The 56461-nt window shown below is 64.3% G+C and carries 51 protein-coding genes and 3 pseudogenes (2 of these 54 running past the window's edge); 30 read left to right on the top strand and 24 right to left on the bottom strand.

What is annotated here, in order from left to right; all coding sequences use genetic code 11:
* Both Ga0609869_RS10195 and Ga0609869_RS10190 read right to left on the bottom strand, forming a co-directional pair.
* Positions 1–777: the 5' portion of an SDR family oxidoreductase gene (locus Ga0609869_RS10195; protein ID WP_125406785.1), read on the bottom strand. The gene continues 21 nt to the left of window position 1, outside the view; the window shows 777 of its 798 coding nt (coding positions 1–777); it begins with the start codon at positions 775–777; the stop codon falls past the left edge of the window.
* A gap of 81 nt (positions 778–858) precedes the next feature.
* The gene (locus tag Ga0609869_RS10190; protein ID WP_125406782.1) at positions 859–1809 is read right to left on the bottom strand and encodes a sugar ABC transporter substrate-binding protein; all 951 of its coding nucleotides are present in this window, start codon (positions 1807–1809) and stop codon (positions 859–861) included.
* Positions 1810–2126: 317 nt separating this feature from the next.
* Between Ga0609869_RS10190 and Ga0609869_RS10185 the strand changes: the two genes are divergently transcribed.
* The 7 genes and pseudogenes from Ga0609869_RS10185 to Ga0609869_RS10155 all read left to right on the top strand — a co-directional run.
* Complete coding sequence (locus Ga0609869_RS10185) at positions 2127–3875, top strand: ABC transporter substrate-binding protein (RefSeq protein WP_125406779.1); 1749 nt, start codon at positions 2127–2129, stop codon at positions 3873–3875.
* A 17-nt stretch (positions 3876–3892) separates the two neighbouring features.
* Entirely contained in the window at positions 3893–4702 is an 810-nt protein-coding gene (locus Ga0609869_RS10180; RefSeq protein WP_125406776.1) for an SDR family NAD(P)-dependent oxidoreductase, read from the top strand.
* Positions 4703–4766: 64 nt separating this feature from the next.
* Positions 4767–6065 carry a M24 family metallopeptidase gene (locus Ga0609869_RS10175; RefSeq protein WP_125406773.1) on the top strand — a complete coding sequence of 433 codons (1299 nt, stop codon included), beginning with the start codon at positions 4767–4769 and terminating at the stop codon, positions 6063–6065.
* Positions 6066–6067: 2 nt separating this feature from the next.
* Entirely contained in the window at positions 6068–6832 is a 765-nt protein-coding gene (locus tag Ga0609869_RS10170; protein ID WP_125406770.1) for an SDR family oxidoreductase, read from the top strand.
* Positions 6833–6842: 10 nt separating this feature from the next.
* The gene (locus Ga0609869_RS10165; RefSeq protein ID WP_125407341.1) at positions 6843–7586 is read left to right on the top strand and encodes an SDR family oxidoreductase; all 744 of its coding nucleotides are present in this window, start codon (positions 6843–6845) and stop codon (positions 7584–7586) included.
* Complete coding sequence (locus Ga0609869_RS10160) at positions 7574–8734, top strand: alpha-hydroxy acid oxidase (protein ID WP_125406767.1); 1161 nt, start codon at positions 7574–7576, stop codon at positions 8732–8734. The genes Ga0609869_RS10165 and Ga0609869_RS10160 overlap by 13 nt, the downstream gene beginning before the upstream one ends.
* Before the next feature lie 251 nt (positions 8735–8985).
* A pseudogene (locus Ga0609869_RS10155) lies at positions 8986–9087 on the top strand (transporter associated domain-containing protein); the annotation flags it as partial.
* Positions 9088–9147: 60 nt separating this feature from the next.
* On the opposite strand, the gene Ga0609869_RS10150 reads toward Ga0609869_RS10155, so the two are convergent.
* Positions 9148–10011, bottom strand: coding sequence for a universal stress protein (locus Ga0609869_RS10150; RefSeq protein ID WP_125406762.1), 864 nt, complete (start codon positions 10009–10011; stop codon positions 9148–9150).
* Between the two features lie 138 nt (positions 10012–10149).
* On the opposite strand from Ga0609869_RS10150, the gene Ga0609869_RS10145 reads away from it, so the two are divergent.
* Genes Ga0609869_RS10145 through Ga0609869_RS10135 form a run of 3 tightly spaced genes read left to right on the top strand, consistent with a single transcriptional unit; the run spans position 10150 to position 14894 of the window.
* Positions 10150–10395 carry a helix-turn-helix domain-containing protein gene (locus Ga0609869_RS10145; RefSeq protein ID WP_125406759.1) on the top strand — a complete coding sequence of 82 codons (246 nt, stop codon included), beginning with the start codon at positions 10150–10152 and terminating at the stop codon, positions 10393–10395.
* Complete coding sequence (locus Ga0609869_RS10140; protein ID WP_125406757.1) at positions 10392–12122, top strand: cation:proton antiporter; 1731 nt, start codon at positions 10392–10394, stop codon at positions 12120–12122. Before Ga0609869_RS10145 ends, Ga0609869_RS10140 begins: the two co-directional genes overlap by 4 nt.
* Before the next feature lie 48 nt (positions 12123–12170).
* On the top strand, positions 12171–14894 hold the full coding sequence (locus Ga0609869_RS10135; RefSeq protein WP_245972326.1) for a cation-transporting P-type ATPase: 2724 nt from the start codon (positions 12171–12173) through the stop codon (positions 14892–14894).
* A gap of 372 nt (positions 14895–15266) precedes the next feature.
* Here Ga0609869_RS10135 and Ga0609869_RS10130 read toward each other — a convergent pair whose 3' ends face one another.
* Entirely contained in the window at positions 15267–15686 is a 420-nt protein-coding gene (locus tag Ga0609869_RS10130) for a c-type cytochrome (protein ID WP_438826879.1), read from the bottom strand.
* A 41-nt stretch (positions 15687–15727) separates the two neighbouring features.
* Entirely contained in the window at positions 15728–18190 is a 2463-nt protein-coding gene (locus Ga0609869_RS10125) for a heavy metal translocating P-type ATPase (RefSeq protein WP_125406754.1), read from the bottom strand.
* Positions 18191–18316: 126 nt separating this feature from the next.
* On the opposite strand from Ga0609869_RS10125, the gene Ga0609869_RS10120 reads away from it, so the two are divergent.
* The 10 genes from Ga0609869_RS10120 to Ga0609869_RS10075 all read left to right on the top strand — a co-directional run bounded on the left by Ga0609869_RS10120 (position 18317) and on the right by Ga0609869_RS10075 (position 29355).
* Entirely contained in the window at positions 18317–18661 is a 345-nt protein-coding gene (locus Ga0609869_RS10120) for an SHOCT domain-containing protein (protein ID WP_211336821.1), read from the top strand.
* Entirely contained in the window at positions 18658–19059 is a 402-nt protein-coding gene (cueR, locus tag Ga0609869_RS10115; RefSeq protein ID WP_125406752.1) for a Cu(I)-responsive transcriptional regulator, read from the top strand. Before Ga0609869_RS10120 ends, cueR begins: the two co-directional genes overlap by 4 nt.
* 47 nt (positions 19060–19106) lie before the next feature.
* Positions 19107–19469, top strand: coding sequence for a c-type cytochrome (locus tag Ga0609869_RS10110; protein WP_125407329.1), 363 nt, complete (start codon positions 19107–19109; stop codon positions 19467–19469).
* A 642-nt stretch (positions 19470–20111) separates the two neighbouring features.
* The gene (locus Ga0609869_RS10105; protein ID WP_125406749.1) at positions 20112–22544 is read left to right on the top strand and encodes an efflux RND transporter periplasmic adaptor subunit; all 2433 of its coding nucleotides are present in this window, start codon (positions 20112–20114) and stop codon (positions 22542–22544) included.
* Positions 22541–25720 carry an efflux RND transporter permease subunit gene (locus Ga0609869_RS10100; RefSeq protein WP_125406746.1) on the top strand — a complete coding sequence of 1060 codons (3180 nt, stop codon included), beginning with the start codon at positions 22541–22543 and terminating at the stop codon, positions 25718–25720. Before Ga0609869_RS10105 ends, Ga0609869_RS10100 begins: the two co-directional genes overlap by 4 nt.
* Positions 25721–25753: 33 nt before the next feature.
* On the top strand, positions 25754–26095 hold the full coding sequence (locus Ga0609869_RS10095; protein ID WP_125406743.1) for a copper-binding protein: 342 nt from the start codon (positions 25754–25756) through the stop codon (positions 26093–26095).
* A gap of 65 nt (positions 26096–26160) precedes the next feature.
* Complete coding sequence (locus Ga0609869_RS10090; RefSeq protein WP_170168839.1) at positions 26161–26517, top strand: copper resistance CopC family protein; 357 nt, start codon at positions 26161–26163, stop codon at positions 26515–26517.
* Between the two features lie 6 nt (positions 26518–26523).
* Entirely contained in the window at positions 26524–27489 is a 966-nt protein-coding gene (locus tag Ga0609869_RS10085) for a CopD family protein (RefSeq protein ID WP_125406737.1), read from the top strand.
* On the top strand, positions 27477–28865 hold the full coding sequence (locus Ga0609869_RS10080; protein ID WP_125406734.1) for a multicopper oxidase family protein: 1389 nt from the start codon (positions 27477–27479) through the stop codon (positions 28863–28865). The genes Ga0609869_RS10085 and Ga0609869_RS10080 overlap by 13 nt, the downstream gene beginning before the upstream one ends.
* A 40-nt stretch (positions 28866–28905) precedes the next feature.
* Complete coding sequence (locus tag Ga0609869_RS10075; RefSeq protein ID WP_125406731.1) at positions 28906–29355, top strand: DUF411 domain-containing protein; 450 nt, start codon at positions 28906–28908, stop codon at positions 29353–29355.
* Positions 29356–29407: 52 nt separating this feature from the next.
* On the opposite strand, the gene Ga0609869_RS10070 is transcribed toward Ga0609869_RS10075, so the two are convergent.
* Positions 29408–29656 carry a hypothetical protein gene (locus tag Ga0609869_RS10070; RefSeq protein ID WP_125406728.1) on the bottom strand — a complete coding sequence of 83 codons (249 nt, stop codon included), beginning with the start codon at positions 29654–29656 and terminating at the stop codon, positions 29408–29410.
* Between the two features lie 83 nt (positions 29657–29739).
* On the opposite strand from Ga0609869_RS10070, the gene Ga0609869_RS18365 reads away from it, so the two are divergent.
* Genes Ga0609869_RS18365 through Ga0609869_RS10040 form a run of 6 tightly spaced genes read left to right on the top strand, consistent with a single transcriptional unit; the run spans position 29740 to position 35510 of the window.
* Positions 29740–30099, top strand: coding sequence for a HupE/UreJ family protein (locus tag Ga0609869_RS18365; protein ID WP_438826875.1), 360 nt, complete (start codon positions 29740–29742; stop codon positions 30097–30099).
* Positions 30084–30935, top strand: a complete 852-nt coding sequence (locus Ga0609869_RS10060) for a CPBP family intramembrane glutamic endopeptidase (RefSeq protein ID WP_125406725.1) — start codon at positions 30084–30086, stop codon at positions 30933–30935. Before Ga0609869_RS18365 ends, Ga0609869_RS10060 begins: the two co-directional genes overlap by 16 nt.
* A gap of 4 nt (positions 30936–30939) precedes the next feature.
* Positions 30940–32094 carry a serine hydrolase domain-containing protein gene (locus tag Ga0609869_RS10055; protein WP_125406723.1) on the top strand — a complete coding sequence of 385 codons (1155 nt, stop codon included), beginning with the start codon at positions 30940–30942 and terminating at the stop codon, positions 32092–32094.
* Positions 32094–33056 carry an alpha/beta fold hydrolase gene (locus Ga0609869_RS10050; protein WP_170168838.1) on the top strand — a complete coding sequence of 321 codons (963 nt, stop codon included), beginning with the start codon at positions 32094–32096 and terminating at the stop codon, positions 33054–33056. The genes Ga0609869_RS10055 and Ga0609869_RS10050 overlap by 1 nt, the downstream gene beginning before the upstream one ends.
* Before the next feature lie 19 nt (positions 33057–33075).
* On the top strand, positions 33076–34086 hold the full coding sequence (locus Ga0609869_RS10045; RefSeq protein WP_125406718.1) for a medium chain dehydrogenase/reductase family protein: 1011 nt from the start codon (positions 33076–33078) through the stop codon (positions 34084–34086).
* Between the two features lie 5 nt (positions 34087–34091).
* Positions 34092–35510, top strand: a complete 1419-nt coding sequence (locus tag Ga0609869_RS10040) for an amidohydrolase family protein (RefSeq protein ID WP_170168837.1) — start codon at positions 34092–34094, stop codon at positions 35508–35510.
* Positions 35511–36540: 1030 nt separating this feature from the next.
* Here the strand turns inward: Ga0609869_RS10040 and Ga0609869_RS10035 are convergent.
* The 8 genes from Ga0609869_RS10035 to Ga0609869_RS10000 all read right to left on the bottom strand — a co-directional run bounded on the left by Ga0609869_RS10035 (position 36541) and on the right by Ga0609869_RS10000 (position 42954).
* Positions 36541–36759, bottom strand: coding sequence for a DUF3955 domain-containing protein (locus tag Ga0609869_RS10035; RefSeq protein WP_125406712.1), 219 nt, complete (start codon positions 36757–36759; stop codon positions 36541–36543).
* A 64-nt stretch (positions 36760–36823) separates the two neighbouring features.
* Positions 36824–37354: a hypothetical protein gene (locus tag Ga0609869_RS10030; RefSeq protein WP_211336820.1), complete on the bottom strand. Its 531-nt coding sequence runs from the start codon at positions 37352–37354 to the stop codon at positions 36824–36826.
* On the bottom strand, positions 37345–38121 hold the full coding sequence (locus Ga0609869_RS10025) for a hypothetical protein (RefSeq protein ID WP_125406709.1): 777 nt from the start codon (positions 38119–38121) through the stop codon (positions 37345–37347). The genes Ga0609869_RS10030 and Ga0609869_RS10025 overlap by 10 nt, the downstream gene beginning before the upstream one ends.
* An 89-nt stretch (positions 38122–38210) precedes the next feature.
* Positions 38211–38525 (bottom strand): hypothetical protein, encoded by a 315-nt coding sequence (locus Ga0609869_RS10020; RefSeq protein WP_125406706.1) that lies wholly within the window; start codon positions 38523–38525, stop codon positions 38211–38213.
* Positions 38526–38767: 242 nt separating this feature from the next.
* Positions 38768–39139, bottom strand: a complete 372-nt coding sequence (locus tag Ga0609869_RS10015) for a hypothetical protein (RefSeq protein ID WP_125406703.1) — start codon at positions 39137–39139, stop codon at positions 38768–38770.
* Between the two features lie 401 nt (positions 39140–39540).
* On the bottom strand, positions 39541–40335 hold the full coding sequence (locus Ga0609869_RS10010) for a helix-turn-helix transcriptional regulator (protein WP_369022855.1): 795 nt from the start codon (positions 40333–40335) through the stop codon (positions 39541–39543).
* Positions 40336–40732: 397 nt separating this feature from the next.
* Positions 40733–41203 carry an alpha/beta hydrolase gene (locus Ga0609869_RS10005; RefSeq protein ID WP_125406699.1) on the bottom strand — a complete coding sequence of 157 codons (471 nt, stop codon included), beginning with the start codon at positions 41201–41203 and terminating at the stop codon, positions 40733–40735.
* A gap of 251 nt (positions 41204–41454) precedes the next feature.
* Positions 41455–42954 (bottom strand): hypothetical protein, encoded by a 1500-nt coding sequence (locus Ga0609869_RS10000; RefSeq protein WP_211336819.1) that lies wholly within the window; start codon positions 42952–42954, stop codon positions 41455–41457.
* Between the two features lie 56 nt (positions 42955–43010).
* Here Ga0609869_RS10000 and Ga0609869_RS09995 point away from each other — a divergent pair, with 56 nt between their 5' ends.
* Positions 43011–44399, top strand: coding sequence for an EndoU domain-containing protein (locus Ga0609869_RS09995; protein ID WP_125406696.1), 1389 nt, complete (start codon positions 43011–43013; stop codon positions 44397–44399).
* 7 nt (positions 44400–44406) lie between these two features.
* Positions 44407–44634, top strand: a complete 228-nt coding sequence (locus Ga0609869_RS09990) for a hypothetical protein (protein WP_125406693.1) — start codon at positions 44407–44409, stop codon at positions 44632–44634.
* A gap of 46 nt (positions 44635–44680) precedes the next feature.
* Here the strand turns inward: Ga0609869_RS09990 and Ga0609869_RS09985 are convergent, their stop codons facing one another.
* On the bottom strand, positions 44681–45313 hold the full coding sequence (locus Ga0609869_RS09985; protein ID WP_125406690.1) for a DUF6441 family protein: 633 nt from the start codon (positions 45311–45313) through the stop codon (positions 44681–44683).
* Positions 45314–45318: 5 nt separating this feature from the next.
* Positions 45319–45477 (bottom strand): annotated as a pseudogene (locus Ga0609869_RS09980) (head-tail joining protein); the annotation flags it as partial.
* Between the two features lie 127 nt (positions 45478–45604).
* Here Ga0609869_RS09980 and Ga0609869_RS09975 point away from each other — a divergent pair.
* Together Ga0609869_RS09975 and Ga0609869_RS09970 are read left to right on the top strand one after the other, a co-directional pair.
* Positions 45605–46048: pseudogene (locus Ga0609869_RS09975) on the top strand (recombinase zinc beta ribbon domain-containing protein); the annotation flags it as partial.
* Between the two features lie 34 nt (positions 46049–46082).
* Positions 46083–47501, top strand: coding sequence for a hypothetical protein (locus tag Ga0609869_RS09970; RefSeq protein ID WP_211336818.1), 1419 nt, complete (start codon positions 46083–46085; stop codon positions 47499–47501).
* A 708-nt stretch (positions 47502–48209) separates the two neighbouring features.
* Here Ga0609869_RS09970 and Ga0609869_RS09965 read toward each other — a convergent pair.
* The 8 genes from Ga0609869_RS09965 to Ga0609869_RS09930 form a co-directional block, all read right to left on the bottom strand.
* On the bottom strand, positions 48210–48911 hold the full coding sequence (locus Ga0609869_RS09965; RefSeq protein WP_125406687.1) for a VIT1/CCC1 transporter family protein: 702 nt from the start codon (positions 48909–48911) through the stop codon (positions 48210–48212).
* Positions 48908–50815, bottom strand: coding sequence for a heavy metal translocating P-type ATPase (locus Ga0609869_RS09960; protein WP_125407323.1), 1908 nt, complete (start codon positions 50813–50815; stop codon positions 48908–48910). The genes Ga0609869_RS09965 and Ga0609869_RS09960 overlap by 4 nt, the downstream gene beginning before the upstream one ends.
* 5 nt (positions 50816–50820) lie before the next feature.
* Positions 50821–51801, bottom strand: coding sequence for an FAD:protein FMN transferase (locus Ga0609869_RS09955; protein ID WP_125406684.1), 981 nt, complete (start codon positions 51799–51801; stop codon positions 50821–50823).
* Entirely contained in the window at positions 51782–53989 is a 2208-nt protein-coding gene (locus Ga0609869_RS09950; protein ID WP_125406681.1) for a PepSY domain-containing protein, read from the bottom strand. The genes Ga0609869_RS09955 and Ga0609869_RS09950 overlap by 20 nt, the downstream gene beginning before the upstream one ends.
* A gap of 11 nt (positions 53990–54000) precedes the next feature.
* On the bottom strand, positions 54001–54471 hold the full coding sequence (locus Ga0609869_RS09945) for a DUF2271 domain-containing protein (protein WP_125406678.1): 471 nt from the start codon (positions 54469–54471) through the stop codon (positions 54001–54003).
* A gap of 38 nt (positions 54472–54509) precedes the next feature.
* Positions 54510–54890, bottom strand: coding sequence for a hypothetical protein (locus Ga0609869_RS09940; RefSeq protein ID WP_125406676.1), 381 nt, complete (start codon positions 54888–54890; stop codon positions 54510–54512).
* Positions 54891–55070: 180 nt separating this feature from the next.
* The gene (locus Ga0609869_RS09935) at positions 55071–56420 is read right to left on the bottom strand and encodes a ferredoxin reductase family protein (RefSeq protein WP_125406674.1); all 1350 of its coding nucleotides are present in this window, start codon (positions 56418–56420) and stop codon (positions 55071–55073) included.
* A protein-coding gene (locus Ga0609869_RS09930) for a PepSY domain-containing protein (protein WP_125406671.1) crosses the window boundary here: on the bottom strand, positions 56413–56461 show its final stretch. Its footprint extends 269 nt past the window's final position; 49 of the gene's 318 nt are visible here — the last part of the coding sequence; its start codon lies off the right edge, out of view; its stop codon occupies positions 56413–56415. Before Ga0609869_RS09930 ends, Ga0609869_RS09935 begins: the two co-directional genes overlap by 8 nt.

Here is a 56461-nt window from a genome sequence, read left to right as displayed (position 1 = left end):
GTCGATCATGACGATCTGACCGGTCATGTAATCGCTGTCCTTCGAAGCGAGGTAGGTCGTTGTTCCTGTGATGTCGCACGGAAGCGCAACGCGCCCCCTCAGGATCTCGGCCGAGAACTTCTCCATCGCCTGGCCAGGGCGCTCCGCGGCGCCGATCTCCATCAGGTCGCGGTCGACCTGTTCCCACATTTCGGTCGCCACCACGCCCGGCGCGAAGCCCGTCACGGTGATATCATGCTTGGCAAGATCCCGGGCGCCCGATTGCGTGAGCGAGACCACCGCCCATTTCGAAGCGCAGTACGGCGCCACGTTGTCGAAGCCCTGACGGCTGGCGATGGACGCCGTGTTGATGATCTTTCCGCCGCTGCCCTGTGCGATCATCTGGCGCGCGGCTTCCTGCATTCCGATCATGCAGCCCAAGGCGTTCACTCCCATGATGAAATTCCAGTTGTCCTCGGTCACGTCGAGGAAGTTCATCGGCTTGTTCACACCGGCATTATTGAACTTCACGTGCAGCGGCCCGAGGTTTTCCACCGTGTGTGCGATCATCGCACGAACCTGCCCGCGATCCGTGACGTCGACCTGCGCCGAGGTGACATTGGCGTCCCGGCTTGCGAGCCGCGCCCGGTTCTGCTCGGCGACCTCCGCGACCTTCGCGCCGTCGATATCCGCGAAGCACACCTTCGCACCTTCGTCCAGTAGCGCCTCTCCGATGGCCCGCCCGATTCCCTGAGCGGCACCGGTCACGATACAGACCCGTCCAGCAACACGTCCCACGACAACCTACCCGCAATGCAATTTCTCGGATTCGGTGTGCGGGGCATGAACCGGCCACACCCCGCACCAGGGAGGAAACGCTCAGAAAACGGGTTTGCTGAACTCGTCCATGTTGTCCTGCGTGATCTTCGGAGTGTCGAAGTAGTTCAGAAACGGCACCTCCTTGCCGTTCAGTACGTCGAGTGCGGTCTGGAGCGCCGCTTCGGCGTCATCGACAGGTGACTGGTAGATCGAGCCCCAATAGTCGCCCGCCGCCATCGCCTCGTAGCCCACGGCAAAGTTGGTGGCGCCCACGAAGATGATGCCGTCGCGCCCGGCGGCCTTGGCGGCGTTCAGCGCGCCGACACCCATGTTGTCGTCGCCGGCATAGACACCGTCTATGTCATCGTACTTGACCAGGAAGGCTTCCATGACTTGCTGCGACTTCTCGCGGTTCCAGTCACCGGGCTGCGTCTCCATCAAAGTGACGTTCGGGCAGACCTCGGGAAGGCGATCTTCGAAGCCCTTGGCACGTTCGATTGCGGTCGTGTAACCGGGCTGGCCGGAGATCTGCACGATCTGGGCCTCGTCCTCGATCCCCATTTCCTTGAACTTGTCGCACATGATCTCGGCCGACCGCGAGCCCTGCGTGATGTTGTCGGGTCCCGAGAAGCTTGCCACGAAGTCAAAGCCGGGTTCGGCGATATTGGAATTGGTGACGATCACCGGGATGTCGGCCTGGTGCGCCTTGCGGACCGCGGGGATCACCGCTTCGCCGTTCGTCGGCCAGATGATTATGGCATCGACTTCCTGCTGGATGAGGTCTTCCATCTGGGCGATTTGGCGCGCGACGTCGCCCCCGGCGTCCAGCACGACAGCTTCCACCGCGTCGTTGGCTTCGGCGGCCGCAATGAAAGCCTTTTCATAGGTGGTCTGGTAGCTGTCGACGCCGACGTTGTTCTGCGTGATGCCGATCTTCATGGTGTCGGCGGATGCCGTCCCGGTCATTACGGCCATGGCCGTTGTTGCCGCAAGAGCGAAGCGAAGTTTCATCTGGTTCCTCCCAAAGACTATCAGTCTGGGACACCGCGCATTTGGGCGGCTCCCAAAGGCGTCCCTCCCCGGACGCCATATCATCATTCGGCACACCGAACGATTGCCAGTAGCCTGACGCTTTCCCCTCGAAGGCGACGCAGCAATAATATCCATATTGGTTATTCTATAATCCAGATTGGATATTTTTATGATACGGTCCGGCGATCATTGTGGACATTCTTGGGAGGGCCGACATGGGTGGCACATCTTCATCCGCATCGGACAAATCCGCCGGGCGGAGAACCAGCCAGAAACGAAGAAGTCTTGGGTCACCAATGAATGCCATGGGAGGACATCGCCAATCGCAGCCGGTCGCGCCAAATGCGCCGAGCGAGACGCGCGAGCTCTTGCCCTTTCTGGACGAACTCATCGACGAGATCGAAGACACGCTGGATATCATCTCTCCGAACGCGCATTTGCGCATGACGCTCCACCTGCTTAAGGGGCATTTCGAGGCCAAGACGATCACGCCGACGTCGCTGATAGGAGCCAGCCGCGCCCCTTACGCGACGGCGAACCGGCGCCTGAAAGAAATGGTGCAGGCCGGCCTTATCGAACAACGCCCCCGCACCCGGACCGGTAAGAGCTTTTCGCTGCACCCCAGCGAGAAACTGCTGTCGCAATGGGTTCAGCTGTCGGGCCGTCTGCGACGGCTGGCCGAAGGGCATTTCGGCGGACAGGCCACCGGACGGGAAAGCCGCGATTACTATTTCGGCGGCAGCTATGCCGCCGCGCAGTTGATACCGCCACTGAATGTCCTGACCGAACCGTTCAAGGTGCCCGGGGGCATTCGGGTCCTGGTGCACGGTGATCCGACCTTCATGGTCATGGAAAACCTCAAGCGTCAGTTCGAACAGGCGCTCGGGACCCCGATCAATCAGCGCGCCTTCTCGATCGATCGCCTGCGCGAAGAAGCGTTGCGCAATGCCGAACGCCCGGCCAGCCGTTACGATATCATTGCCGTCGATCTGCCGTGGATCGGAGAGTTCGCCGAAAAGAACGTCTTGATGCCGCTGTCAGAGGCGATGGACGTAGCGCGTTTGGATCCCGCCGACTTCCATACCGCCGGCTGGAAGGCCGCCCATTGGGGTGGCCGTCCCTATGGCGTGCCGGCCCAGACCACCCCCGAACTGCTGTTCTATCGTCGAGACCTGTTCGCCAAGGCAGGGCTGAAACCGCCGGCGACGACCGATGACCTGCTTAACGCCGCCAGCGTCCTGCATGACCCGCGTCAAGGCCACTACGGCATAGCGTGGAATGCCGCGCGGGGAACCGCGCTAGGCCACACTGTCTTGATGATGATAGCAGACTTCGGTCAGCCGATCTTGGACTTACCCGAAATTGCGGGTGGTTTCGACACCGACCACCTGGCTGAAAGCGACTATCGGCCGACCATAGACACCGAGGCCGGGTTGCGCGCGGCGGAGTTTCTACTCGAGTTGATGCAGTATTCGCCGCCCGACATCCTGTCGATGTCCTGGTACGAACGGGTTCGGCCCTATGCTTCGGGCAAGATCGCCATGGCGTTTGGCTACACCCTGCTCGCACCGTATTTCGAAGGTGACGAAAGCTCGCCCGCCCACGGGCAAACCGGCTACCTGCCGCATCCGGCCGGTCCGGGAGCACGCCAGATCGCGCCCGTGGGTGGTTACGTCCTGGGCATCCCGGCCAACCTTCCCCCCGAACGCCTGGCGGCCGCGGTCGAGGCGCTCGCCGTCTTCACGTCGCCCGAAGCGCAGAAACTATTCGTACAGAACGGGAGCCGAACGAACCCGCGCTATTCCGTGGCTGCCGACCCCGAGGTGCGAGGCGCATCGTCTATCTTCGATGCGGTGGACGCGATGTCCTGGCGCGATGAACTGCAATTCTGGCCCCGCCCGCCGGTGCCCGAAATCTGCGGCATCATCCAGATCTGCGGCGAGGAATTTCATGACATGCTGCGCGGGATCTCTTCCCCGCGGGATGCCCTGCGTCGCGCCCAGGACCGGGCAGACGCGCTGATACGACCAAACGGGAAACCGTGACAGGAGGAGGAGAAACCATGGACCCCAATCGCCTGAAGGGTAAGAATATTCTGATTACCGGCGCCGCCCGCGGGATGGGCGCGGCGAATGCCGAATGCTTCGCTGCGCAAGGTGCCAACGTGTGCCTTGGGGACCTGGACGAGCGCGAGGCAAAGACGGTTGCCGAGCGGATCAATGCCGCCGGAAACGGCAAGGCCATCGCCGTGAAAATGGACGTGACCAAGCGCGAAGATAACGCCGCCGCCGTGGCCGCGACCGTCGACGCGTTCGGGCCGATCAACGTGGGCCTCTTCAATGCCGGCCTGAACAAACCCCGTTTCTTCATGGATATCGATGAGGACAACTGGGACATGATCATGAACGTCAATACCAAGGCGATGTGGCTGGGGATGCAAGAAACCGCGCGCCAGATGATCGAGCAGGGCCCGATGGAGGATCACCCCTACAAGATCATCAATGTCGGCAGTATCGCCTCTCGCAAGCCGCTGGTCGACGTGACTGTCTACTGCACGTCCAAATACGGCTGCCTTGCGCTGACCCATTGCGGTGCGATCGGCCTGGCCGAGCACAACATCACCGTCAATGGCTATGCTCCGGGCGTCGTTGTCACGCCGCTCTGGGAACAGCTGGACAAGGACCTCGTGGACATTGGTTTCAAGCAGAAGGAAGGACAGGCCTACGAGGACATCGTCCGCGAAGCGCTCCAGATCAAGCGCGTGTCCTATCCTGACGACATCACCGGCACGGCCTCGTTCCTCGCCAGCGACGACAGCGACTACATGACCGGCCAGATGATCCATATCGACGGGGGATGGTGCATCCAATAACCCGCCCAATACCCTGACACAAAATGGAAACGGGCGCAGACTGCCGCGCCCGAGGGAGTTTGCCATGTCACGCGCACTGATGCCGAACCTGCTCACACCGCAGGATCTCGAACCGAACTGGAAGTGGGAGGGACGGATTCCTGCCTGGGGACACACGTCTGTGGATTTCGAACGTCGGATCGACCACGATCGCCTGCGCCGCTACCGTCTCGCGCGGACCCGGCAGGCGCTTCAGAACTCGAACGCTGGCACGCTCCTGCTCTTTGACGTCAATAACATCCGCTACGTCAGCGCAACGAAGATCGGCGAATGGGAACGGGACAAGATGTGCCGGTTCTGCCTGCTGACCGGAGACGACAGCCCCTATGTCTGGGATTTCGGCTCGGCGGCCGTGCATCACCAGAAGTATTCAGACTGGCTTGAACCCGATCACTGCCTCGCCGGCGTTGTTGGCATGCGCGGAACCATTCCGCCGGAATTCGGCCTGATGCGAAAATACGCCAAGCAGATCGCCGGCCTGATCAAGGACGCGGGCGTGGCGGACATGCCCGTTGGCGTGGACTATGCCGAAACCGCGATGTTCCACGCGCTGCAGGAGGAGGGGCTGCATGTCGTCGATGGTCAGCAGATCATGCTGGCGGCGCGAGAAATCAAGAACTGGGACGAGATCCAGCTTTTGACCCAAGCGGCCAGCATGGTCGATGGCGTCTATCACATGATCTATGAGGAGTTGAAACCGGGCGTGCGCGAGGCAGACATCGTCGCGCTGTCGAACAAGATGCTCTACGAGATGGGCTCCGACGACGTCGAGGCGATCAACGCCATTTCCGGCGAACGCTGTAACCCGCATCCGCACAACTTCACCGACCGTTATTTCCGCCCGGGCGACCAGGCGTTTTTCGATATCCTGCAGAGCTACCAAGGCTACCGGACCTGCTACTACCGGACCTTCAACATCGGGCGCTCATCCTCTGCGCAGAACGACGCCTATGTGAAGGCGCGCGAGTGGATCGACGCCTCAATCGACTTGATCCGCCCCGGCGTCAGCACCGACACCGTCGCGCAGGCCTGGCCCAAGGCCGAGGAGTTCGGCTTCCCCAGCGAAGACGCGGCCTTCGGCCTGCAATTCGGCCACGGCCTGGGGCTTGCACTGCACGAGCGTCCGATCATCAGCCGCGCGGTCAGCCTCGATCACCCGATGGAAATCAAGACGGGAATGGTCTTTGCGCTGGAAACCTACTGCCCAGCCGCCGACGGCTATTCCGCCGCCCGGATCGAGGAAGAGGTCGTCGTTACCGAGACCGGCTGCGAGGTGATCTCGCTCTTCCCGGCCGAAGACCTCCCCATCGCGAACCGGTACTGACCATGGCAAACCCATTCGACCTTACTGGGCGCAAGGCCCTGGTCACCGGCGGCGCAACCGGCATTGGCGAGGGCATCGCCGTTGGCCTTGCCGCCGCCGGGGCCGATATCGCGCTGACCTATCGCAGCCACAAGCCGGAGGAAACGATCGGCAAGATCGAGGCGATGGGACGCAAAGCCGCTGCGGTCCAGGCGGATTTCGTCGGTATGGACGAAACCGAGGCCTCGAACATCGTAGGGTTTGCGACCGATGCGCTGGGCGGTCTCGACATTCTCATCAACAACGCGGGCATCATTCACCGGCAGGACTCGGTGGACATGCCGCTCGAGGAATGGCGCCGTGTGCTGTCGGTGAACCTCGACTCGGTGTGGCTGCTGTCGCAGGCCGCCGGACGTCGCATGGTCGCACAGGGTGCCGGGAAGATCGTGATCGTGGCCTCCGTGCTGGGCGCTCAGGGCGGGCTCCGTGTACCGGCCTATGTGTCCAGCAAGCATGCCGTGATCGGCCTGACCCGGGCGCTCTGCAACGAATGGGCGCCGCATGGCGTCAACGTCAACGCTATCGCGCCGGGCTACACCGCGACCGATAACACCAAGGCGCTGCGGGACGATCCGGTCCGGTCGCAGGCACTGCTGGATAGAATACCGGCTGGCCGCTTTGCCGATCCGTCCGAGATGGCTGGCGCGGCCGTTTTTCTCGCCTCCGACGCCGGCTCGTACTGCAATGGCAGCGTCGTCACCGTGGATGGCGGCTGGCTCGCCCGCTGAGAGAGGATGCATGCAACAGTCACTTCAAGGAAAGACCGCCCTCGTCACCGCAGCTGGCCAAGGCATCGGGCGCGCCTCGGCCGAAGCGCTCGCCGCTCTCGGAGCAACCGTCATCGCGACCGACATCGACGGAGCAGCGGTTGACCGGCTCGCCGCAGGCTCGGAGCGTATCACAGGCCAGCCCCTCGATGTGCTCGACGCCGCTGCCATCGGTGCGCTGGTCGGGTCTTCGCCGCCGCTGCAGATCCTGGTGAACTGCGCCGGATGGGTGCACGACGGAACGATCATCGACTGCGGTGAAAGCGACTGGGACCGGGCCTTCGACCTGAATGCCAAGGCGATGTTCCGGATGATGAAGGCGGTGCTGCCCGGCATGCTCGAGCAGGGATCGGGCTCGATCGTCAATATCGCCTCCATTGTCTCCAGCCAGAAGGGCGCACCGCGGCGCTTTGCCTACGGGGCGTCGAAGGCCGCGATCATCGGCATGACCAAGTCCATCGCCGCAGATTTCGTGGCAGACGGCATTCGCTGCAACGCGATCTGTCCGGGCACCGTCGACAGCCCCTCGCTGAAGGAGCGGCTGGCGGCAACCGGGGATTTCGACAAGGCGCATGCCGCCTTCACCGCCCGCCAACCCATGGGCCGCTTCGGAACCCCACAGGAGATCGCCGAGATGGTCTGCTACCTCGCGGGGGACCTTTCCGCCTTTACCACTGGACAGGCCTTCGCCGTCGATGGCGGATGGTCGATCTGATGGGGCTCGACCGGGCGGCCTCGGTCGATGATTTGCGGCGTCTCGCGAAACGCCGGATCCCCCGTTTCGCCTTCGACCTGGTCGACGGCGGCGCTGAATCCGAACGCAATCTAAGACGCAACGTCGAAGCCTTCGAAGAGGTCGCTCTCACGCCGCGCTACATGACAGACGTCTCCGAGATCGACACGCGCGCAGATCTCTTTGGCCAGACCTATGCCGCGCCGTTGGGCGTGGCGCCCATCGGCATGCTCAACGCCTTTTGGCCCGGCGCCGACCTGATTCTCGCAAGGCTCTGCGCACGCGAAAACATCCCCTACGTGGCAAGCTCGGCCGCCTCGACGACGCTTGAGCGCCTGGCCGAAGCCGCCGCGGGAAACGGCTGGTTCCAGCTTTACGTCTCAGGCGACGAGGCGGTGACCGAGAGCCTTATCGCGCGGGCCGAGGCGGCCGGCTACACAGTGATGATGGTCACCGCCGATGTTCCCGCCGCGGGCAAGCGCGACCGGGACATCCGCAACCAGCTCGCCGTGCCATTCCGTATCACGCCTGAGGTCGCGATCGAGCTCATCGCCAACCCGCGCTGGTCACTGGCCACATTGCGCCACGGAAAACCCGATATCGCAAATTACGCGGATCTGCTGCAGGGCGCCACGTCCTATGCCGACGTTCAGAGAACCCTGATCACCCCCGGGTTCACCTGGGATCACCTGAAGCGCCTGCGCGACCGCTGGGGCGGAACGCTCCTGGTCAAGGGGATTCTGCACCCGCAGGACGCGTCTGGCTGCGCCGAGTTGGGGTGCGACGGCATCGTCGTATCGAACCATGGCGGGCGCCAGGTGGCATTTGGACCGCCAACCGTCGAGGCCCTGCCGGGCATCGCCGAGGCGCTCGGCGGCCGGATCAGTATCATTCTCGATAGCGGCGTGCGTCGCGGGGCCGACATGCTGCGCGCCAGGGCACTTGGCGCGGACTTCGTACTCGCAGGCCGGGCCCTTGCCTTCGGCGTCGGGGCGGGCGGGGCCGCGGGAGCCCAGCGCGCAATGGACATACTCAAGCTGGAACTCGTACGCGCGCTCGGCCAGCTTGGCGCCACGTCTTATGAAGCCGTCGGGCCCTCCGCCCTCATCGGGTCATCGTCGCGCCAGTGACGGTTTTCGAGGGGGCTGGCAGACGAAATCGAACCGGTCTCCCAAAGGACAATGACGCTGTCCCTTATGCCGCGCCGAGCCAATGCCACTCGGCAAGTTTGGCGGCGCGGTGCCACCGTCGACGACTGGACCGCATTCCCTCGACGGCTCACTGCTGGTCGCGGGCTAGATGCCTGTCGACGAGTTCATCAAGCGGATCGATCTGACGATCCCGAGCCCTTCCGCTGCCGAAACTTTAGCAGGTCTTTTCATTGGAACGCCTCGGCGAGGTGCCGCGCGTCGGTCAGACGGTCGACATCGATGGCTGGCGGATGGAAATCATCGACCTGGACGGCTTGCGGATCGACAAGCTGATCGTCAAACGTGACGCGGCGGCCCGATGGCCGGACGCGACCGTCCCGCGCGGGCGACGGTCAAACGGGCTGCGACGGAGGGACTGCAAGAACGTCGCGATCGGCACTGCGCAGGACGGCTTCCGCCACGCTCCCGAGAAAGAAGCGGGCGAGGCCGCTGCGACCGTGCGTTCCGATGACCACGAGATCGGCAGAGTCGTCCCGCGCCGCTGATAGGATTTCTTCGGCCGGTGCGTTTCGTACCTGACGTACCATCTGCCGGATCGATCGCCAATCGACCGACTTCACGAAGGCAGAGAGCGCGCGCGAAGCCTCCTTCCGCTGGTCCTCGAGATAGGCCTCTCGCCCATCCGTCGGAATGGTGTGGCTCATGGCCAGATGAATGGCGGGAGCATCGAAGACATGCAGGATGGAAGCGTTCGCGCCGTGAGCGATGTCGCGCACCACGGAGGCTTTCGCTGCCTGCGCGGCGCCCTCCGACAAGTCCGTCGTCAGCATTACATGACGATAGGATCCCACGGGTGGCGCATTGACCATCAGAACGGGACAGGCCGCGGAGCGGATCGTCCGCTCCGCCGTCGTTCCGACAAAGACATCGCGCAGCGCTTGGCGCCTGTGCGGCCCGACGACGAGAAGATCCGGGGCCTCTTCCTCTGCCGCGCGCGCTATGCCGGCGAAAGGGTCTGCCAGAACGACCCGGGTCTCGCAGGCAATCCCGTCGACGTTCTGCACCGTGTGCCGCAACTCGTCCAGAAGCGCGGACGCCGCGTCGCGTTCACTGTCGACGATGCGGCGCGGCTGATCGTCATCCACAACGTGTACCGCCGACACGGATGAACCGAACTGTCGCGCAAGCAAAATTGCCCGCCGGAGCGCACGATCCGAGCGTTCGGAGAAATCTGTGGCCAACAGGATCTTCTGCATCTCGCGCTCCCTGTCCCGGCGCCATTGGCGACGTATCCATTCAAGCATGTCGTCACGAAAACTCGTTTGATCGAAATCATCTGAATTGCACTGAAGTTCAGTATTCTGGGCCGAACGACACCCAAAAGGGCCGAACCTATGGCGCGCGATGGCTATCAGACGGTGAAGGAGGTGGCCGACCGGCTGAAGGTCAGCGAGGCGACGGTGCGCGGCTGGATCAAGAACGGCGAGTTGCGAGCGATCGAGATCGGCAAGGGTTGGCGGATCGCCGACAGCGATCTCGAGACGTTCCTGAGCGACCACGCGACGCGGGCGCGGGAGACTGCCGAGCCGCGCCGCAGATCCATCGTCGACGCCAAGACTGACCGCGAGAGCGGTGCATGATCGATGCCCTGATCCACTCGCCCTTCGCCGAGGTCGCCGTCCTGCTCGTGATGGCCGCCGCGATAGGTCTGTTCGGCATCCTGCTGCGCCAGCCGCTGATCGTGAGCTTCATAGCGGTCGGGCTCATCGCCGGGCCGTCCGCTCTGGACGTCGTCCATTCCGACGAGCAGATCGACCTTCTGTCGGAGCTTGGCATCGCCGTGCTTCTGTTCCTCGTCGGCATCAAGTTGGACGTGAAGCTCATCCGCTCTCTGGGCCAGGTGGCGCTCCTGACCGGGCTCGGCCAGGTCCTGTTCACTTCGATCTTCGGCTATCTGATCGGGTTGGCTCTGGGGCTGGAGCACGTCACCAGCCTCTACGTCGCGGTGGCGCTCACCTTCTCCTCGACGATCATCATCGTGAAGCTGCTGTCGGACAAGCGTGAGATCGATTCGCTGCACGGGCAGATCGCGCTCGGCTTCCTGATCGTGCAGGACCTCGTCGTCGTGCTCGCGATGATCGTTCTCTCGGCAATCGGCATCGGCACTTCGGCCGAGGAGAGCGGGCCCGGCGGCGAATCGGTCCTGTCGGTTCTTGCCTCGGGCATCGCGATGGTCGGCCTGGTGGTTCTGTTCGTGCGCTACGCGGCCAATCCGCTGACCGAGCGTCTGGCGCGCGCACCCGAACTTCTGGTGATCTTCGCCATCGCAATGGCTGCGATGTTTGCGGCGGCCGGCGACACAGTCGGACTGGGCAAGGAGGTTGGCGGCCTCCTCGCGGGTGTGGCGCTCGCCTCGACACCCTATCGCGAGACCATAGCCGCCCGGCTTGCGCCGCTGCGCGACTTCCTGCTGCTATTCTTCTTCATCGCGCTCGGTTCCGCGCTCGACCTGTCGCTTCTCGGCGCGCACGTGACCGGGGCCATCGTGTTCTCGCTGTTCGTACTGATCGGCAACCCCCTGATCGTCCTCGCCATCATGGGGGCGATGGGTTACCGCAAGCGCACTGGCTTCCTGGCCGGCCTGACCGTCGCACAGATCAGCGAGTTTTCCCTGATCTTCGTGGCCATGGGCGTGTCGCTCGGCCATTTGCGCGAGGACGCGCTGGGGCTGGTCACCATGGTCGGTCTCGTGACCATCGCGGCATCGACCTACATGATCACCTACTCGCACCGACTCTACGCGATCTTCGAGCCGTTGCTCGGCATTTTCGAGCGCAAGGGCACCCCGCGCGAGCCGTCCGCGGCGGGCGCCCATGCCGAAGACGGCTACAAGGTGATCATTTTCGGGCTCGGGCGGTTCGGCACCGCCATCGGGATGCGCCTGCGAAAGCGCGGGATCAAGGTGCTCGGTGTGGACTTCAACCCTCTCGCCGTGCGACGCTGGCGCGAACTGGGCCTCGCTACGGACTTCGGGGATGCGACAGATGCGGAGTTCGTGAGTGCATTGCCGCTGTCGCGCGCCGAATGGGTCGTCTCGACCGTCCCGGTCCATCCGACCGGCCTGAGTCACGAAGACACACGGACCACGCTGATCCAGTTGACGCGCGCAGCGGGATTCCGCGGAAAGGTCGCGGTCGCCTCGCACCAGGCCAGCGACACGGCAGAGTTGTTCGGCGCCGGCGCCGACATCGTGCTCGAGCCGTTCCAGGACGCGGCCGACCGCGCTTTGGAACTGCTTTGCGGCGCTCCGGAAGAAGATCGCACCGAAATTCCGCCGATCGTGACGGAAGAGAAACAGGCATCCTGAACGCTGAACGCTGCCCTCCGGAACCTTCGCCATGGCAAAACCGAGCGAATGACAGAAACCCGCATGCTGCCAACTTTCCATGCCCGCTCCGCCGAGGACGTCCTTGAAGCGCTCTCCGCAGGGCGCGCGGGACTGACCAAAGACGAGGCCGCCGGCCGCCTTGCCGAGAGCGGGCCGAACCGCCTGCCGGAGCCGCCAAAACGCAGTCCGCTCCTGAGGTTCCTGTCCCACTTCCACAACGTGCTGATCTACGTGCTGATCGTGTCGGCCGCTGTGACGGCAGCGCTCCAGCACTGGGTCGACACTGGTGTCATCCTCGCGGTGGTGATCGTCAACGCGGCCATAGGCTACGTCCAGGAAGGCCGCGCCGAGAAGTCGATGGACGCGATCCGCGGGATGCTGGCGCCGCGTTCAGCCGTCCTGCGGGACGGCCGGCGCATCAGCGTGGATGCGGCCGATCTGGTGCCCGGCGACGTCGTGCTGGTCGAGGCCGGCGATCGCGTGCCCGCCGATTTGCGCGTGATCGAAGCGCGCGGCCTCAAGATCGAGGAGGCGATCCTTACCGGCGAGTCCGTGCCTGTCGACAAGGGCACGGCACCAGCTGCAGAAGACGCCGCCCTCGGTGACCGGACGTCGATGCTGTTTTCGGGTACGCTCGTCGCGGCGGGTGCCGGGCGCGGCGTCGTGACCGTCACCGGACCCGACACCCAGATCGGCCGGATCAGCGGGATGCTGTCGCGTGTCGAGACGCTGACCACGCCACTCGTCGCCCAGATGGACGGCTTCGCACGCTGGCTTACCCTGTTCATCCTGATCGTCGCCGGCGCTCTGCTGACCTACGGATATTTCGTTGGTCACCTGCCCTTCTCCGACCTTTTTATGGCGGTGGTCGGGCTGTCGGTGGCTGCGATCCCCGAAGGACTGCCGGCGGTCCTGACGATCACACTCGCGGTGGGCGTGCAGGCCATGGCCCGGCGCAACGCCATCGTCCGACGCCTGCCTGCGATCGAGACGTTGGGATCGGTCTCCGTAATCTGTTCCGACAAGACCGGCACGCTGACCCGAAACGAGATGATGGCGGCCACTCTGGCTGCGGCCGAGCATGTCTACTCGGTCGGCGGCAACGGTTATTCTCCCGAAGGGGCCGTGCGCTGGCGGGAGGCAGACGTGCATCCGGACGATCACCGGGTGCTCATGGAGTTCGCACGCGCCGCCGGGCTATGCAACGACGCGATGCTGCATGCCCACGAGGCGGGCTGGCGCGTCGAGGGCGATCCTATGGAGGGCGCCCTGGTGGCGCTTGCCGGCAAGATCACCCGCGAAGGGGCCGAGCCGTTCCGCCAATGGACACGCGCCGACGCCATCCCGTTCGACGCCGCCCGTCGCTACATGGCCGTCCTGCATCATGACGACGTCGGTCGGGCCTGCATCCATGTGAAGGGCGCGCCCGAAGCCGTCCTGGCGCTGTGCGAGAATCAGCGCGCAACGCATAGCAAAGTGGAACCGCTCGACACCGACTACTGGCACCGCATGGTAGAAAGCCTCGCCGCGGAAGGTCAGCGAGTGCTTGCGGTTGCCACACGCTCTGTGTCGCCGGACAAGACAAGCCTTGATACGGCGGACATCGAAGGGTGGCTGTCTCTCATCGGTCTGATCGGCCTGATCGACCCGCCGCGCGCCGAAGCCGTCACAGCCGTCGCAGAGTGCCACGCTGCCGGTATCCGGGTAAAGATGATCACCGGGGATCACGCCGCCACGGCGCGCGCGATTGCGGGCATGATCGGGTTGAAGAACCATGATCGGGTACTTACCGGCGCCGATCTCGACGAAATGGACGACATCGCGCTGGCGGATGCGGCGGTAGAGACCGACATCTTCGCCCGCACCTCCCCGGCCCACAAGCTGCGCCTCGTCACCGCCCTTCAGGCGCGCGGGCTGACCGTGGCCATGACCGGCGACGGAGTGAACGATGCACCGGCACTCAAGCGCGCCGATGCCGGCATTGCCATGGGGCTCAAGGGCAGTGAGGCCGCGAAGGAGGCGGCCGAATTCGTACTCGCCGACGACAATTTCGCGTCGATCGCCGCCGCCGTGCGCGAGGGGCGTACCGTCTACGACAACATCAAGAAGGTTATCAGCTGGACCCTGCCCACCAATGCGGGGGAGGCCCTGACGATCATCGTGGCACTCTTCGCCGGCATGGCCCTGCCCATCACCGCCGTACAGATCTTGTGGGTAAACCTGATCACCGCCATCACGCTCGGGCTCGCGCTCGCCTTCGAGCCGTCTGAGCCGGGCACGATGCGCCGACCGCCGCGTCCCCGCGACGAGGCACTGCTGACCGGCGGGCTGGTCTGGCACATCGTGCTCGTTTCGACACTCTTCCTGGCCGCCGTGTTCGGCATGTATTTCTACGCCATGGACAGGGGATATCCGGTCTCGCTCTCACAGACCATCGCGATGAACACACTTGTGGTCCTGGAGATCTTCCACCTCTTCTTCATCCGCAACATTCACGGCACGTCCCTGAACTGGACGGCAGTGCGTGGGACGCGGATCGTCTGGGCCTGCGTTCTCGTTGTCGCTGCGGCGCAATTCGCCATCACGTATATGCCGCTGCTACAGCCGATTTTTGGCACAGAGGCGGTGCAGATCTTCGATGGTCTCCTGATCATGGGAGTGGGAGCCATCTTCTTCGCGTTGATCGAAACCGAGAAGCAGATGCGGCTCGCGTTTCGGCGCTCGGAACTAAGTGGGCAGATCGAGACTTGAAAAACCGAACCTCCAGTTGAACCTAGGGGGCAGCACCGCCTGCTCCCGCATAGTCGCATCGTCGCATCGTCGCTCAGCATTTTCGCGTTCGCCGAATCCTCCGGCCGCAGGGCCTGCTCCTCGGCCGCCCGCGCCTGCAACTCCCGGCCGTACTCGATGACGGGCGGACATGCCCCGAGGCTGGCGCCATCAGAAGTCCCCGTCGCGCAGCCGCTCAGCCAGATCGTCGCGCGAACGAGGGCGCCGCGCCGCCGCCTCGAGCATCCGTCGTTGGGCGTCATGCCCACCAGACCCCTGCGCCCGCCGCTGCCATTACGACGAGTGCGCCGCGCCGATGCACAGGCCGGGGCTTTTTCGCCGCTTCGTCGCCGCTCATCGGGCCGCCTCGTCCCGCGCGGTGACCTGCGCCTGGTGCACGCGTTCTCGTTCAGGCCACTGGGTCTTGATCCACTCGAGGACGTCGCGCAGTTCGTCCTCGGAATAGATGTCGGCAAAGCCCGGCATGTTGCTCTCATACCCACCGCCGACGACGGCTGCGGTGCCGCGCATGGTGATGTCCAGAAGCACGCGGTCGGAATGGTGCCAGGTGTGCCCCGTCGCGTCATGGGGCGGGGCTGGCAGCCGTCCATCCGGGCCACGCGAACGCCAGTCGATCTGCCCTTCGAGGGCGGCCCCGTGACATGACGCGCAAGCTTGCGCGTATATCGCCTGGCCCCGGGCAAGGTCCGGCGCCAAGGCGCCATCGTCCGCATCGCTGGTTGCGACGCCCCAAATCCAACCGAAAGCAGCGATACCGCAAACCAGGAGCAGACCGCCGACGATAGCGAAGGCCCTCAAAGCTTCACCCCCCGAAGGCGTAGCGAATTGCCGATGACCGAGACCGAAGACAGGCTCATGGCCGCCGCCGCGATCATCGGCGACAGCAGCACGCCGAAAAACGGGAACAGGATGCCCGCCGCAACGGGCACGCCCGCGGAATTGTAGACGAAGGCGAAGAACAGGTTTTGCCGGATGTTGCGCATCGTGGCCTGTGCCAGCACCCGCGCGCGCACGATGCCACGAAGATCGCCCTTCACGAGGGTTACGCCCGCGCTCTCTACGGCAACGTCCGCGCCGGTGCCCATGGCGATGCCGACATCCGCGGCGGCAAGAGCAGGCGCGTCGTTGACCCCGTCCCCGGCCATGGCCACTGAAAAGCCTTCTGCGTTAAGCTCGGCGATCAGGTCGGCCTTGTCCTCGGGCGACACGCCCGCGCGCACCTCGTCGATGCCCAGTTTCCGCGCGACGGCATCTGCCGTGCGCTGGCTGTCGCCCGTGGCCATGACAATGCGCAGGCCGACGCCGTGCAGGTCGCGGATCGCGCCTGCGGTCGTCTCCTTGATCCGGTCGGCAACTGCCACGATCCCGGCAAGCCGCCCTTCCGCAGCAAGGAACATCGCCGTCTTGCCCTCGTCCTGGAGTTCAGCGATCTGCGTTTCGACCTGCGCGACGTTGATCCCCATATCCTCCATGAGTCGCGCGTTGCCGAGCGCGACCGGCGCGCCGTCGACCGTGCCGCGGACGCCCTTGCCGGTCACAGCGTCGAAATCGGTCGCGTCGAGGCGTTCGACATCGCGCTCTTCGGCCCCCGACAGGATCGCGTCTGCAAGCGGATGCTCGGAGCCGCGTTCGAGTGCGGCCGCAAGGGCGAGAACCCGGTCCTCGCCAATGTCGCCCAAGGCGATCACTTCGGTCAGGCTCGGCCGTCCCTCGGTGAGGGTTCCTGTCTTGTCGAGGACCAGCACGTCCACCTTCGCGAACCGCTCCAGCGCCTCGGCGTCGCGGATCAAGACGCCCGCCTGCGCCCCGCGCCCGGTTGCGACCATGATCGACATCGGCGTGGCGAGGCCGAGCGCGCAAGGGCACGCGATGATCAGGACGCTGACCGCTGCCACGACCGCATAACCAAGCGCCGGCGCCGGCCCGAATGCGAGCCACGCGGCGAAAGCCAGCACCGCAATGCCGATGACGGTCGGGACGAAGTATCCGGCCACCCTGTCGGCCAGGGCCTGGATCGGCGCGCGCGACCGCTGCGCCTGTGCGACCATGGCCACGATGCGGCTGAGCACCGTGTCGCTGCCGACAGCCTCCGCCGTCATCACGAAGGAGCCGGTCTTGTTCAGCGTCCCGCCAGTGACCGTGTCGCCGCCGGTCTTCTCGACCGGGACCGGCTCGCCGGTGATCATGCTTTCGTCGACCGACGAGCGGCCCTCGGCCACCGTGCCATCGACGGGCACGGACTCGCCCGGGCGCACGCGCAGACGGTCGCCAGACCTCACAGCGTCGAGGGGGACGTCCTCCTCGCCTGCCTCGGTCACGCGGCGCGCCGTCTTCGGCGCCAGGTCCATCAGGGCGCGGATGGCGTCGCCCGTGCGGTCGCGCGCGGTCAGCTCCATCACCTGGCCAACGAGGACGAGGATCAGGATCACCGCCGAGGCCTCGAAATAGAGTGGCGGACCGTGTTGCCCCTGCAGGGTTGCGGGGAAGATGCCCGGCAGCAGCAGCGACACCAGGCTGAAGCCGTAGGCCGCCCCGGTTCCGATGGCGATCAGCGTCCACATGTTCAGGTTGCCGGTCACGATGGACGACCAGCCGCGCTTGAAGAACGGCTGCGCCACCCAGACGACGACCGGGGTGGCCAGCGCGAACTGCATCCAGCGCACGGCGTTTCCGCCAAACCACTCCGCCCATGGCAGGCCCATCATGCCGCCCATCTCCAGAACGAGGACCGCCAGAGCGAGCGGCGCGCCGATCCAGAGCCGACGGCGGAAATCGATCAGTTCGGGGTTCGGGCCGGCGTCGCGCTCGGGCATCATCGGCTCGAGCGCCATGCCGCAGATCGGGCAATCGCCGGGCCCCTCCTGCACGATTTCGGGATCCATCGGACAGGTATAGAGCGTGCCCTCCGGCATCGGCTCGGGCGCCGGCCGGCCGTCGAGGTAATCGTCCGGCGCGGCCTCGAATTTCTCAAGACAGCGCGCGGAGCAGAAGTAGAACCGCTGGCCCCCGTGCTTGGCCATGTAATGCGCCGTAGCGCGGTTTACACTCATGCCGCACACGGGGTCTTCCGCCTCGATGTATGCGTCCGGATCGGCCGCAAACCTGTCCCGGCATCCGTCGTGACAGAAGTGGTAGACGTGCCCGTCGTGTTCCAGCCGGGGTTTGCCGGCCTCCGGATCGACGGTCATCCCGCAAACCGGATCGCGCGTGACAGTCTCGGCAGCTTGGGCGGTCTGGGCCATGGTAAAATCCTCCATGGGCGGACACCTAATTCTTCCAGTTACTGGAAGGTCAAGAGGTGATCCGCTATTGACCCTCCAGTTGCTGGAAGCCCCATGTATGATGCGGAAGGACCGTAGGCGCCACAAGGAAGGAGAAACACCATGAAGAAGCTCAAGCTACCCGGTGCAGCCGGGATGGTCGGTCTCGTTCTCGCCGCGCCCAGCGCCGCAATCGCCGCCCCCGGAGACGGACGATACTTCGATCACTACGGCGCGATGGGATGGGGCGGTTGGTTCGCAGGGCCGGTCATGATGGTGATCTTCTTCGCCCTCCTTGTGGGCGCGGTCGTGCTTGTCGTCAGATTGCTTGGAGCCGACGCATCGAGATCCGGCCCGCAATCTGAAGACAGGGCACATATGTTTCTGCGGGAACGATTCGCCAAAGGCGAGATCAGCGAAGACGAATACGAGGCGTCGCGAAAGGTCCTCGATGGGGAGAAGGCATGAATATCAGTGAGGTCGCAGCCGCGAGCGGTCTGCCTGCCAAGACGATCCGATACTACGAGGACATCGACCTGGTGCGCCCCGCACGAAGCGCCAACGGCTATCGCGCCTTCAGTGAGCGGGACGCGCACAAGCTTGCCTTTCTCGGCCGGGCACGGTCGCTCGGCTTCTCGATCGAGGAGTGCCGCACCCTTCTGTCGCTCTACGAGGACCGGGACCGGGCCAGCGCAGATGTTAAGCAGATCGCCACCGGGCACCTCGACCGGATCGCGCGCAAGATCGCGGAGCTGCAAGCGATGCAAGCCACGCTGGAAACGCTCGTCACACAGTGCCACGGGGACGGCCGCCCGGACTGTCCGATCCTCGATGATCTCGCAGGTATCGAGGTACAGCAGGCTTGACCGCACGACGCGCCATAGCGGTTCTGGGCGGTCTCGTCCTGGTGGCCATGGCCTTCTGGTATGCCCAGAGGCCGGGTGGCGACGTGTCCGGAGAGATCGACCTCGCAACGCTCACGATCCCGGATCTCACGGAAGATCAGGCGAGCGGCAAGGCGCTGTTCGATCGCAATTGCGCGGCGTGTCACGGTGCAAACGCGAACGGCTCGGATCAGGGCCCCCCGCTCGTTCATCGCGTATACGAACCAAGCCATCATGGCGACATGGCGTTCCTTCTCGCAGCAACGCGGGGCGTGCGCGCCCATCACTGGCGCTTCGGGAACATGCCGGCCGTCGAGGGCGTGACCAACGATGACGCGGCGAAGATCACGGCCTATGTCCGCGCGTTGCAGCGCGCAAACGGTATCAACTAAGGCATGGAATGCGCCCGGACAGGAAGCGTGTGGACCCGTCGCACGACCGGTTCCTCGGGATGGGATCGCTGGAAAGGCTGCCTGGACGCCGCGTCGAGTGCAGTCACGCGGAAGTTTGTTGTCTCAACGTGTCGCCGCAACTATTTTTCCGATATGCGGATCCTCACGTGCAGCTTTTCAATGCGGCGCCTGATGGCGTTGATCATGAGCCTTGCGCTCATGATCACTGGCATGGCTGCGTCTGCCGCGATGGACCATGCGGGGCACTCGGGCGACCGGCACACCCTCGCATCGGCCGCATCGGACATCGGAGCCTCTGGCCACGAAGAGCATCACATGCCGGCTGGAGCTTCGGACGCGGAGTGTTGTGAGCCGGAAAACACGGCTAACTCAGGCTGCCATGTGTCGGCGTGCTGTCTTTCCGAACTGCAACACTCGGAGTTTCCGGCCGCTACAGAGTACGGGCGAGGCGCCTGTGCCCAGTCGATGGTGAGTGCGCCCGGACCCTCGGTCGACACGTCTCTCCCGGAACGACCTCCTCGACTCTCCTGACAATTTCTTGCCGACCCGGCCCCTCGTGCGGCGCGGGTCGATCTCGAATATTTGGCTGGTCCCCTGTGGATCGGTCGTCAGGAGGTTGTAATGCGTGGACGCTACACGGCGCTTGCGATCCTCGCCTTGGCGGGCGGGACTGCGGGCGGGATCTACCTTGAACGGCTTTACCTCAATCCGACGAACGCCACAGCGTCCGACGGGCCGGAAATCCTTTATTGGGTCGCTCCGATGGATCCCAATTTCCGGCAACCCGGACCGGGAAAGTCGCCCATGGGCATGGACCTGGTCCCGGTTCACGCAGGTCAGGAACCATCTGGCGATCCCTCGGAAGTCTCTCTCGGCGCCGCGGAAATCAATGCGATCGGGGTAAGGACCGCGCTGGCCCGGATGACGGATGTGGCCCAGAAGATCGAAAGCGTCGGTTTCGTCGGCTACGACGAGCATCTCACCAGCCATGTTCACACCCGTGTCGAAGGGTGGGTCGAGGTTCTCAGCGTCAGGGCCGTTGGCGACGTCGTGAAAAAGGGTGACGCACTGTTCGAGCTCTTTTCGCCTGAGTTCGCCGTCGCAAGCTTCGATTTTCTAAGGTCCTCGGAAAACGGAACAGGGCTGTCGCTCGAGGCGGCTCGCAACAACCTGCGCAGCCACGGCGCCACCGAAAGGCAGATCGCGGAAATCGAAGAGACCGGCGAGGTCGCACGTCGCATCACCGTCGAAGCTCCGAGGGCCGGTATCGTGGTCGCGCTGGAAGCCGCCGACGGCATGTATCTGCAACCCGGAACGCAAGCTGTCTCGATCACGGATCTGAGCCGGGTCTGGTTGATCGTGGATGTTTTCGAACGCGACATTTCACGCCTCTCGGAAGACATGAGCGCCTTTGCCAGCTTCGAGCATCTTCCCGGGAGGGTCTTCGAAGGCGAGATCGATTACGTCTACCCCGAACTGGACCCGCGCACGCGCACCCTTCCCGTGCGCCTGCGCTTCGAAAACTCCGAAGGTTTGCTCAGGCCGGGAATGTTCGGCAACGTCAGTCTTGTTCCCAACGCGAGCCGTCAGGTTCTGACGGTGCCGTCCGAGGCGGTGATCCGCACCGGATCGGCTGAAAGGGTCATTCTCAGGACCGGTGAAGGCACGTTCCGGCCCCGGCTCGTCACCACGGGCCTGCGCGACAGTTTCGGAGAAGGCGGCCGCACGGAGATCCTGCAAGGGCTTTCGCCGGGCGAGGAGGTCGTCGCTTCGGCCCAGTTCCTGATCGACAGCGAAAGCGCATTGAGCGCGGGCTTCATGCGCATGGCGCCGACCGATGAAGAGCCCGCGCGCGGGACCGGCACTCTTGTCGCGCTCGACCGGGAACGACGGGTCGCGACGGTCCGTCACGCAGCGCTGGAGAGCCTCGACTGGCCCGCCATGATTTCGGAATTTCCGGTTCGGGCCGACATATCCCTCGAACGACTGCGCGAGGGCGATGAGGTCTCGTTCCGGGCTGCCCGGTTCGCAGATGGCCTGCTTGGCCTGATCGAACTGGGTCCCGACGACGGTGTCGCGGCGACAGGAACAGGAATGGCGCTCGCCGTGACGCCGGACGGGAAGCTGACGCTCGATCACGGCCCGATTCCGGAACTCGGCTGGCCTGCGATGCAGATGGACCTGGATGTGGCGGGCCTCGATCCCGGAAGCGTTCCGCTCGATACGCCGATCGAGTTCGATCTGGCCAAGGATGACAGTGGTATGTTCTCCATCATCGCCGTGCGGACCGAAGGCGAGGTCGCAGAACCGGCGCAAGATGGCGACGCGACGCAGATGGAAGCAGCCCCGCCCATCGTCGTTTCGGGAACAATCGACGCCGTCGACCAAAACGCAGGGCGTGCAACGATCACCCACGGTCCGATGACGGAGATCGGAATGCCCGGAATGACGATGGATTTCGCCGTCGAGCCGGGGCTTGATCTCGCTGGCCTCGAAACCGGCACGGAGATGACGCTCACCTTCGCAAGGCCGGACGGAACGAGCATGGTGCTGGCCGCCGCCGAGGCTGTCATGCCGAGCGCGCCGCCAATCGTCGTGACCGGGATGATCGATGCCGTCGATGTCGATACCGGGCGTGCAACGATCACCCACGGTCCGATTGCCGAAATCGGAATGCCCGGAATGACGATGGATTTTGCCGTCGACACCGGCCTCGACGTCTCCGCGCTGGCGACGGAAACGGAGCTTTCGCTGACCTTCGCCCGACCCGACGGCATGACCATGGTTCTGACCGCTGCGGAGCCTGCGCAACCTGCGATGGAGGTTTCCGGCACGATCAACGCGGTCGATCCCGAAACCCGGATGGCCAACATCACCCATGGGCCCATGGCCGAAATCGGAATGCCCGGAATGACGATGGATTTCGCCATCGCGGACGAAATCGATCCGGCCGCGCTGCCCACCGGGGAAGAGCTTACCCTGCTGCTGCACCGCAACCCCGATTTTTCCATGACGCTCGTCGGCACCACCGCCATGCGGAGCGTCTCGCAATGATCCCCGCCATAATCCGCGCCTCGATTGCGAACAGGTTCATTATCGTGGTCCTCGCCCTGATGATTGCGGCGGCGGGCATCTGGGCCATCCGCGAAACGCCGGTGGACGCCATTCCGGACCTGTCGGACGTTCAGGTGATCGTCCGCACCCCGTATCCCGGGCAGGCGCCGCAGGTGGTCGAGAACCAGATCACCTATCCGCTGGCCACGGCCATGCTCGCTGTGCCGGGCGCGCAGGACGTGCGCGGCTTTTCCTTTTTCGGGGACAGCTTCGTCTATGTCGTCTTCGAGGACGGCACCGATCTCTACTGGGCGCGCTCCCGCGTGCTGGAGTATCTCGGCCAGATCACCGGAAGCCTGCCCGAGGGCGTGTCTCCGCAACTGGGCCCGGACGCGACGGGCGTGGGGTGGATCTACCAGTATGCCCTGATCGACCGCACGGGAAACCACGACCTGTCGCAACTTCGCACGCTGCAGGACTGGTTCCTCAAATTCGAGCTTCAGGCGGTCGAAGGCGTCTCGGAAGTCGCGACCATCGGCGGGATGGTCAAGCAGTATCAGGTCGTCGTCGATCCGAACAAGCTCAGGGCCTACGACATAACGCTCGCGCAGCTGCGCGGCGCGATCCAGGCCGCGAACCGCGAAACCGGCGGCAGCGTCATCGAGATGGGCGAGGCGGAATTCATGGTTCGCTCCTCGGGCTATGTCGACGAGTTGGCCGATCTCGCGAGCGCCCCGCTCATGGTCAACGAACGTGGTGCCGCACTGACCCTCGGCGATGTGGCGGATATCCGGTTGGGCCCCGAAATGCGGCGCGGGGTCGGCGAGTTCGACGGGCTCGGCGACGCGGTCGGCGGCGTCGTGATCCTGCGCTCGGGCGGGAATGCGCTCGCCACGATCAAGGCGGTGGAGGCGCGTATCGAGGAGTTGCGCCCGAACCTCCCGGAAGGGGTGGAGATCGTCACCACCTACGACCGCTCCGGCGTCATCGAACGCGCCATCGAGAACCTGCAGAAGAAGCTGACCGAGGAATTCATCGTGGTCGTGCTGGTCTGCGCCGCCTTCCTTCTGCACCTGCGCTCGTCGCTTGTGATCCTGCTATCGCTTCCGCTGGGCATCTTCGCGGCCTTCATCCTGATGAAGGCGCAGGGCGTGAACGCCAACATCATGTCTTTGGGCGGCATCGCCATCGCCATCGGCGCCATGGTCGACGCCGCCATCGTGATGATCGAAGCCATGCACCGGCGGCTCGAGAAGGAGAAGCTGACACCCGAAAACCGGTGGCGGATCGTGCAGGAATGCGCCTCCGAGGTCGGCCCTGCGCTGTTCTATTCGCTGGCGATCATCACGGTGAGCTTTCTGCCGGTTTTCGTGCTCGAGAACCAGGAGGGACGGCTGTTCAAGCCGCTCGCCTATACAAAGACCTACGCGATGGCCGCAGCGGCGATCCTATCGATCACGCTGGTTCCGGTCCTCATGGGCTATTTCGTCCGCGGCCGCATCCTGCCCGAACGCAAGAACCCGCTGAACCGCATCGTCGTATTGATCTATCGCCCCTTCCTCGACGCGGCCATCGCCTGGCCCTGGGCAACGACGTTGTTGGCCGCCGCCGTCGTCGCCTCGATGTGGTACCCGCTCCAGCGTCTCGGCTCCGAGTTCATGCCGGAACTGAACGAGGGCGACTTTCTCTACATGCCGACCCTCTATCCGGGCGTGTCCATCGGAAAGGCGCGCGAGGTCCTGCAGCAGACCGACCGGCTGATCGCCACCATCCCTGAAGTGGAGACCGTTCATGGCAAACTCGGGCGGGCGGATACGGCGACCGATCCGGCCCCCCTGACCATGATCGAGACCACCATTCAGCTCAAACCTGAGGAGGAGTGGCGCCCAGGGATGACGATGGAGGGGATCCGCGACGAGCTGGACCGCATCGTGCAGATCCCCGGAGTCACGAATGTCTGGATTCAGCCGATCAAGAACCGGATCGACATGCTGGCGACGGGGATCAAGACGCCTGTCGGTGTCAAGATCTCGGGCGCCGATCTGGAGGTCATCGGGCAGATCGGGATCGCTGTCGAGGATGCCGTGCGGGGCATCGATGGTACCGCATCGGCCTATGCCGAACGCCCCGTGGGCGGGCGGTTCATCGAGATCGACGTGAAGCGCGAGGCTGCCGCCCGCTACATGATGAGCGTGCGCGACGTGCAAGACGTGGTGCAGACGGCCATCGGCGGAATCCAGGTGTCGGAATCGGTGGAAGGGCTCGAACGATTCCCGATCAACCTGAGATACCCGCAATCCTGGCGGGACAGTCCGGAACGGCTTGAGACTTTGCCTGTGGTCACGCCCTCTGGCGCTCATGTCCCTCTGGCCGCCCTCGCCGACATCCAGATCGTCGATGGTCCGGGCATGATCCGGTCCGAGAACGCCCGACGTACCGGCTTCGTGTTCATCGACATCGCGGGCCGCGACCTTGGCAGCTACGTCGCCGAGGCCCGCGCCCGCGTGGCGCAAGAGGTTTCCCTGCCGCCGGGATATTCGCTGAGCTGGTCGGGCCAGTACGAGTATATCGAGAGGATGCAGGAGCGCCTTACCATCGTGGCGCCGGCAACGCTTCTGATCATCACCCTCATGCTCTTCCTCGCCTTCAACCGTATCATCGAGGTCGGGATCATTCTCGCGGCGCTGCCCCTCGCCCTGGCCGGCGGCGTTTGGTTTCTCTGGTATCTTGCCTTCGACATCTCGGTGGCCGTTCTCGTCGGCTTCATCGCGCTGGCCGGCGTCGCGGTCGAGACCGCGATCGTGATGCTGCTCTACCTCAATCTCTCCTGGGAAAAGCGGCGCAGGCTCGCGCAGTCCGAGAACCGCAAGCTGACGAGGGACGACATCGAAGAGGCGGTCTTCGAGGGCGCGGTGCTGCGGGTGCGGCCCAAGGTCATGACGGTGGCGACGATCTTCGCGGCGCTCATCCCGATCATGTACGGCACCGGCACCGGCTCCGAGATCATGCAAAGGATCGCGGCGCCCATGATCGGGGGCATGGTCACGGCGACGCTGCTGACGCTCTTCGTCATACCGTCGATCTTCGTGATCTGGAAACAGCTCGCGCTGCGGCGCGTGAACCGCGAGATCACCCCCATCATTCTGCGGCCTGAAGAAGCGGTGCCTGCCGAATAATCGAAACTGCAATCCAGAAACATGGAGCTTCCGATGAAGATACTGACTGCAACACTTGGCCTGCTGGCCCTCTCGACCGCTCCGGTCCTCGCTCAGATGAACAACGGTATGGATCACTCCAACATGCCGATGTCGTCCGAGCAAATGGAGGGTGCCGTTCATACAAGGGCCGTCGTCAACTCGATCGGTGACGGCACGGCCAATGTGAGCCATGACCCGATCCCAGAGATCGGCTGGCCTGCGATGACGATGGATCTGCCGCTGCTTGAGAACGCCGAAATGATGGGGGCGATTTCCGAAGGCGACGAGGTTACGCTGATGCTCGTGAAGGGCGCGGACGGCATGTACGCAATCGGCTCCATGATGCCGAACTGAACCAGGAACGAGGCGACCGGTCACGCTGTGCCGGTCGCCTTCAATCCCAGCAAATGGACAGGCAAATGAAACGAGAACTCTTTTCCGTTTTGAGTGCTGCGGCGCTCTTTCTGGCGGCAGACCCACTTCTGGCGCACTCCGACAAGCAAGGAACCACACCGGTACATGGCGCACAGCTGACCGAGACGCCGGAGATGATCCACATGGTGTTCGACGACCCCATGCGCATAACCATGGTGCGCCTGGTGAATGCGGACGGCGACGAGATGCCCATAGAGCGTGGCGCGGGACTGGAACCGTCGCTGGAGTTCCACGCCGAGCCCCAGTCCCTGCTGCCAGGAAGCTACACCGTGGAATGGCGTGGGCTCGCCTCCGACGGCCATGCCATGCAGGGCAGCTTTTCCTTCGAGTTGACGGACTGAGGCGCGATGCTGGCCGCGCTCGCATCTGCTGACGCCGTCACCTGGATCTCCATCCTCGTGAAGACGCTCGCATATGCCGCGACGCTGGTCGCGGCAGGAAGCGTGCTCGTGTGGTTGGCGCTTCGAGAACTGAGCGCAGACGGACGCGCGTCACTTCTTCGGATGGCGGTTGTCGCCGCGCTGGCGGCGGCTGTGCTGAGCGTGCTCCGCGTGCCCTTGCGCGCGAGCTTCCTGATGGGCGGAACCTTCGACGGCGCAGTCGATCCCATGATGCTCGGCATCGTGTTCGACAGCCCGCTGGGCACCAGCGTGACCGTCCGGCTGATCGGACTTGCGCTCATACTTGCCATTGTTCTGCCCCTGCGGGGCGCAAGGTGGATCGCGCTGACCGGGGCGCTGATGGCCTGCGCGTCGTTCGCGCTTCGCGGCCATGCCCTTGGCGAGCCGCGTCTTCTGCTCGGGGCGCTGGTGACCGCTCACATAGTCGGACTTGCCTTCTGGCTCGGCGCTTTCGCGCCAATGTCTCGGGCCGCTCGAACCGAGGCGCCACCGATAGCCGCAGCTCTGGTGCATGAATTCGGGACGAAGGCCCTATGGGTCGTCTCCGCGCTGGTCGCCGCCGGGGCCGTGACGCTCGTCTTGCTTGGCGCGGCGGACCCTGCCGCCCTTACCACACCCTATGGTCAGGCGTTTCTCGTGAAGCTCGCGCTTTTTGCCGGCGTGCTCGGTCTCGCGGCGCTCAACAAGGTGCGGCTCACCCCGGCGCTGCAGTCCGCGGCGACGGGGGCTGCGCAGCGCCTGCGGCGGTCCATCGCTGCGGAAAGCGTGCTCATCCTGGCCATTCTGGCGACGACTGCAGCCCTTACCACGGTGACGTCGCTCCCGTCCGAACAGGCGCGTGTCGCGCCGCAGCAACCGAAGACGGTGCAAGCCGTCGCACATGCTTCCGGAGACTTTCCATGGCTCTCATGACCCGCCGCCGGTTCCATCAGACACTTCTAGGCACGACGGCTTTTCTGTGCGCTCCGCGGATCGGTCGGGCCGACACGCCCGCAGACCTCGTCGCCCGTGCCGGACGCGCCCGGTTGGCGCCTGCCGGGTATCCCGAGACGGAGGTCTGGGCCTATGACGGCTCGGTGCCCGGGCCTACCCTTCGCGTGGCCCGGGGCGCGCGGGTGTCCCGGCGCTTGGTCAACGATCTCCCGCAGGCCTCGAGCGTGCACTGGCACGGAATCCGGATCGACAACGTCATGGATGGCGTCGCCGGCCTGACGCAGGGAGCCGTCGAACCGGGCGCAGACTTCCTTTACGATTTCACCGTCCCCGACGCCGGCACCTACTGGTATCACCCTCATAATCGCAGTTGGGAGCAGATGGCACGTGGACTCTACGGCGCGCTGATCGTGGACGAAGCGGAAGGCGCCCCGGACGTGGATATCGACGAGGTTCTGCTTCTCGACGACTGGCGGCTCACGGAGGACGCACAGATTGCCGGGGGCTTCGGCAACATGCACGATTGGGCCCATGCCGGCCGGATCGGCAACTGGATCACGGTGAATGGCGACGGCGCCTGGTCGCGGACCGTCCAGCACGGCGCTCGGATGCGCCTGCGGCTCGTGAACACCGCGAATGCGCGCATCTTCTCGCTGGAGGCGCGGGGTCTGGAGGGCTGGGTCGTGGCGCTCGACGGCATGCCGCTCGAGACCCCGCGACCGCTGGGCCAACTCGCTCTGGCACCGGCTCAGCGCGCCGACCTGATCGTCGACGTGGTGGCTGGCGACGGCGAGGAAGCGATGCTCGTAAGCTTCGAGCGCGACGGCGGCTATGCGATTGCAGCCTTTAACGTCGATGGTGTTGCGCGAGCAGAGCGCCTGCCGGCGGCCGGCCCGCTGCCGCCCAATCCCGTTGCCGCACTCGGTTCCCTCGAGACCGCACGACGCGCGGAGCTTCTCATGGAAGGCGGTGCCATGGGCGGCATGCGCGGGGCGATGATGAACGGTCGCATGATGGACATGCGCGACATGGCGAGCGCCGGAAAGGTTTGGGCCTTCAACGGCATGGCGGACATGCCGGACGCGCCGCTGATCCAGGCCGACCGGGGCGAGACGGTCCGGATTTCGATCACGAACGACACGGCCTGGCCGCATGCGATGCACCTGCACGGGCACCATTTCCGGAAGGTCGGCACTGATGGCACCGTCGGCCCGCTCCGAGACACCCTTCTCATGAACCGCGGCGAGACCGCGGACATCGCCTTCGTGGCCGACAACCCCGGAGACTGGCTGCTTCACTGCCACATGCTGGAGCATTCCGCCGGCGGCATGATGACATGGCTGCGTGTCGCCTGACGCGCCACCACCATTCAAATCGAAAAGGGAGATACGACACATGAATCGCAGACACTTCATTTTCACCGGCGTCGGTGCGGCATTGCTCGCCCGCCCTGTGCTGGCGACGCCCGCCCGCATCGAGGTCTACAAGTCGCCGACCTGCGGCTGTTGCTCGGCCTGGGTCGAGCACATGGCAGGGGCCGGTTTTGCCGTTGACGCGCAAGACGTGGATCAGGACAGCCTCTATGCGCTCAAGGCGCAATCCGGCATCACGCCCGAACTGGCCTCATGCCACACGGCGCTCGTGGATGGATACGTCATCGAGGGGCACGTCCCCGCCAGTGACGTCGAGCGCCTGCTTGCCGAACGCCCCGATGCGCTCGGGCTCGCGGTCCCGGGTATGCCGATCGGGTCGCCTGGCATGGAGATGGGCAATCAGCGCGACGCCTTCGACACGCTGATTGTGCTGAAGGGCGGGACGGCGGAGGTGTTCCAGCGTCACGCCTGATCCAGCGGTTCGGCCGATGCACGGGCCGCACCGGCCCCGCGAAGCAATGCCCTCAGAGATGCGAGGCCCAGCGAGGGTGCTCGTCGTCCACGACGAAGGGATGCGCGTGGCGGCGCCCTCCTTTGAGGTGGGGATGGTCGAGCGGCAGGTTGTCGTAGCTATGCGCGACTACCTCGGGATCTTCCCTCGGCCAGAGGCTCAGGGCGAAGAGCGCCCCGGCACCTGCCAGCGCGGCGAGGATCCCGAGCGCGACGACCGGCCCGAGCTGCGTCATCAGCCAGCCCGAGAGCGGATAGGTCATTCTGACAGTCCTTGCCATTTACGCGTCAAGCGTTGCGCAGGCGCTGGCCCACGACGTCACCCCGGGTGACGCGGGCTACACCCATGAAATCTGGGGGGCACGTCATCTCCTTCCTCTATCTCGGCGCCAAGCACATGGTGACGGGGTACGACCACATCCTGTTCGTTTTGGGCGTCGTGTTCTTCCTCTACCGGATGAAGGACGTCGCCATTTATGTCAGCATCTTCGCGGTCGGACACTCGGTGACGATGCGCACCGGCGTCTGGTGGGGATGGGCCAAGGGCGCATCTCGCTGGCATGGCGACCATGCCCTCCCCTTTCGTGGTTGCCTGACACCCTCCCGATTGATCTCGATCAGCGCATACGCGAGCGACTTGGGAGATGCTCCGCCCAAGTCCAAGAAGAACCGTTTCGAGCGGACCCACACATGGCTTCCATCGTGATCAGACCGCAATCGAGCCTCCCGTCCTACGCGCTCCTGTTCTTCGCCCTGCTCACGTTCGGCATCACGTGGAGCGTGATCGGCGGCTATATCTACTTTCCAGACCAGGCTGCCGCGACCTTTGGAGAGATCAGCGGCAGCCACCCCCTCTACTTCCTCGCCACCTGGGCACCCGGCATCGCGGGTATCCTTCTGGTGCTGGCTTTCGGCGGCTTGCGGGGCCTGCGCGCCTTCTTCTCGCGCCTCTTCTACTGGCGCTGCGCCCCGGTCTGGTGGGCCTTCATCGTGATCGGCATTCCCGTCGTCTTCATGGCCGGGTCGCTGATCAAGGGCGGGCCGCTCCTTGCGCCGGTTCCCCCGGAAGGCGTGGGCGCCATGGTCGCGCTCATGTTCATGATGCTCTTTCTGGGTCCGATGGAGGAATTCGGCTGGCGCGGCGTGGCACAGCCGCTCCTGCAGCGTCACATGGCCCCCTTCTGGGCCGGGGCCCTCATCGGGACGGCCTGGGGGGTCTGGCACCTGCCCGCCTTCTATCTGGCTGGTGTCGTCTATGAGAACTGGTCCTTCCTGCCCTTCTTCATCGGTAACGTGACGCTTGCGATCCTCGTGACGCCGATCTTCAACAGCGCACGCGGCAGCCTGCTTCTGCCGATGCTGTTCCACTGGCAGCTCATCAATCCGTTCTGGCCCGATGCCCAGCCCTGGGACACCCGCATCCTGGTGGTCGTGGCCTTGGTCGTGGTCTGGCTGAACCGCAAGACGATGTTCAGCCGCGACGGCGCGGCGACCGAGGTCATCCCGGCGGCGCGCGGCGCCGCGCCGCAAACGGCGGAGTAGGGAGATGCGCCGAGGCCTTCTTCTCGCCTTCGCGCTGGCTCTGGGCGGCCTCGCGGCGCCCGTGGCTGCGCAGGAGGGCCAGCTGGCGGCGATGCTGGACGATTTCCACGAACGCTACGGCTTTCCGGGCGCCACAGCGGCGATCGCCCTGCCGGATGGCACGGTGATGTCGGCGGCCATCGGCCTGGCCGATGTTGAGGCGGGGCGCGCCATCACGACGGAGACGCCCATGCTGGCCGCGAGCATCGGGAAGAGCTTCGTTGCCGCAACGGTGCTGGCGCTGGAACGCGAGGCGCGTCTGTCGCGCGACGATCTGCTCTCCGTCCATCTCGGGGATCGCCCGTGGTTCGACGCGCTGCCCAATGCAGGCACCATCACCATCGATCACCTCCTGCACCACACCTCCGGCCTGCCGGACCATGTGCATCTGCCGGAGTTCCAGCAGGGCTGGACCCGGCTGACAGCGGCCGAAGGAGACTTCGACCCCGAGCGGCTCATGGCCTTCGTGGCCGGACGGGAGCCGCTGTTCGAGGCCGGTCAGGCCTGGGCCTACAGCGATACGGGCTATGTCCTGCTGGGCCTCGTGATCGCGGACGTGACGGGACAGGCGTGGCACGAGGCCGTCCGCACCCGCCTGCTCGGTCCGCTTGACCTCGACGGCACGTTCCCGTCGGATCGACCCGACCTGCCGGGGCTTGCGGTGGGCTATGTCGATGCGGACAATCCGTTCGGCCTGCCCGCACGCACCGCCGATGCGGAGGGGCGGCTTCTGTGGAACCCGGCCGTGGAATCCGCGGGCGGTGGCTTCGCCTCGACCTCCGCCGATCTGGCGCGCTGGGGACATCTCCTGTTCGGCGGCGACGCGATGGAAGGCCCCTATCTGGACCGGCTGCTCGACGGCGTGCCCGTCGATCCGGAGGCCCCCGGCATCCTCTACGGCGCGGGCGTGGCGATCTACGCCGATACGCCGCGCGGGCCGGTCTGGGGCCACGGCGGGTGGATCCCCGCCTATGTCTCGAGCCTGCGCCACTACGCGGATCACGGCGTGACCGTGGCCTTCCAGATCAACACCGATATTGGCATCGCGGACGACTCGAGCGATCTCGTCCCGGCACTGGAAGCGGCGCTGGCCGAGCTTGCGATCGAGGCCGTCCGATGATGGCCCGGCGCACCCTGCTGAGCGGCCTTGCGGGCATCGCGCTCGCGGCTGGCGCATGGAGCGCCGGCGCCTACCGCGCCACGATGGCGGGGGCAGAGGCCCGCATCGCGCGGCGCAGCAGCGTCATCCCGACAGGCGCCGGGCCACTTGAATACGCCGTCGCCGGGGACGGGCCGGCGACGATGATGATGATCCACGGCACTGGCGGCGGGTTCGACCAGGGGCTTCTCTTTGCACACGGCCTGCTTGAGGCCGGCTTCCGGATCGTCGCGCCGTCGCGCTTCGGATACCTCCGAACCGGCTTCCCCGACGACGCATCGCCGGCCCGCCAGGCGGATGTCCTTGTCGACCTGCTCGACCATCTCGGCCTCGAGCGGATCGCCGTCGCGGGCGGCTCGGCGGGGGCGCTGACGGCGGCGGAATTCGCGCTGCGCCACCCGGACCGCTGCGCGCATCTCATCCTCATCGTGCCGGCGGCGAACCTGTCGGGGCGCGATCCGGTGGACTTCACCGCTCTGCAACACATGGCAGTGGAGCGCGTCCTGACCTCGGATGCCTGGTTCTGGGGCTTCGCGACGCTCGCCCCCGACATGCTGCTGCGCACGCTGCTCGCGACAGACCCCGCCCTGCTCGACCGGGTTTCGCCGGACGAGCGGCGGCGGGCCGACCTGATCCGCGCAGGCTTGATGCCGATCAGCCGCAAAACGGACGGTTTGCGGAACGACGGCCACTGGGCGGGAACGCGAACGGAGACGGCCTTCGAGAGCATCGCCGTGCCCACCCTGATCCTGTCCTGCGAGGACGATCTCTTCGGCACGGCCGAGACGGCGCGGCTGCTGGCCGACCGAATTCCCGGCGCGCGCCTTATCGTCTATCCCGACGGCGGGCATATCTGGCTCGGCCATGACACCGACCTGAGCCGAGACATTGGCGTGTTCATCACCGGGATGCCCAACCCCTGACTCTTCGAGGAGAGGTCCAATGCCCTATAACCGCGTCACGCTTCAGGCCTTCGGCGGCCCCGAAAACCTCATGCTGGAGACGGTCGCCGACCGGCCCGAGCCCGCAACGGGCGAGGTGTGCATCCGTGTCCTGGTGACCAGCGCCGCCTTCACTGACGTGATGATCCGCAAGGGCATGTATCCCGACGTGAAGGAAAAGCCGCCCCTCACCCTTGGCTACGACATGGTGGGGATCGTCGATGCGACCGGTCCGGGTGCCGCGCGCTTCAAGCCGGGTGACCGGGTGGCGGACCTGACGACCATCGGCGCCTACGCGGAATACATCTGCCTGCCCGAGGATCGGCTGACGCCGGTGCCCGAGGGCGTGTCTGATGTCGATGCGCTCGGCATGATCCTGTCGGCGGTCACGCCCTACCAGATGCTCACCCGCGTGGCGAAGATGCGGGCCGGCCAGAGCCTGCTGATCCACGGCGCGGGCGGAGCGGTCGGCACGGCGATGCTGCAACTGGCACGCGATGCGGGAATGGCGGCCTTCGGTACCGATGTCCCCCCAAAGCACGATCTGATCCGCAGCCTTGGCGCGACGCCGATCGACGCGGATGCGCCAGAGGCGACCCTTCTGGAGGCGACGGGCGGCGGCGTCGACGCCGTCTTCGACCCGCTGGGTGGCGACAGCCTGTCGCGCTCTCTCCACGCGCTGAAGCCCGGCGGCATGCTGGTGGCCTTCGGCTTCCAGAACGAGGTGCTGGGGCGCGGCGGCTCGATCCCGATGGATTTCGTCAAGCTCAAGCTCTGGGACTGGATGCCGAACGGGCATGCGACCGCGTTCTATTCCATCGGCGCGATGCGGCGAAAGCACCCCGACTGGTTCCGTGAAGACCTGGCGACGCTCTTCGAGATGCTCGCGGCGGGCCGCATCGACCCCACGGTCGCCGAGGTGCTGCCGCTGGCCGAGGTTCGGCGGGCGCATGAACGGGTCGAGGCGGGAGATGTTGCGGGTAAACTCGTCCTGAGGGTGACGGAGCAATGAGGAACATGTTCAAGGTTCTTTTTGCGCTCGCCCTGACCCTCGGGATCGCGGCAGAGGCACAGGCGCAATCGGAGATGTTGCTGAGCGATGTGACCATCGTCGATGTAATCGAGGGAACGCTCGCCCCCGGCCAATCCGTGCTGATCCGTGACGGTCTGATCGCGGAGGTCGGCCCTGATATTTCTGCGGCTTCGGCGACCCGCCTCGACGGCGCGGGCCGCTACCTTATTCCCGGGCTCTGGGACAGCCATGTGCACATCTTCTCCTCGGCGTCCGAACCCGATACGGCGCTGCCGCTATACCTTATCAACGGGATCACGGGTATCCGCGACATGGGCGCGCTCTGGCCGATCGCCGAACAGCAGGCGTTGCAGGCCCGGATCGAGTCGGGCGAGGTTCTGGGCCCCCGGTTGATCCTCGCAGGGGCCTGGGTCGATGCCAGCCCCGGGTCCTGGCCCGGCATGTTCCTTGCTGACACGCCGGACGAGGCACGGAGCGTCGTGGACCGGATCGCCGCCGAAGGCTGGGCTGCCGTGAAGGCCTATTCGATGCTCGATGAAGCGAGCTATCTCGCGCTGGCCGAGGCGGCCCACGACGTTGGGCTGCCCTTCGTGGGCCACATCCCCGAACGGGTCGCGCTCGGCACCGCCATCGACGCCGGTCAGGAAGGGATGGAACATTTCGGGCGGGTCGCGATGGCCTGCTCGACCGCAGAAGAGGCCATGCTGGACGAGCTGCGCGCCGCGATGGCCGAGGGCGCCGAGCTGGACCGCGTCTTCGAGATCATGGCGTCGCGAAACCGGATCATCCTCGAGACCTGGGACGAAACCCTTTGCGACGCGATGCTGGCGCGGATGGCCGAGGCCGGGATGCATGTCAGCCCGACGCTGGTCGTGGCGGATTTCTACACCGGCAACTGGCCCGCGGCTGATGCGCCGCGGATGCGCATGATCCCGGCCGAGGTGCGCGAGGCCTGGGGAGAACCGGATTTCCGGCTGGAGGCGATGACAGACGAGGTGCGTGCCCTTGCCCAGGACAGCATCGCGCTCGACCGGCGGACCTTCCTTATGGCCCACTGGGCAGGCGTGCCGATCCTGGCCTCCAGCGATGCCTCTTTCGCCAACCCTTATCTCTTCCATGGCTTCTCGCTGCTCGACGAGCTGAACCTTTACGTGGCCATCGGCCTCACCCCCCGCGAAGCGCTCTACACTGCGACCGTCGCCCCGCCGCGATTTTTCGGCTTACCGGATCAGGATGGAACCATCACCCCCGGACGGCGCGCCGACCTGGTTCTGCTCGATGCCAACCCGCTGGAGGGCCTCGCGACGCTCCGCCGACCGCAAATGGTCGTCGTCGGCGGGCAGGTTCTGAATCGTGCCGCGCTGGACGGTCTTGAAGCCACGCTTCTGGAACGCGGCCAGTAGAACGTGGTCTGCCGGGGGGGGACCGACGACAGGGCATCACGAACCAAGGGCCGGTCTTCCGCCAATAGGTTCGTCCAGGCGATGATGGTGGCAGGCCTGATCCTGCTGATCGCCCTCAGGTGGCGGAGGGGATGGGCCTGATATCCAACCTTCCCCGGACGTCAAGGTATTGGTATTGCTTGGTTTAAACTAGCCACCGCAAGCCAGTCCCACCGAAACGCCATCAGACAAGCGCGATGTCCGCCCGGCCTCCTCGGGCCAGGAGCGAGTTGTTTTGAGCCGAAGCACTCTCCATTCTTACTAATACCTCCATCGAAAGCAGATCGACGTTCGTTCCGAGGAACGTGCCTGCTACCGGCGTGACCTGCGCGTTGTTCCGGGCCACTGCGAGAGGTATTAAGTTTCCGGATGGACCGGTGAGAGCCCATAGTTCCGAATGCTGCGGTCAGAATGAACTGGTAGATTGCCGACCTAGCTGCCATTCACTGTGCCTGCAACCTTGCCTACCGCGCCTATCCGGCATCCGGTGACGGGGACAAGGACCGGACGTTCGCGGCAGCCTGCACCAAGGTCGGTCCGGAAAACACAGCCGCGGTAGGACTTTGCCTCGAATTTTCCGAAGAAACTGACGACGGACAGACGGAGGGGTCTCAAGAACGTGGGACGGAGTAGAGGGTATAGCTGTTCGTTTGTGTGACAATTGTGGCCGATGTCTCGGATACCAAGCTCTCTGCAGCGGGACCGCCTGTCGAACAGGTGACGAGATCCGCAGCATCGTCCAGGAAGTCGACAGTAAATGCAGACTCGCCAGTGAGCTTGCAGTCGTCGTCGGCTGAGCGGTAGCCCCGCACGAACACCAGTTCGGGGTCGGGTTCGCTTATGCCTACGACAGAGGTCGGTTCACTGCAACCGGTTGTCATGGCGACACAGGACAGGATACCGGCTACGCCAACGCATCTGCGGAGCGTTCCACCGGCAGTCGATCCGATCAATCGGCCTGTCGGTGCCGTGTGGTGACGGGAAGGATGCTTCATTTCGGGCCCCTGAGATTCTTGAAAATCCTGATGCCAACTACGCCGCCCAACACGGCGCCTCCGGCCAGAACAAAAAACCAGCCAAAAGCCAATAAAGCGAAGGGCTCCTGCAGGACGCCGTTTTCGTCGACATATGATCCCTGTGACGCATACCCAGCCCACAACACGACGCCGATGGTCAGCAGAGCCAGAGCAACCAGTGTGAGTTTCGTCATGGTCGCGCCACCTTCCGGACCAGCTCAAGTGTAGGTTGCGGACCAAACGGACAGGTCACGCCGGTCACTCCCACTCCGCACCTGTCGTCCGCCAACGTTTCTCTTCCGTGTCCCAGGTGCTCGCGGCTACACATGGAGTTGGATTTATGCCACCGCATTGTGACCCGTGGACAACCGCAAGCAGAACCCTGTTTGACCCGAGATCGACCATATCCCAACCCTGGTTCAGGAGGGAGTGAAGATCATCCTCCACGAGAAAATGAGACATGCATCCGCCCGTTCCGCAAAATAGCGACACGGCCGTCGAGCAGGCGAATCCGCTCTCGTTCAAGACCCAATCGAGATACAAGTCACCGTCCAGATCCACTCGTTCGACCGCTCCCCACTCAATAGCGAATTCGCCGTTCTCGTACCCTGCGCAGGCCTTCGTGGCGGCTTCGACTTTGTCTTGCAACTGGGTTGGCAACTCGGGCAGATCGGCCGAAAAAGCCGGGGCAACCGTGAAAGACCAGGACAGGGCAATCGCCCAAAACATCGCGGTGAGATTGGACGAGAGGCCGTGCTCTCGTGGACTACGCCGGACCATCAATTGCATTTGTCGTACCGATAGTCGCCAAACTCCAGCCAGTCCTGCCCGTCATCGCGGAAGACCAGAAATTCCGAACGATCCTCGCCGAGAAGCGCGACGACGAATCCCGCAGGTGTCTCGGCTGAACCGAAGTACGAATAGGAGGTCATGGCACGAAGTGTCTCGCCGTTGACCGTGACACGGGCATCCCATTGATCGTCGGAATTTTCCAGGACCGTGTATTCGATCTGGCGCTTGATGGCGCCCCCTCCGCAATAGACGATGCCCTCGGGAGCCTCAGGGACAGCGGCCTCCTGTGCGGCACCTGCGCCTGAACATGTAGCCCGGAGCGACTTCACGGCCGCTGCCGAGCCGGACAGGTCGAAAAATCCATAGCTCACATCCTGATCGATCATCGAGAGGTTCAGAACGGCATTGGCCGCGATCTGATCCAGAACGAAGCCGTAGTCCGCCGCGTCATCGAACAGGATCTCGACGGGATAATTGTCCACGATCAGGAACTGCGCATTTCCGCCCCCGGCTTGAAACGAGCCGACCTCGGTCTGACCGTCTTTCATGAACCGGATGGAGAGGCCCTGTTTGTTGACGATGTCTTCGCTCTGGTCATACCCGGCCGGCGCGAAACGGATGCGATCGCATTGCAACTCAAGATCCATGTTCCCGGACTGCGCGAAGGCCATAGGCGTCGGCTCCCCGCTGAACCCCCACTCCGCGACCGCCGGCGTGGCAATCATCCCGGCGATTGCGAGGCTCGCCGCCAGATGCACTTTCATGACGTCCCTCCACTGTTGGTAGGCGTGCCCGAGCGACCGTAGGGGCGGCACGCCAGAAACAAAACGTTCCAAACGCTCGGAGCTTAGGCCTATTTCTTGGCCGCTTCAGCGAGGTCTGCCATGACCTGCTCGCAGTTTTCAGATGATCCAAGGCTTTCGTTTTCCAGTTCCAGCCCCTGCATCGCGGCGATGTCGGACGCGGCCCGTGTGAGGACCTGATCGACCTGTTCAGGAGACAGCAATCCTTCGTTCTCCGCCGCTGTCACCGTGGCGCATATGCCTGCATTGAGGCCCGTGGCGATACCGACGCCCGCAGCGGTTCCCATCATCAGCGGACCGCCAATGACCACTCCCAGCACCGCGCCAATGATCAGACCGATAATCCCTGTAACGGCCTTACCCATGTTCCATCTCCTCTTTTTGCGCCCAACGTATGTCGTTGCAGATTGCGCATGTTCAGTTTTTCGGCCTCACGGGCATCCCGCGCGATTGCCCTGGTTGCTAGAATTGGCCGAGCGCCTCGCCGCGACGCGAACGCGGCTGGCCAAGGACCTCTTCGTCAGGGATCGGCCTTGAGGCCGGGCCGCTGTCACTGTGGATGTTCGCAAGCGCCGGAGGCCGCGAGGGTGCTGGACGGCCTGTGCCGTTAAAACTGCTGGAATTCGGTCACTCGACCGGTTCCGTCAACATTACAATAGCCTCTGGCACCTCTACCGGCAACTTCCCAATCGAACGAGGCACCGGCCCGCCTCAGATCTGCCGCACTCATTGAACCGGAATTTATACCTTGCTGTAACGTCGCGCCCGGGCGCACGGTAATATCCGAATTGGGAACACTAAACTGCTGCAATACCCGGTTTTTGCATCCAAGCCCCAACATGCCGATAACGGCGTTGGTCTCGCTGGCGTCCATCGCCGGTCTGCTTGATGAGCCATCTGTCTCGACGCAGGCGGCCAAAGCAAGTGGCAGCAAGGCCGCCAACAGGATCTTCGGCGTTTTCCGGCTTTGTATAGTCATCGTTCTTACTCCTTTTTTGTCTTTTTCTGGGGGAGCATTCTGTCGAATGGCGGACCATGATCGACGCCTACGGTAGTGCTGCGCGTTAACTTCTTTCTCGCCTAAGTGGCGCTCACGAAAAGCGACTGCGGATGGGTTGGCAGGCTCAACCTGATACGACAATGTTCACAATATACCCAATCACAACAATCGCCACTACTGCGCCAATTATCATATACTTTGTTCGGCTTTCCATCACGGCGTTCCATTTCCTACGTTGTGCTTGTTTCGCTGCTACCCGAACTAAAATTAGCGGCTATAGATCCCAGTCAGCTCTACCAGACTATTCGTTGGCTGTCGTTGGCTGCCCGTCGCAAAGTGCTTGTCTGAGAGTCTCAAACAGTCACAAGAAGGCCGCTCGACTATCTGTACCGTTCGTACGCCCACTTCAGCGCAGCGATGTCCGACGAATATTGAAAAATGTTCCCTTGTTGACTAGCGTTGTCCGTTGCTGCCGCATCGTGAGGCTTTTGGGCCCATCGACCGACCAAGGACGCGGGACTTACATCGAATTCCTCCTTAAACACTCGACTGAAGTGAGCTTGTGAAGAAAACCCCCAACGTTCGGCAACGGCCTTAACAACGCCTCTCACGGGCTGTGCTTCCGACAGATCTCTATAAGCTCTGTTCAATCGGAGCGAAAGAATGTACCGGTTCACACCGCCGAAGTCTGCCAGGTGGCGGAATAGTGTCGCTCGGGACAGTTTCAATTCTTGGCATATCCTGTCTGCGCTAAGCCAAGAATAGTTGAGATTCTTTTCAATGAAGCTCTTGATGGCATTGACTTGGTCATTTCGGCTATTTGGATATTTTGCATGTTTCGTTCTATGAGCAAAAACGCCTCTAAGTGTCCCGGAGAGGCTTTCTGAAAGAACCGAAAGCTCATTTTGGCTCAGATGGTCAAGCTCCTGATATGCGGCGTCAATGCTCGCCGAAAGAAAACGCCCAAGAGCAGTGTCTAGGCTTAAACTTAAAACGGGGGGATGGATCAATGGGTCATAGCCGAGTGCGTGATAGGGCAAAAAGATCGAAACCAGTTCGTGATCGGTGTGAGCTTCGCGCTTGGATCGATTTTGATCGATAAAATAGAGAGCGCTGCGATTTAAATCGAATTTTTCCACATCTAATTGAATGGTCTCTTTGCCAGATTTAAGCATTTTGACCTTTATGAATTTGGTGGGTGCCTCTCAACCAGCTTGCTCGATCTGATTATGGTGTTAGCTTCCGCTCGGACGCTGGAAAACAAAATATCCGGTGCAAACCATATACGGGTAGAAAATCTATAATTGCTCGACGCGGAGCCTTCCGGATTAAGCTCATAGGTGCCATCGGTGATTTCACCCCAAATTGCTCGCGCCTCATCTGGTGCCAAATCAAAAGTATTGACGTGATATGATTTAGCCATTCCGCACTCCAATGAAGCGTTCTCAGCAGACTTTGGGCAAACACAACGGGTCGGATTCAATGTTTGAACAGTACAAATTCTTGGAACGTCACAGAGGCCTTCAGACGCTATGCGGACTGGCTTCCACGATCAACCATTCGGGGTCGCCATCACTGGTCGCGTGGCAATACCCATTGCGGTTGTCGCGCGACCAGGCAGCTCAGGTCAAGGTCAGCGTCTGGATCCTGGATAAAGGCGCCGGCAATCTGGCCCACACAGTCACCCGCGTAGCTCCAAACCTCATGCCCACTCTGCGGGACAAGGACGTAAGTGCTGTTCTCCAGTTCGCGGGCGGCACGCTTGCCCATGAAGACCGGCGTCCGCCTGTCGTATGCGCCTTGCAGGATCAGCGTCGGAACCATGCTACTCACCGGGTCTTTGACCTGGATGGGCGCGGCTCCCACAGGCCAGTTACGACAAAGGTCTGCCATCGTTTGCGATAGTGCCAGGTCGCTCAATTGTGGAAATGCCAGATCGTTGTAGCTGTTGACGGCATCCTCGAAGCGCTCAAACGGGATGTCTTCGACGCAATGGATCGTGTTGAAGAATAGCTGCCGTCGCTTGTAGAACGCGTGTGGCACCTATTCGGGCACCGGCTAGGGGTTGACCTGCCCGACGTGCTGACGCTGGCCCTGTCGTCGCCCTCACAGAGCGTCATGGACGTTCTGACCGGGGAAGGACTAGGCGACCTTGACCTAGCCGCCGTGGCGGTCTTGGCGGTGCCGCTGTGGGCACTACCCGTTGCCGACCGACCCACCGTCGCGGCCCTTTGCGAACATCCTTGAACCCAAGTGCCAAGGGCAACTTGCCGCGCCGACTGCGCGGCATTTTTTTACCTTCCGAGCGGTCGAATACGCGGTTCGATACGCTCCGGCACGTTATAAGCTTGAACCGTGATGGAGATTTCGCGGTTGGTGTCGTCTTTGTGGCCGAAAAGGTAGGTCCAACTGCTTTCCGAACGCTGCTTCACCAACTTCTTGAAGTTTGCGTGGTTCGGAGTGCTGCTAGAAATCTTCTCAAGAACACCCGTGAAGTCTTTGTTTCGGCTGAACATTAGGACTGCGGCCTTTGTGTCGCGCCAACTCAGATAGGAAAGCACTTGGTCCAACGTTTCTAGATACGCCTTCTCTCCAGTCCAGAACTTGCATTCGCCAATGAAGATGTTTCGGCCATCGACCTTGATGAGAATATCGGTTTTACCTTCGTAGTTGAATGTTTCCCCGGTCGCATCTCCGGAGAAATGGCCGTTCAACTGGACCAAAAAATGAGTCCGTAGGCTTTCTTCGTCAATCTCTCTGAAGGCGCCGGGGCTTTGCTCCATGACTTGAACCATATTCTCAAGCACTTTCAGAATATGTTCGTAGTCATCGCTTGTAAGCGTCGGTTCGGGTTCAAAGGGAGCTCTAGAAGCTTTGGGCTTCGGTGTGGCGGGTCTGATCTTACGGCGGACGGACGGCGCGGCAAAGGTCTCCGATGCACCGGGCCTTTCTTTCATCTTGAAGCCCAAGCCCGCGACTAGCGACTTGTCTTTGAGGAGTTTTTCTTTGCGGCGCTCAATAGTTTGCGTCGCTAGAGCCAACAATCCGGCATTGTATCCCTGCGCATCCTTTGTCAACCATTCAAGATGTTGGTTGATCGACGAAACGCGGCTGTCAACTTCCTTCCGCACTTGGTCCGCCGTCAAGTTTGTTCCAGTTATGGAGAACTTGAGACTATCGCTACCAACATAGGCACGGGGATTGTTGAAGTTTCGGGTCGTCGGTTGAATGTCGAAACCAGTTTTGTTCCCAGTGTAAGGGATTTCTACGTCAACCGCTGTTCCTGTAACTGTCCGTGTTCCACCATAACCATCGTAGAATGGATCGTTACGACGGCCAACTTCAACTTCAGCTTCGCGCTGATCCGCGACGATTTCGTCGGGGAGGATCGTAGGAACGTCAAATACAAACTCAGAAACATAGTATTTTGCCAAGTCTGACGTTGAAGTGTTGAGCAATTCGTCGCCGTTCATGGCCTCAATAGATGCCACTAGCTTCTGTTTCCAAGCTTCCTGCGTGGCGAACCAATCGCCTTTGTTGAAAAGGTGGTCTTCTGGCGTTGAACTATAGCGTCGCATAACAAACTCGCATTGTGCGTGAACTCTTGCGACCAACCATATGTAGAGTGAAGCCGAATGCCAACGCACAACATTCGCTTTCAAACCGGCGAGAACACCGGCTGAAAATGAGTAGTAGGGCGTTAGTAGATTTGGCAACTTGCCTAATTTATCAATGAAATCAAAGGCAAGTGGCGGAGCGGACGCGACCGGGATCGGACGTTCTCCGAGATACAAGCTATTGATTTTATTTCCACCTTTCCGCTTATGGCAGCTTGCCAGCCAGCGACAGCTTGTATGGCAACGAACCGAGCACGGCCGACAAGCGCATCAAGGCGGGCAAAACACGTGTGCTCTTGACGGTATTCGAGGAGTACGAGACCCATCTGCAGCGCCTTCGCCCCCTGCGAACCGCCATGGAAGAACGCCTGCTGCGGGCCTTCGCAGGCCTGATCAACCAGCTTCGGCAGCAGGACCTCGGCATCGAACGATACATCTGGCGCTCGCGTGATGATTCCAAGGTTCGCGACAGCCACGCTGAGTACGACGATCAGGTGTTTCGTTGGGACGAGCCGCCCGCTGGCGGCCATCCGGGACAGGCGCACAACTGTCGCTGCTATGCAGAGCCAGTTGCGCCGGGATTGCAGAATGATGTTATTCTTGCAGAACTTGCGCTACCGGCAGACAGTTTTCCGAGCAGCGGCGGGATTGTACGCAGGCTGGCAAATGGCCTTTTGGCCCGGTCACCGGCGGGGATGGCGGCCTATGCTGCGCTGGAAGCCAACAACCTGCTTCAAGGCTTCGTACAGTCCGCCCGAGAGCAGCGAGTTAGAGACGCCGCTGCGGTCCTGGGTGCTGACCTTGGCACCGTGGAGGGGTTGCTGGCCGCGCAATCCTACGCTCAGGCGCTGGTTCTGGCTGAGAATGGCTTCCTGTCAGGGTCTCCGGAACGTGGCGAACGGGCGAGAGTGATAGCTGAAGCCCTCGGCTTGTACGAGATGTACCGGCCCGGTCTGTTCACGTTGCCCAACGAGAACGCCGGTGACGCAGTCAATCTCGCACGCCGCCTCGCCGTGGATGCACTCGCCGCACTGGACGCCGGTCGCCTTGTCATCGACGAAGGTTCTCTTTCGCAGGGTTGGGCCGAGGTCTTTCCGGGATTGACCGAAGATGAACGACGCCTCGGGCAGCTTCCCGGTTTTACGCCCGAACGCATCGAGCAGTGGCTGGAAACCTACCCGGCCGAGGTTCTTGGCCTGCCGAACCACACTGGATCGCCCGCCGTCGAAGACCCCACTGGCAACACCATCTCCACGCCTATCCCGGATGCGGCGGGTCCGAACGTCGTGACCATGGAGAACCCGCATTCGATTGACAGCGTCTCCATCCCCGAAGATCGCGCGCGGCATATTCTCGATGGCGAGGGGCGTAGCGGAGGGCATAGATACGGAACGGGCATTCCGGGTAAGACTGAATTTCCCGCCACCTGGTCAGATAATGATATTCTGGAGGCCATAAGGCAAGTCGCGGGAACTGGTACTGTTGATCGACCCGCGCATCGTGATGGCGATCTGGTCGTCGTCGGCGAGGTAAATGGCGTCACGATCGAAGTTGTCGTACAACCAAACGGCGAAGTGCGGACGGGCTACCCGCTCTCGGGGCCGGGTGTAAGAAGGAACTAGGGCAGAGATGGACGACAAAGAAGCAATTGAACTCCTTGAAAAGCAGATCAAGGCCCTCGAACAGGCAGGCATCGACATGTCAGGTGATCGAACATTCTTCTATGTCGGGGAGTATGATCTCGCGCTAGAAGGCGTCTACGTCGCGCACAAAAGGCACCCCGGTGTGCTCGATGCAAAAGAAGTGCGAGCGCTCGTCGACGATTTCGGCATGGACACGGCCGAATTCGACCGGTGAACTGCTTCTGAAGTCGGTGTGAGCCTGTTTGCGGACCAGTACCGATTTATGTTCGCGCCTCCACCCAACTCGCCACGGTCAGCCCCGGCACGCTGTCCAGCGCCCGGTCCGCGTCCCGTGCGAGATCCAGCCGCTTCGGCAGCTTGACCTGCGGCACCAGCAGGAAGATCGGCGCGGTGACCTGGTTGCGGCCGGTCTTCGCGCGCGACGCCACCGCCTGGCCCCGTTTGTTGATGCGGGCGCGGTCGGCGACGAGCAGGTTCGGTCCCCGGCGGCGATAGACGAAGCGCAGTCGTAGACCCCGGCGGCGCTCCCATTCGCCGGGGGTGATCTTGCCGCCACGCAGGCCGCGGCCGGCGGCGGGCGTCGGGATCGCCAGCCAGAAGCCGGTTTTCGAGCGGATCAGCGGGCCGGTGTCGTGGGCGCCGACGTTGGCGGGGGCCTTCGACCAGACCAGCGACGCCGCGCCGATGCTGGTGGTGCCCTTGGGCCATGTCTCCGCGCGGATGCTCCTGGCCAGCCTCTGGCCCAGCCCCGCGCCAGTGATCTGGCGACGCCAGTCGGTCTTGAGCTGCCCGCCGGCCTCTCGCATCGCCGTGGTCACCGCACGCTCGCCGGCCTTGATCTCCGCGGCCATGAGCGCGGCGAGGTCCGGCGTGACGTCGAGCTTCAGCTTCATGACCGTCAGGCCAGACGCAGGTCCACGGTCCAGACGAGCCGCTCGCGGTCGCGGAGGGGCTCGCCCTGGATGAGGAAGGCCTCACCGTCGATCTCGATGCGGTCGCCGGGCCGGGGATTGGGTACCTCGGACACGCGAAGATCCATGCGCGTGGTCTCCGACCAGAAGCTCAGCGTCATGCGTGATCCTGTCGATGCTGTTCGCGCGCTGGTCTCGGCCGCGCTGGACTCCCGCGGCCTGGACTCCACCGGGGTGGATACCCTGGCTTCCGGCCGGACTCCGGCATCCGCAGGGTACCGGATGCTCAGCAACCGCGCCTACATCGGCGAGGCGGTCCACAAGGGCGACAGCTATCCCGGCGAGCACGATGCCATCATCGACCGCGAGACGTGGGACCGTGTCCATGCGATCCTGCAGGAGAGCCCCCGGAAGCGCGCCGCACGCACACGCGCCGACACGCCCGCGCTGCTAAAGGGGCTGCTGTTCGGCCCGGATGGCGCGGCCTTCTCGCCGACGCATACGCGCAAGGGCGACAGGCTCTACCGCTACTACGTCAGCCAGACGGTGCTGAAGCACGGCGCCGGATCTTGCCCAGTCGGCCGCGTGCCCGCGGGCGAGATCGAGGCGGCCGTCATCGACCAGTTGCGCGTCGTGTTCCGCCAGCCGGAGATCGTGTCGGGCACGTGGAAGGTCGCGCGCTCCCACGCGGACGACATCACCGCAGCCGAGCCACGCACCGTCCGTCGCACATCTTCCACTCTTGAAAAGGATGCTTGACGACAACTTACGTCGTTATCGGGCTTTCCGCGAAGAAGCGACCGCTAGCGGCTGGAAAGATCGCGACGCTGTACACGAAGCACAGCATCCGCACATGCACGAGTACCAACGTGCGTTCTTGGCAATCAATGCGCCGGAGACCGCTGCGCTGATGCGTCAATACCTGACGGATGAGCATTTTGGCGAGCTGGCAGCGCGTGTGCTGGCTGCCCAGTGGTTTGAGGCGAACGAACCCAAGGACGACAAAAAGTTCCGCATCGGCGTAGACTTCTCGCGCGTGGAAGCGCGCCGGGAGGCCCGCGCCGCCGATCCCGCCGCGACATCGATCGAGGCGGAGGCGATCTTCGGCGCAATCGAGACCTTGATTGTCGATGGTTCGTCGGATGCGCAAGTGAAGCTGGCGGTTGCGCTCGGCATTGTTGGAGCACGGCTCCCCCACGGCCAGCGTGACGCGACGATCCAGAAGCTCATTTCTCTCGCGCCGAGGCAGGCGCGCGCAGCCTTGTTGTTGTCGCTGGTCCTCTCTGGCGAGGACATCGACATCAAGCTCGTGGCCGACGGCATAGCTGAGACCTTTGAGGCGGCCGAGAAGGAGACTTGGATTCTGACACAGAGCGACGCGTATCAGCTACGCGATTGGTTGCGCCTTTTGCCGTTCGCCACGCCTGTCACCGATCTGCCCGCCATCGTGCGCGGCAGGCCGGACGCGCAGCGCCATCCACGAGTGCTCGAAGAGATGGTCCGCGGACTCGGCAGTTCGTCCTCGGACGACGCAGAAGACGTGACTTTCACGCTCGCCGAAGATGACCCGCGTCTCTACCAGAACCATGGGTGGCGCGCGACCGCGCTGAGCTTCGGCACCGTATCCGCCGCGCGCCGCCTTGTTGATTTGACCGTCAGCGGCGCGCTCGACGGCAAGTCATACGATGGGTGGGGTTGGCAGCGCGAATTGAGTGGCTTGATTTCGGAGTTCCCAGAGGTCCGCAAGTACGTCTTTGACCTTCTGAAGGATGGGCCGACAACGAAACAGCTTGGCCTGCTCGCAAGCGCAGTCGCCGAAGATCCTAGCACGGATGGCGTACTGATGCTGATCGATTTTGAGATGAAAACCGGACGCTCGTTCATGGCGAGGCCGGCGATCGAAAGCGCCGTCACACAGCACGTTCCGGCCGAGAATTGGGAGGGCGCATACAATATCGTGCCGGTCGCGGCGACTGAGCTGCGCCGGAAGCTGCTGGCGATGACGGGCAGCGGCGGCAAGGATGACCCCGCCGCCCGCTGCCTCAACGTCATGGACAAGCTACGGGACGAGTATGGTGCGCCCGACTCGGAACCACGCCATCCCGATCTTGCGTCAGGGCGCCCCTGGCCGATCTTGACGCTCGATCCCGACGCGGAAGACGGAAGCTGATCGGCCGCCGCAAGGTCAGGGCGGAATGTCCGCTGAGAGCGCAAGCGCATGTCTCCATGCTAGGTGGCCTATCGCAAAGCCGCCAGTCGCCTATCGGGCCCGAAGCAGCCATTCGCCAACATCGCAGAGAACGGCCGCCGATCGCCCATACCACGAGGCTTTGCGCATGCTGCGGCGCGGGCGCCGTCAGCCAAGCAGCATACGCCAAGCGACGAATGGTTCGATCCCAGTTCCTTTCCCAGAAACGCGACTGGCGTCGCAGGCAACAGATGATCGAGAATTATTCTTCATGCTTTCAGAGCCTTACAAGCTGTTACCCAAACCGGCGCAGTTAACAGCTTTAGAGAATATCCGCCCTGAGAGACCGCTTCCGGGCCACTTGCCACCGGGGCCGGTGCTCAGCCCCGCCTGCATAACCCTCTAATACAACGAGAAAATCCGGCCACCGCCGGATCGGGAGAGCGCTTTCGCAAGGGCAAGTGGCGGAGCGGGCGGGACCTGGATCGGACGTTCTCCATCCCCTAAGGCATTGTTTTAATTGATGTGACTGATGGTTTGGATCGTCACTTGGTTCAATCGCGACTGGCAGCCAAACAGATTGACCGCTGCCAGAGCCACGTTTCCGCAACTGCACCGCCACGTCCGCCGCGTCGCTACGAACACTGAGATTGTCCCGGACGAAGTCGCCCCCAGAGCGGGAACCCAAGGCTACCCCACCGTGACCCCGAACAACGCCCCCACCGCCGCGGTCGCTCCCATGGCCAGCGCGCCCCAGAACGTCACTCTTGCGGCCCCACGCGCGACGCCTGCTCCGCCGGCTGACGCGCCCATTCCACCGAGCACCGCCAGCCCGATTAGTGTCGATGCCGCCACCAGAACCCCGATCCGCGTTTCCGGCACCAACAGCGTGACGATCAACGGAAGCACCGCGCCCACGGCAAAGGTCAGGGCCGAGACCAGCGCCGCCTGGATCGGGCGGGCCGTCACGGTCTCTGAGATGCCGAGTTCGTCGCGGGCATGCGATCCGAGCGCGTCGCGTTCGGTCAGCTGGTGGGCCACCTTCTCCGCCAGGTCGCGATCGAGCCCCCGGTCTACGTAGATCCGGGTGAGCTCCTCGAGTTCCGCCTTAGGCGATTCCGCCAGCTCGCGGGTCTCGCGGGCAAGATCGGCTTGTTCCGCATCAGTCTGGGAACTGACCGAGACGTATTCGCCCGCCGCCATGGACATCGCGCCAGCCACAAGCCCGGCCAGCCCCGCGATCAGGACCTCCGGCTTTCCGGACCCGGCTGCGGCGACGCCGACGACGAGGCTCGCGGTTGAAACAAGACCGTCGTTGGCCCCGAGCACGGCGGCCCGCAACCAGCCGATGCGATGCACCATGTGGATTTCGGAATGCGAGAGGCGGCTCATGGCGTGGCTCCTTGCGCGAGGTCGGCCTGCCCGGAGGAGACAGCCTTTGGTTTCGGTGTGGCGGGGTCGTGCGGCGCAATGCGCAGCGCGCGCAGGGCGTTCAGGATAACGGCGACGTCGATCACTTCCTGCAGGAGCGCCCCCTGCACCGGGGTGAGATAACCGAAGGCGGCGGCGATCATTCCCAGCACGGACAGGCCGATCCCGGCGACAACGCTTTCGACAGCGATGCGGCGCGCACCGCGCGCAATCTCGATCCCCGGCCCGAGCCGGTCGATACGGTCGACAAGCAGCACCACATCCGCCGCCTCCGCCGATGCAGCGGCGCCCCGTGCACCCATTGCGACGCCGACATCGGCTGCCGCGAGTGCGGGCGCGTCGTTCACCCCGTCGCCCACCATCATGACCGGCCCGTGCTTGCGCTCGGAGAGCACCAGCAAAACCTTCTGATCCGGCGTCAGCCCGGCGCGCAGACCGTCGAGGCCCAGCCCCTCGGTCACGCGCTCGGCCACGTCCGCGCGGTCGCCGGTGGCCAGCAGTATGTGCGAGATGCCCTCGCGGCGCAGACCTTCCAGCATCGCGCCCGCGCCCTCGCGCAGCGGATCGGACATCACCAGATGCCCGGCCATGTGACCGTCGACCGCCACGGCGACGAGGACCGATCCGGCGCCCTTGGCGGGGTGATCGCCCACCATCCGCCCGACCCGAGACGCCACGAAACCGTCGCCGCCGACGATCACGCTGCGGCCCTCGACATGGCCCACGAGCCCTTCGCCCGGAAACTCGGCGACCTCCGACGGCACGGGCAGCGAAAAGCCCTGCGCCTTTGCGGCGGCGACGATGGCTTGCGCCACTGGATGCTTCGATGCCTGGTCGAGCGATGCCGCGATGCGCAGGATATCGCCCTCTGCCATGCCATCGTGGCTGTCGATAGACACGATCTGCGGGCGGCCGTCCGTCAGGGTGCCGGTCTTGTCGAGGATCAGCGTGCGGATGCGCGCCATCGTCTCGAGCGGCCCCGCGCCCTTGATCAGCACGCCGAAATGCGCAGCGCGCGACAGACCGGCGACCAACGCGACCGGCACCGCCAGGATCAGCGGACAGGGCGTCGCGACCACAAGCACGGCGACGGCCCGGATCGGATCGCCGGTGAACCACCAGGCGGCGAATGCGATGCTGACCGTGACCGCGAGGAAGCCCAGCGACCAGCGGTCGGCAAGCCGCGACATCGGCGCCTTGGACGCCTGCGCCTCCTCCACCAGCCGGACGATCCCGGCATAGGTGCTGTCCTTGGCTTCGCGTGTCGCCGTCAGGTCGAAGGCCTCGCCCGCGTTGGTCGACCCGCTCATGGCGTCGGCACCGTGGGCAAGGCGCACCGGCAGGGACTCGCCGGTCAACGCGGAGGTGTCGACGAAGGCCGTGTCCGAGGCCACCATGCCGTCCACCGGCACCACGTCGCCCTGCCGGATCAGCAGGCGATCACCGGGGGCGATCTCATCGAGCGGCACGTCCTCCAGCCCGCCGTTGCGATGCCGGGTCGCGGTCCGGGGCACGCGGGACAGGAGGTCATGCATCTCGCGCCGGGCGCGGCCCTCGGCAAAAGCCTCGAGGAAGGTACCGCCAGAATACATCACCGCGACCACCGCCGCCGCCAGGGTCTCGCCGAAGACGAGCGCCGCCGACATGGACAGCGCGGCAACGATATCGAGGCCGACCTCGCCGCGCCCGATGCTGCGCAGGATCTCGACCACGAGCGCGGCGAGCGCCGGAACGACCCCGGCGATCCAGATGAGGTTCGCGAAATCGGGTTCGCCCGCGACGTAGAACGCAAGTCCGCCAGTCAAACCGGCCACGGCCGTCAGCAGAATGGCGGTCTTGAAGCGGTCGGTACGGTTCTGTTCCATGCGGCTCATCTTCCCCGGGCTGAGGCGATCGCCGCTGGTTCTTCGGAGAAAAGTCGTCCGACTCCCACGCCCCTTGCGTTCCCTTCATCATCGCGCAGGAGAAACAGGGCGTCGAGCCCGTGTTTTCTTGCAAGTGCCGCGCCTCTCTCGGGGCCGAGCACCATCAGCGCCGTCGCCCAGGCGTCGGCTTCGGCACAAGAGCGGGCGACGACGGTGACGGAGGCCGGCGACGCGATCAGCGGCGCGCCGCGTCTCGGATCCATGGTGTGCGAGAGGCGTCGTCCTTGCACCTCGACCCAGTGGCGGTAGTCGCCCGACGTCGCCACGGCGGCATCCTGCAGCGCGAGGATCGCATGCGGCGTCCGGCGCCCCGGGTCCGGCGCTTCCACCGCGATGGTCCATGCCTCACCATCCAGCCGGAGGCCCATCGCACGCATCTCGCCGTCGATGCCAACAAGGGCGTCGGCAATCCCATGATCGCGCAAGGTCTCGGCGAGCCGGTCGACGCCATAGCCCTTGGCGATGCCGTTGAGGTCAAGCGCGACGGGCTCAGCCTTGTGCACATGGTCGCCGTCGCACTCCAGAACCTCATGTGCAGGGCAACGCTGGACGGCCATCGCCGTGCGAATACCCTCGGGTGCCGCGTCGCTCGGACCGAAGCCCCAGGCGGTCACCGCATCACCCATGCCGATGTCGAAGGCCCCGTGCGATGCGCGGCCGATCTCGAGGCCGAGGCGCAGCACCTCGAGCAATCGCGCGGGCACCGGCACCCATTGGCCCACCGGGGCTGCGTTGAGCCGCATCAGGTCGCTGTCGGGCTTCCAGGTCGACATCTGCGCGTCCACGTCTTCCACGGCCGCCTGCAGCGCGCCCCGGACTGCCTCCTTGTCGACGTCGGGACCAGCGAAGAACAGCGCCGACCATCGCGTGCCCATCGTGGGGCCGTTCAGGGCGACCCTAACCAGCTCAGTAGACATCTTCGACATACCGCCCCTCCGCCTTCAGGACTGCCGGCGTCAGCCCGGCCGGCGCGAGTATCTCGGCCAGCGCATCGGCCACGCCCGCGGCCATGTCCCGTCCGCCGCAGACCATCACGCGCGCCCCGTTGAGGATGAGCTCTGCGACCTCGGCGGCCTCGCCGCGCAGCGCGTCCTGCACGTAGTGAGGATGCGCCCCACGCGAGACGGCTGTGACCAGGCGGCTCAGTCGCCCTTCGTCCTGCCAGGTCGCCAGCTCCTCGCCGTAGAAGAAATCGCTGTCGGGAGCGCGCATGCCGAAGAACAGGTGGATCGGCCTGCCGCGCGTGTTGCCGCGCACAAAGCCCGCGAGCGGCCCGATGCCGGTCCCCGCGCCGATCAGGATCAGCGGCGCCCGGCCGCGCCCGGGGCGGAAACCGGGGTTGGGGCGCAGGAAGGCGCTCACCGTGTCGCCAGGCTCCAGCGCCGTGAGCTGACCCGAGCAGAGGCCGCCGCGGTGCTTCTTGACCACGATCTCGACGAAACCGTCGCGGTGCCCGGAGGCGAGCGAGTAGAGCCGCGGGACGGCGCCACCTTCGGGCAGGATGCCGATCAGATCGCCCGCCTGGAACCGGGCGAACCCGTCCCCGAGCAGCCGTTGCAAGAGGGAGGCGCGCGGAAGCGCGAAGCGGAGGATGGCGGTCGGGGCCTGCACCTCGGCGCCGTAGTCGCGCCGCGAGACGAGGGTCAGCGTGGTCGTCTGCGGCTGGACAGGCCGGTGCGCGAGGTCGAGTTCCATCCCGAGCGCGTCTCCGAGCGCCCGGCCCCAGCGGGCGAAATCCTGCGGCGATTGCCGGTCGATGGTGTCGAAAGCCAGCAGTTCGGGCCAGCCCTTCGCCTGCGCCGCTGCCGCGACGTCCCTGGCGAAGGCGCAATAGGCCGGAAAGCTCCGATCGCCGAAGCCGAGTACCGCGAGAGGGATGTTCGGCGCGCGGTCGGAAGCGTTCAGCCGGTCGAGAAAGCCTTTCGCCGACGCGGGCGCCGCCCCGTCGCCATAGGTCGCGGCGAGCAGGATGATCCGCTGGGCGCTAGTGTAGCGCTCCGGCGTGAAGGCCGACATCGGGCCGACATGCACGCTCTGCCCGGCCTGCGTCAGCGCGGCATGAAGCGTCGCGGCAAAGCCCCAGGTGCTGCCGCCCTCGCTGCCGACGAGCAGGATCGTCTCGGCGCGACCGGCGGGCTGATTGCCCCGGATGCGCGGCCGACCCCGCCGCCCGGCGAGCCAGACCAGCACTCCGGTCGCGCCCATCGCGGGCACGCCGAGCGCCATGAACCCGAGCACGAGCCCCAGCGTCGCCGCGCCCTGTCCGGTGTGCAGCATGTAGATCGTTTCCGAGACGCGCTCCCATCCCGTGAGGTCGGCCCACGCCAGGAGGACCCCGTCGCCCTGGTCGAGATACCCGGTGCCCCGGTCGGTCTTGAGCGTGAACACGTCCGTCGCGTCGCCGGGATAGGGAAAGCTCAGCTCGCGCAGTTCGGCGACGGGCGTCAGCTGCAGCGTGGGCATCTGGCCCGGCGCGAAGCCGGTCTGCCCGCTCACCTCGGCCTGGGCGGCCGGCAGGGCGCCGCCATCCGGCAGGAGATCGAAGGTGGACGCCGTCATCCACAGCGCGGTCGTGGAGGACAGAACGAGGCCGACGACGGCGATCCGGGCGATCTCGACGTGCAGCCGGCCGGCGCGCGGGCCGCGCAGGCGCGCGAACCAGTGCCGCCAGCCACCCGTCCTGCGCGACACCATCGCCGCGCCGGAGAGCGAGAGGAGCAACATCGCGGCGGCCCCTGCCGCCATGGCGATGCGCCCGCCATCCCCGAGGAACAGCGACCGGTGCAGGTTGGTCAGCCAGCGTTCGGCCTGGTTCGGGTCGGCCGAGGCCACGCCCTCGCCTGTTGCCGGGTCGATCACTGCGGCGCCCGGCGCGCCCTGATCGAACCAGTAGGCGGTGATCCGGCCGGAGGACGATCGGCGGATCTGCTCGACGCCCGGATAGACGGCCTGGATGCGGTCCGCGAGAGCGGCGACGGTCAGTCCGGCTTCCGCCTGCGGCGCGGAGATGCGCTCGGCCGCAGGGAAGACCGACAGCGCCGCGCCGCTCAGGCTCAGGATGGTGACGAGCGCGAGGGCCAGAAGACCCGGCCAGCGATGGAGTGCACGGATCATGGCCCCGTTCCTCACATGTCGTAGGCGAAGCTGGCGACGTAGCGGCGCCCGGTCACCGGCGTGCCCGCGCCATCGGTCGTGAGCGGGACGGCCACCTCGTTCGGGCTGTCGCGCATGTCCTCGACGGCCGCATCGATGTGGAGCGTGTAGCCCGCGTCGAAGAGCGCGTCGGCGAGGTCGAGCGTGATCTCGAGCGTGCGGCCCGCGCCGACGCTGGCGCCGGTGATGCCGTTTACCTGCGCGGTGTCGCCGCCGGTGGCGCGATACCAGTCGCTCAGGTGCTCGTAGTACTTGGACTTGTCGCCGGCCATCCACAGGCTGCCGACATAGGCGCCCGAAGCGTCGGTGACGTAGAGCGCGAGATAGGCCCCGTCGCCGCCATAATTGTTGAGGGTCGTGGTGAGCGTCACCGGCCGCGCCATGGCGAGGGCGGGAAGCGTCAGGGCCGTGGTCAGCGCGAGCGTTGCGAGAAGCGATTTCATCGTATGGATCCTTGTTCGGAGAGGGGCTGCGAAGCGGCTCAGTTCACCTGAACCTGCGGAGGTGCGCCGTTCCCGAAGAGGCCGTTCTGCGGAGGGGCGACCGTGCCGGCGGGCGCGGGATTGCGAGCGCCACCGCGGCAATCGTCATCGTCATCGTCATCGTCCTCGTCGCAGTCGTCGTCATCGTCGTCATCGTCGTCGTCGTCGTGTCCTCGACGCGAACCGTCCCGCCAGCGGTCGTCGTCGTCGTCATCGTCGCTTGCGAGAACGAGCGGCATGGCTTGCGATGAGTCATCGAAGAGCGCGGCAATGGGCCGAAGGACGCTATCGGCCGGGGCTTGCACCGCACTCCAGGCGGGGACGCCGATCACGGCGGTCAGCGCCGTGGATGCGACCAGAAGTGTCAGGGTCTTTTTCATGGCAGGGTCTCCTTTCGTCTGCTGAGACCAATCTGGAGAACCGACCTGAGGGCTTGCTGACGGCGCAGCGATTCCCGCTTCAGGTTGCCGTCAGGAAGAAAAGGCCCCGCCGGTGAGAGCGGGGCCAAAAGGCGCAGGCGAGAGCCACACGGCTGGCGTGGCGATGTGACAGGCCCTTTCTCAGGCGAATTCGAACTGCTCGAAGCGGACCCGCCGCGGCATCTGGTCCTGTGCCTTCAGGCCCTTGAGGAGTCCGTCCTTCAGGCCGGTCGGGCCGCAGAACCACAGATCCGCATCCTTGACCGCGAACGGCGCCGCGCTGATCAGGCGCTCGGCCGTGAGTCGGCCATCGCGCGTCGAGACGACCACCTCGAAACTGAACCTCGGGTTGCGGGCGGCCGCAGCGCGCAGCGTCTCTACCCCGATCGCTTCCTCTTGCGTCCGGACGCAATGGACGAGGTGAATGTCGCGCCTCTCCGCCTCGGTCAGGCTTTCCGCCCAGGCGAGGAAGGGCGTGATGCCGATGCCGCCCGCCAGCCATATCTGGCGCGCACCGCCCTTGCGGAAATTGAACCGTCCATATGGCCCTTCGACCTGCACGCGCGTTCCGGTCCGCAAGATGGCGGGCAGGCTTCGTGTCCAGCCACCCAAGCCCCGGATGGAGAACGTCAGGGTACCGTCAGGGCGCGGGGCGCTGGCGATCGTGAAGGGGTGCGGCTCGGACAGTCCTGCCTCTGGCGCACGGACGAAGGCGAATTGCCCCGGACGCCACCGCATGGCCCGACCTTTCGGGCTGAGCGTCAGTGTGGTGGTGTCACCGGTCTGGCTGATCTCGCTCACGGTAAACTCCCGACGCCGCAGCCGCGGGGCGACCAACTCGGTGAAGAACCACGCAGCGACTCCGGCGATGCCGAATGTGTTCAGAAGCACCGAGAGCGATGAATCTACCCCGGTCGGCATGTCGACGAAGAACTGGTGAAAGACCACCATAGCAAACAGGGCGCCCATGAAACGATGGCTGAAGCGCCAGATCTGATAGGGGATTTCAAGCCCGATGAAGGGCAACCGCCGGAACCAGCTGACGGCAATCAGCGCGAGAAGCGCGTTGAAGGCGAGCTCGCCCGCCTCTTCACCCAGTTCACCAAGGCCGGTTTCACGAACCGTCCGCTCGAAGTCCGGCTCGATCTGCTGATGCAAAATCATCAGGATGATCGCGGAGATGCCCAGCCATTTGTGGACCCGGTACATGCGGTCGAGACCGCCGAACAACGGCTCCACCAAGGGCGGCCGTGCGGCGAGGATCAGGGTCTGCGCCATTGCGACAACCGCCGCGGCCCCAACTGCAATGCCGAGCGCCGCATCCGCGCCATAGGGCGCATAGGTGTTGAACCCGAGCAGCGCCGCCAGCAGGCATGGCAGCGCCACCAGCAACGGGCCCATCATGGGCAGAGGCGATATGACGGGGAGCCGGGGCAGTGTCGGAACGCCGGGCGCCGGGACATCACCGGCGCGATGCACTGCATCAGTCATCGTCGCCTCCCTCTCGGTCCCGCTCGCGTCGATCGTCCTCG

It is taken from the genome of Rhodovulum iodosum (genome assembly GCF_041020385.1).
GTDB lineage: Bacteria > Pseudomonadota > Alphaproteobacteria > Rhodobacterales > Rhodobacteraceae > Rhodovulum > Rhodovulum iodosum.
Note: the sequence above shows the minus strand (reverse complement) of the source record. Positions and strands in the feature narration are given on the sequence as shown.

Coding starts and splice junctions, on each gene's coding strand:
- Ga0609869_RS10190 (WP_125406782.1), bottom strand. CDS start 1,809: ATGAAACTTCGCTTCGCTCTTGCGGCAACAACGGCCATGGCCGTAATG.
- Ga0609869_RS10185 (WP_125406779.1), top strand. CDS start 2,127: ATGAATGCCATGGGAGGACATCGCCAATCGCAGCCGGTCGCGCCAAAT.
- Ga0609869_RS10180 (WP_125406776.1), top strand. CDS start 3,893: ATGGACCCCAATCGCCTGAAGGGTAAGAATATTCTGATTACCGGCGCC.
- Ga0609869_RS10175 (WP_125406773.1), top strand. CDS start 4,767: ATGTCACGCGCACTGATGCCGAACCTGCTCACACCGCAGGATCTCGAA.
- Ga0609869_RS10170 (WP_125406770.1), top strand. CDS start 6,068: ATGGCAAACCCATTCGACCTTACTGGGCGCAAGGCCCTGGTCACCGGC.
- Ga0609869_RS10165 (WP_125407341.1), top strand. CDS start 6,843: ATGCAACAGTCACTTCAAGGAAAGACCGCCCTCGTCACCGCAGCTGGC.
- Ga0609869_RS10160 (WP_125406767.1), top strand. CDS start 7,574: ATGGTCGATCTGATGGGGCTCGACCGGGCGGCCTCGGTCGATGATTTG.
- Ga0609869_RS10150 (WP_125406762.1), bottom strand. CDS start 10,011: ATGCAGAAGATCCTGTTGGCCACAGATTTCTCCGAACGCTCGGATCGT.
- Ga0609869_RS10145 (WP_125406759.1), top strand. CDS start 10,150: ATGGCGCGCGATGGCTATCAGACGGTGAAGGAGGTGGCCGACCGGCTG.
- Ga0609869_RS10140 (WP_125406757.1), top strand. CDS start 10,392: ATGATCGATGCCCTGATCCACTCGCCCTTCGCCGAGGTCGCCGTCCTG.
- Ga0609869_RS10135 (WP_245972326.1), top strand. CDS start 12,171: ATGACAGAAACCCGCATGCTGCCAACTTTCCATGCCCGCTCCGCCGAG.
- Ga0609869_RS10125 (WP_125406754.1), bottom strand. CDS start 18,190: ATGGAGGATTTTACCATGGCCCAGACCGCCCAAGCTGCCGAGACTGTC.
- Ga0609869_RS10120 (WP_211336821.1), top strand. CDS start 18,317: ATGAAGAAGCTCAAGCTACCCGGTGCAGCCGGGATGGTCGGTCTCGTT.
- cueR (WP_125406752.1), top strand. CDS start 18,658: ATGAATATCAGTGAGGTCGCAGCCGCGAGCGGTCTGCCTGCCAAGACG.
- Ga0609869_RS10110 (WP_125407329.1), top strand. CDS start 19,107: ATGGCCTTCTGGTATGCCCAGAGGCCGGGTGGCGACGTGTCCGGAGAG.
- Ga0609869_RS10105 (WP_125406749.1), top strand. CDS start 20,112: ATGCGTGGACGCTACACGGCGCTTGCGATCCTCGCCTTGGCGGGCGGG.
- Ga0609869_RS10100 (WP_125406746.1), top strand. CDS start 22,541: ATGATCCCCGCCATAATCCGCGCCTCGATTGCGAACAGGTTCATTATC.
- Ga0609869_RS10095 (WP_125406743.1), top strand. CDS start 25,754: ATGAAGATACTGACTGCAACACTTGGCCTGCTGGCCCTCTCGACCGCT.
- Ga0609869_RS10090 (WP_170168839.1), top strand. CDS start 26,161: ATGAAACGAGAACTCTTTTCCGTTTTGAGTGCTGCGGCGCTCTTTCTG.
- Ga0609869_RS10085 (WP_125406737.1), top strand. CDS start 26,524: ATGCTGGCCGCGCTCGCATCTGCTGACGCCGTCACCTGGATCTCCATC.
- Ga0609869_RS10080 (WP_125406734.1), top strand. CDS start 27,477: ATGGCTCTCATGACCCGCCGCCGGTTCCATCAGACACTTCTAGGCACG.
- Ga0609869_RS10075 (WP_125406731.1), top strand. CDS start 28,906: ATGAATCGCAGACACTTCATTTTCACCGGCGTCGGTGCGGCATTGCTC.
- Ga0609869_RS10070 (WP_125406728.1), bottom strand. CDS start 29,656: ATGACCTATCCGCTCTCGGGCTGGCTGATGACGCAGCTCGGGCCGGTC.
- Ga0609869_RS18365 (WP_438826875.1), top strand. CDS start 29,740: ATGAAATCTGGGGGGCACGTCATCTCCTTCCTCTATCTCGGCGCCAAG.
- Ga0609869_RS10060 (WP_125406725.1), top strand. CDS start 30,084: ATGGCTTCCATCGTGATCAGACCGCAATCGAGCCTCCCGTCCTACGCG.
- Ga0609869_RS10055 (WP_125406723.1), top strand. CDS start 30,940: ATGCGCCGAGGCCTTCTTCTCGCCTTCGCGCTGGCTCTGGGCGGCCTC.
- Ga0609869_RS10050 (WP_170168838.1), top strand. CDS start 32,094: ATGGCCCGGCGCACCCTGCTGAGCGGCCTTGCGGGCATCGCGCTCGCG.
- Ga0609869_RS10045 (WP_125406718.1), top strand. CDS start 33,076: ATGCCCTATAACCGCGTCACGCTTCAGGCCTTCGGCGGCCCCGAAAAC.
- Ga0609869_RS10040 (WP_170168837.1), top strand. CDS start 34,092: ATGTTCAAGGTTCTTTTTGCGCTCGCCCTGACCCTCGGGATCGCGGCA.
- Ga0609869_RS10035 (WP_125406712.1), bottom strand. CDS start 36,759: ATGACGAAACTCACACTGGTTGCTCTGGCTCTGCTGACCATCGGCGTC.
- Ga0609869_RS10030 (WP_211336820.1), bottom strand. CDS start 37,354: ATGCAATTGATGGTCCGGCGTAGTCCACGAGAGCACGGCCTCTCGTCC.
- Ga0609869_RS10025 (WP_125406709.1), bottom strand. CDS start 38,121: ATGAAAGTGCATCTGGCGGCGAGCCTCGCAATCGCCGGGATGATTGCC.
- Ga0609869_RS10020 (WP_125406706.1), bottom strand. CDS start 38,525: ATGGGTAAGGCCGTTACAGGGATTATCGGTCTGATCATTGGCGCGGTG.
- Ga0609869_RS10015 (WP_125406703.1), bottom strand. CDS start 39,139: ATGACTATACAAAGCCGGAAAACGCCGAAGATCCTGTTGGCGGCCTTG.
- Ga0609869_RS10010 (WP_369022855.1), bottom strand. CDS start 40,335: ATGCTTAAATCTGGCAAAGAGACCATTCAATTAGATGTGGAAAAATTC.
- Ga0609869_RS09990 (WP_125406693.1), top strand. CDS start 44,407: ATGGACGACAAAGAAGCAATTGAACTCCTTGAAAAGCAGATCAAGGCC.
- Ga0609869_RS09985 (WP_125406690.1), bottom strand. CDS start 45,313: ATGAAGCTGAAGCTCGACGTCACGCCGGACCTCGCCGCGCTCATGGCC.
- Ga0609869_RS09970 (WP_211336818.1), top strand. CDS start 46,083: ATGCTTGACGACAACTTACGTCGTTATCGGGCTTTCCGCGAAGAAGCG.
- Ga0609869_RS09965 (WP_125406687.1), bottom strand. CDS start 48,911: ATGAGCCGCCTCTCGCATTCCGAAATCCACATGGTGCATCGCATCGGC.
- Ga0609869_RS09960 (WP_125407323.1), bottom strand. CDS start 50,815: ATGGAACAGAACCGTACCGACCGCTTCAAGACCGCCATTCTGCTGACG.
- Ga0609869_RS09955 (WP_125406684.1), bottom strand. CDS start 51,801: ATGTCGAAGATGTCTACTGAGCTGGTTAGGGTCGCCCTGAACGGCCCC.
- Ga0609869_RS09950 (WP_125406681.1), bottom strand. CDS start 53,989: ATGATCCGTGCACTCCATCGCTGGCCGGGTCTTCTGGCCCTCGCGCTC.
- Ga0609869_RS09945 (WP_125406678.1), bottom strand. CDS start 54,471: ATGAAATCGCTTCTCGCAACGCTCGCGCTGACCACGGCCCTGACGCTT.
- Ga0609869_RS09940 (WP_125406676.1), bottom strand. CDS start 54,890: ATGAAAAAGACCCTGACACTTCTGGTCGCATCCACGGCGCTGACCGCC.
- Ga0609869_RS09935 (WP_125406674.1), bottom strand. CDS start 56,420: ATGACTGATGCAGTGCATCGCGCCGGTGATGTCCCGGCGCCCGGCGTT.